This window comes from Lysobacter sp. (assembly GCF_035655815.1).
Taxonomy (GTDB): domain Bacteria; phylum Pseudomonadota; class Gammaproteobacteria; order Xanthomonadales; family Xanthomonadaceae; genus Lysobacter_J.
The window spans coordinates 1-57,671 of the sequence record NZ_DASRTS010000078.1; the positions used below are offsets into that span (position 1 = coordinate 1).

Genomic DNA, 57,671 nt, shown 5'->3' on the forward strand with positions numbered 1-57,671 from the left:
GTAGGGCGCATTAGCCGAAGGCGTAATGCGCCTGGCGCGTCGAGACTGACGATCACGCAGACGGCGCAATGTCATTGCGCCCTACTCGACTGACCACGACCCCTCGTAGGGCGCATTAGCCGAAGGCGTAATGCGCCTCACGCGTGGAGACTGACGGTCACGCACTCGGCGCAATGTCATTGCGCCCTACTCGACTGATCACGATCCCTCGTAGGTAGGGCGCATTAGCCGAAGGCGTAATGCGCCTGGCGCGTCGAGACTGACGATCACGCAGACGGCGCAATGTCATTGCGCCCTACTCGACTGACCACGACCCCTCGTAGGGCGCATTAGCCGAAGGCGTAATGCGCCTGACGCGTCGAGACTGACGATCACGCACACGGCGCAATGTCATTGCGCCCTACTCGACTGACCACGACCCCTCGTAGGGCGCATTAGCCGAAGGCGTAATGCGCCTGGCGCGTCGAGACTGACGATTACGCACACGACGCAATGTCATTGCGCCCTACGACTGACCACGCCCCTCGTAGGGCGCATTAGCCGAAGGCGTAATGCGCCTGGCGCGTGGAGACTGACGGTCACGCACGCGGCGCAATGTTATTGCGCCCTACTCGACTGTCCGTTTGCTTTGCTTTCCCGGACCCGGTGGGCTAGCCCGCCACGCGGACCGGGCGCTTCGCGCGCAGCATCACGCCGACGTGCGAGCACACCAGCAGGATGACGAACGAAAGCCAGGTGTCGGGTGGAATCAGCAGATTGGCGCGGAACAACAACGGCGCGACCACGTAGTACGCGGGCAGCAGCACGGCCAGTTCCACAATTCCGATGGCGATGACCTTCAGCGTGCGCATGCTCATCGCTCCGATACCGATGTCCACTCGCAACTCGCGGCAGACAACCTCACACCGGCCCCCGCTCCAGCGCCGCGCGCTCTTCGCGCGAGATCACATGCGGTTCGCGCAGAGGGCGGCCGTTGGCATCGAAGAACGGCGAGCTGCGCTCGCGACGCAGGCGTGCGCCGATGATGCCGGCGAGGATGCCCAGGCCACCCGTCACGAACGCCAGCGGCGTTGACTTCACCGGCGCCGTCGCCGATGGCGTGTTGATCACCGTGCGCCCGGGCGGACCGAGGGCCGCGTCCACGACCTGTGCGGAGTCGGCGAAGCATGCCGTCACCATGCCCACGTAGGGCAGCTTGCCCTCGCGCGGCGTGTTGCCCAGCGGCGTGCGGCAGCACGATGCATACCAGCGTAGCAACCCGTTGGGGCTGAGCGACATGCACTCGATGCGCTCGACACCATCGGTAAACCGCACCGCGGCCGGCGCGATGGCGACGATGTCCGTCCCACCGGCGGCATCCAGCACGCCCGGCACCGCCAGGAACCGCCCGAACGACCGGCAATCCTTGCAATAGCAGGTGGCGCGCGTGTAGGCGCGCGCGGGTTCCAGCTGGCCTTTGACGGTGCCGCAGCGGCATTGCAGTTGCAGGGTCATGTCGGTGGTGCTCCTTCACTGCCGGACAACAAGGATGTGGATGCAACAGATCGGGGCGGAAGACACTGAGGTCTTCCGCCCCGACCGGGTTGTAGCACGCGCAGCCGATGCGCGGATGCGCTCGGCGTGGCCTGCGCGGTTACGCGCCCTTGCGCGCGTGCCACGCCTTCAGCAGTGCCGCTTCCTGTTCGCGGGTGATACCGGCACGCAGCTTGGCCTGGCGCTCGGCCGGCTGGCTGCGGAACCAGGCCATGAGGTCCTTCACGGTGGTTTCCAGCGGGCGGTACGTCAGGCCGGCCTGGATCGCGCGCGCGTTGCTGACCGCACCGTAGCCGGCGAACTCGCCGTTCTTGCGCGACACCCAGATAGGCAGCTCGGCGACCTTCTGTTCCTCCAGGAACTCCGGCGTGACGTGCGTGTAGGTCGGCTTGCCGCCGGTGGCGGTTTCGCAGGCGCGCAGCATCGCGTCCATGGTCAGCGGCTTCGCGGGGCCGACGGCGTTGAAGGTGCCGGTGGTGCCCTGTTCCGCCAGCCGGATCATCCATTCGCCCAGGTCGCGGCCGTCGATGACCTGCACGGGGTCGAGGCCATCGCCCGGCACCAGCATTTCGCCGCCCTGCGCGACGCGATGCGGCCAGTAGGTGAAGCGATCGGTTTCGTCGCGCGGACCGACGATGTAACCCGGACGCACGATGGTCACGCGTTCGCCGAACTGCTTGCGCGCCTCGGCCTCGCTCAACGCCTTGAGCGGACCGTAGAGGTTCTCGATGTCGGCGCGCAGCGACTCCTGCGTCTCGGCCATCGCGTCCTTGCCCTTGTAGACGGCCAGCGCGTCGTCCTCGTCGATGCCGGGCCTGCTGCCGTCGGCATACACCGAGATGGTGGAGATGAAGAGGTAATGCCCGACGTTGCCGGCCAGCACCTTGCCCGCATCGCGCACCCAGAACGGCAGGCTGGTGGGGTTGTCGATGCACACGTCCCACTTGCGCCCGGCGAGCGCCTTGAGGTCGCCGGTGTTGCGGTCGCCGAACAGCTGCTCCACCTCGCCCGGCCATTCCGGCGACGGACGCTTGCCGCGATTGAACAGCGTCACCTTGTGCCCGCGTGCCAACGCGTAGTTCACCTGAAACGGACCGGTGAACCCGGTGCCGCCGAGGATGAGGATGTTGAGCGGCTTCTTCGCCTTGCCAATAGGCTTGGCCTTTTCGTCGGCAAGCGCAAAGGACGGGAACGCCGCGGCGGCGGCGGCGAGCGCACTTAACTTGAGCAGGTCACGGCGGGTGGTCATCGGGCGTCTCCAGGCTGGGCGGTGGACCGACCGACGCCCTGCCCCTCGCCTGGCGTCGTCCCGATCCAAACCGGGCCACTCTAGTTCGCCCCGGCGGCAGCGCGGCAATGTCGATAGTCATGTAAGGCGGGACGCAATGGCATGGTGCCCCGCCGGTTTTGTAGCCCGGGTAAGGGCGGAGCCCGCACCCGTGGCCACGGGACATTCGATGCACTGCGAACGTCGACCCGGGTGCGCTTCGCTTACCCGGGCTACACCTGCATCCATGTCGGGCCGCCTAACCATCCAGGGCGCATCAGGCCATGTAGGGCGCATTAGCCGAAGGCGTAATGCGCCGAACGCGAAGTCATAGCAGCGGTCTTCGGCGCAATGGAATTGCGCCCGACGCGTGCGGGCCATCGGACGCACCCACCCGCAAACGGAGCTAACGGCGCGCGTACTCGAACAACTCGACCGCATTGCCCGACGGGTCTTCCACAAGGATCTGGCGCCCGGCGCCGGCCTCGGACACGTCGCCACGGAAGCTCGCGCCCGCCTCACGCAGTTCATCGATCATGCCGTCCAGATCCTCGGTGACGATCATGAAGCGGCTCCAGCCTCCCGGCTGTGGATGCCCACCGGCCTTTCCGGCGCTGCCCGCACCGGGCGCATTGAGGAAGAGGTGGAGATCCTGGCGCGTGAGTTCGGCGAACTTGCCCGGAGTGTGTTTCTCGACGGCGAAGCCGAGGAGACCGCGATAGAAGTCGACCGACTTGTCGATGTCGCTTGCGATGTATCGAACCGATGCCACGCTACCACCTCCTTGGCGGTGCCTCACGAGATCAGCTGACGCCGACGGATCGTGGACGGCGCCTCGTGAATGTGGCGCATGGCATTCATTAGGATGGTGTGGTGCGTTCTGAACCCGGTTCAGTCAGTAGGGTGCAATAAGCGAAGCCAGATACGTCGCGCCAGCTAGAATCCCACTATGCGTCGCCATATCGCCCAGCAGAACCTCGCCACGTACCCGGACATCGACCTTGAGACTTACAAGGGAGGCGACTTACCGGATGAAAATATCCGGTGCGTGTACTGCGGCGACTGCACCTACGGTTACGATGGCTCTGAGCGCTGGCCGATCGGCTACACCGAATTTGCGAAAGTCCACGAAGAGAACGCTCAATGGATGCGGCGTGAGGGCATTACTGATCACGAGCCTCATCTACAGCTACGCGGCTACGCATCTTCCCGAAAGAGCTCGCTCTATATCTGTCCGGCATGCGGCTGGTGGGTTGCCGTGGACAGGGCAATCTTGCCCGCGATCGGGTCGCAACTCTGGCTAGTCGATCTCGTGTGCAGTTCGGCCCTCTTGGAATTAGATCTCACCGACGTCGAGCAGCCCTTGTCCGAGGTGCGCAGATACCTTCTGCGGAGGTATGAATCGCGTCATTCTGTCAATCCTCGAGTTTATGAAGAGACCGTTGCGAGTGTCTTCAAGGATCTCGGCTACAGAGCGGAAGTCACCGCATACTCGAACGACGGCGGGGTCGATGTCGTACTGTTCGGCACGAGCAATGAAAAGATTGGTGTGCAGGTGAAGCGGCAACAACGTGCCGTGGAAGTAGAGCAAATCAGAGGCTTTCTTGGGGCTCTGACCTTGGGTGGCTATGCTCGTGGCGTATTCGTATCAACTTCCAAGTTCCGCCGCGGCGCGATCGGAGCGGCAGCGCAATCAAGTCTGAAACATATCCCAATCGAGCTTGTCGACGCCGATCGCTTCTTTGACATGCTTAGAATCGCCCAGCTGAACGGCGATCCTGACCCGGAAACTTGCGGATTCTATGAAACGGCGAAGCCGGAGTTCGCGACGTACGGGCATTGCAATCTCAGCTCACTTTGACCGGCGGAACGCTACGTGCGGGCGCCACGCAATTGCGCTCTACGACGACTGCATCGAGTCGCCCGGGCCGTAGAGCCGCATTAGCCTAGGGCGTAACGCGGCGCATGTGGAGCGCTTCGGCTGGGCCGCGGCGCAATGTTATTTCGCCCTACGACTCCGATCAGCCGACGATCTTCCGTCCCACATGGTTGCCAAAGACGGCGCCCAGTGCGGCCAGAACCGCGTAGCCGATGAAGATCACGAGCATGCCGCTGGGTGAGTAGTCCGGCAGAACAAGCGTGGGCAGCAGCACGATTGGAACGACGCCGATGGCCCCACCGGCAATCCCGTGCACGATGCGCCGACGCGTCGCCTTCCTCGCCGCAGCGAAGGCGGCCACAACCGGCACCAGGTACCCCATGACCTGGATTGCCACGCCACCTGATCGGTACATGCCGGCTGACGCGATGGCGGTTGCCGCTATGGTCATCAAGGCATAGCCCGCAAAGAACGCCACTCCATAGCCCAGTGCGTTCCAGTCCATGCATCGCCCTTTACATATCGCGGTGCTGAGTTAGCGCCGTTACCGACGAGGTTGCCACGCCATTCGCAGGAGCGTCCTCTAGCGTCCCATCACCCGGGTGCGCATCGCTTACCCGGACTACGCTGGCTATTGCGCCATACAGCGCTGTGCTGGCTAAGCGACATTCCGACTTCGCGCCTTGTCCCTCTTTAGACTCGCAACCTCGTCTCGCAGTGATTGCATCTCATCCATTAGGTCCTCAAGTGTCAACTCCAGCACGTCGTCATCCACTTGCTGGAGATATTTGTCCACGCCTGTAAATTTGGCCCCTTGTTTATTGAGTGCTGGCTCCATTGCTGCAATCAACGTACCTTCCATCTGATTCAGCAAGCCACCACCGTCCCGCCGAAAAACTTTATCAGCATGATCGTGCTGGGAGAGCTTTCGACTGCCAGCATTCACTTTCCGGAGACCGAACCACGTGAAGTACTCCCATCTATTCCAGAGATGGTCCTTGGTATGACTCTTTAGTCGCGAGAAAAGGTTCGCATTGCCGTTACCAGCCTGCCCTACGTAGACAGGCCGCATGTCCTTGTCGTAGAGCACATATATGCCAATCTGCTCGCGGAAATCGACTGTCATTCCTGTCGCGGAACGCTTCCCCTGCAGAGTTCCTCTAGTACCCGCACTTCCAAACTGCACGTACTTCCGTTGCCATAACAGGCCATAGTTAGCAATCATCCGCCCCCTCCATGCACTATTAAGAATATGCTCACGGCACTCGCCCACCGTGATCTCGCACGCATGACCGTTATGCCGACGAAGGGCGACCGGACATTTCAGCGACAACAAGCTCGATTGCAGCTCTGATAGTCGAGTACTCGGCCCTAAAGAATTCCCTCGCATCCCGAAGGCGATATTCATCTAGAAGGGAGTGAATTCTTTTCTCCGCAAACACAACGTCTGGAACCCACCACGTTTGCACGATAAGGAATTGATCCGGAACGCCGGTTCCGCGTGAGACCTCGGCCGCACGTACCGTGGGACTTCGCCTCGTCAGCCCGATCTTGAAGATATCAAGCTGGTGCGCCGCGCTCCGAAGCACGTAAATACTTCCCTCTTCACCACCACCCAGAAACGGAACTTCCTTGCTGGCACTCGTGACGGCCCCCGGCATTCGACTTTCACGCTTCGACAGTGTTCTACGAACCCAAGTTCTCCCTAGCACGCGCTCGCCGTCAGGCCCTTCTCCATACGTACCAAATGGCAAAGTTTCCCAAAAACCCTCAACCTCGACCTTGAGTTCGAGAGGAGGAAACACGAAGCCGTCAACTCCGCTCGAATTGGCTGAGAACGTCAAGACCTCACGCTCGTACCTCACCTGAGACTTCAACGCAGCCTGCAACCACCGACCTTTCAAACTAGACGAACACTCAGAAAGCGACGTGATTGCCTTGTCTCGAACCACCCTATCGGATGCACTCAAGAAATACTCGGGAAGCCGGAGAAACCGCATAAGGAATGTAAAGACGCCCTGGTCTTTCTCAATTGCGGAGATTTGGGAATCGACCTCTCCGCCCAACTCCTTGACCGAATCCAGAGTCAAGGGGTCGTCAGACATGATGCGCCAAGCACTCCCCATGTCGATGATGCTGTATCTCGCTTGTAATCGCTGATGACGGAGGTCATACCGAAATGCGACATAACGTCGCCAAAGCTTGGATGTTCCAGCGAGCGCAACCGCCTCAGTAGCCAGATCAGGAGCCGGCTCAATATTTGGCTTGCGAGGATTTGGCCTCATGGTCGCCATCAGAGCGCGGACCGATTCGCTTTCGTCGGCGAGATCGGCCTCTCTTCCCATCTGACACATAACCGTTATCTCAGAACCATGCCTTACCATGTTGACGGCGACAACTGTGAAGGTCGCTCCATCACTCTCAAACGTCCACTCACCAGACGTTTCGAAGAACGAGTAGCAGTGCACGATGCCGGGATCAATCCTCGGCGAGTATCGGGTCGGCGTTTCTTCTGGATTGCTACTGATGAAGTCCAAGAATCCGGAAACATTGCAGATGTGATTCCGCTCTTCTAAAGGCGCAAAGACGGCCAAACGTGGGATGTAGTCCGCAAAGGCATGCAGGATGTTGTAGGACGTCGGAAGATAATGGAGGCCGAACTTAGCGGTACGCCCGTTGTACTCAGTGAGGAATTCTCGGATTGCTGCATCACCTGGGAGACCGGCGCCATTGCCCGCGATCGCTCGCGCAGTTGCATTAGCCTCACGAGCCATCGCGTTCAGCTTCTTTCGGTATGCAGGGTTGGCCATTGCGGCAGCTGACCGCAGACGAAAGGCGACCCACTCATCGCTGTTCTCTTCTGGCAATCGCCAACGCGCAACTTCCTTAAGGCGCGTGATGTGCGGCGGCTCGGCAACAACATGCTGCGGAACGATCAACTTTTTCATCCCTGCCTCCTTACGCAGATGTATGCGTGCCTCGCAACAGACGCATTCGGTCTCCGCCTCGCCCTAAATGATCGCCCTTCTGCCATCTCCGCACAGGGCGACTCGGGCCCTCCATGACTTGCGCCAGCCGACGAAAAGCGACACGGTCGTACACAGCGCCTGCAATGCCACGCGAGTATCCATGCCCATTTCCAGTTGCCCCCGGGCTGAGTTTAGCGACAGCCCGCACAAAAGAAGAAGGCCCGCCGAAGCGGGCCTTTCAGTGTCCGATAGACGGCGCAATCACATATTCCGACGATACTCTCCACCCACATCGTACAGCGCATGACTGATCTGCCCGAGGCTGTGCGTCTTCACCGCCTCCATCAGGCTGGCGAAGACGTTGCGGCGTTCGCGGGCGGTGGACTGGAGGTAGGCGAGGCCGTTTGAGTTGCGGGCGCCCTGCCCCTCACCGCGGCCCTCTCCCGAGGGGCGAGAGGGAACCGCATTGGGGAGGGAGACGTTGTTGCGCAGCGTCTGGTAGTTCTGCACGTTCTCGATCTGCTGGCCCTTCTCGCTTTCGGTCGAGCGGATCAGTTCGATCTCGGTGACGATGTCGCCGCCGTGGTCCTTGGGCAGGAAGGTGTTGACGCCGATCAGCGGCAGGCTGCCGTCGTGCTTCTTGTGCTCGTAGTACAGGCTTTCTTCCTGGATCTTGCCGCGCTGGTACATGGTGTCCATGGCGCCCAGCACGCCGCCGCGTTCGCTGATGGCTTCGAATTCCTTGTAGACGGCTTCTTCGACGATGTCGGTGAGCTTGTCGACGATGAAGCTGCCCTGCCAGGGGTTCTCGTTGAAGTTGAGGCCCAGTTCCTTGTTGATGATCATCTGGATGGCCACGGCGCGGCGCACGCTTTCTTCGGTGGGCGTGGTGATGGCTTCGTCGTAGGCGTTGGTGTGCAGGCTGTTGCAGTTGTCGAACAGCGCGTACAGGGCCTGCAGCGTGGTGCGGATGTCGTTGAACTGGATCTCCTGCGCGTGCAGGGAGCGACCGCTGGTCTGGATGTGGTACTTCATCATCTGGCTGCGCGCAGACGCGCCGTAGCGCTCGCGCATGGCGCGGGCCCAGATACGGCGGGCGACGCGGCCGATGACGGTGTACTCCGGGTCCATGCCGTTGCTGAAGAAGAACGACAGGTTGGGCGCGAAGTCGTCGATCTTCATGCCACGCGCCAGGTAGTACTCGACGATGGTGAAGCCGTTGCTCAGGGTGAAGGCGAGCTGGCTGATCGGGTTGGCGCCGGCTTCGGCGATGTGATAACCGCTGATGGATACCGAGTAGAAATTGCGGACGTTGCGGTCCACGAAGTACTGCTGGATGTCGCCCATCATGCGCAGGGCGAACTCGGTGCTGAAGATGCAGGTGTTCTGCGCCTGGTCCTCCTTGAGGATGTCGGCCTGCACGGTGCCGCGCACGGTGGCCAGCGTCTGCGCCTTGATCTTCTCGTACACCTCGGGCTCGACCACCTGGTCGCCGGTGACGCCGAGCAGGCCCAGGCCCAGGCCGTCGTTGCCCTGCGGCAGCATGCCGCTGTATTCGGGGCGACGCTTGCCTTCGAACATCCGCTCGATCTGCGCGTGCGCCTGATCCCACCGGGACTGGTCGGCGCGCAGGTACTTCTCCACCTGCTGGTCGATGGCGGTGTTCATGAACATCGCCAGGATGATGGGCGCCGGTCCGTTGATGGTCATGGACACGGACGTGGTGGGGGCACACAGGTCGAAGCCGGAGTACAGCTTCTTCATGTCGTCCAGCGTGGCGATGTTGACGCCGGAGTTGCCGATCTTGCCGTAGATGTCCGGGCGCACGGCGGGGTCTTCGCCATATAGCGTCACGCTGTCGAACGCGGTGGACAGGCGTGCGGCCGGCTGGCCGACCGACAGGTAATGGAAGCGGCGGTTGGTGCGCTCCGGCGTGCCCTCGCCCGCGAACATGCGGATGGGGTCTTCGCCGGTGCGGCGGTACGGGTACACACCGCCGGTGTACGGATACGCGCCGGGCAGGTTTTCCTTCTGCAGGAAGGTCAGCAGTTCGCCCCAACTGCGGTAGGTGGGCGCGGCGATCTTGGGGATCTTCTGGTGGCTCAGCGACTCGCGGTAGTTCTCGACGCGGATGGTCTTGTCGCGGACCTGGTACTCGTTGACCTCGTCGGTGATGGACTTGAGGCGCGCGGGCCATTCGCGCAGCAGCTTGAGGGCTTCGGACGACAACGACTGGATGGCGTCGTTGTAGCGCTGGCGGAGGGTGATGAGGGTGCGGTCCACTGCTCCGTCATCCCCGCGAATGACGAGCAATGCATCGGCGGCATACAGGTCCAGCGCGTTAGGCAGGGCTTCGTCGCCCAGGTCGCGCAGGGACTGCCAGTAGCTCTGCGCGCGGTCGGCGATTTCGGACTGGGTTTCGATCTGCGCGTTGATGCCGCGGCCCTGCTCGGCGATCTCGGCCAGGTACCGCACGCGGCTGCCGGGGATCAGCACCGTTGCGCGCGGTTCCTTGAGGCTGGTGTCCAGGTCGGGATTGAAGTCGCAGCGACTGGCCGCAACCCCATCCCCACCCTGCCCTTGCCTTGAAGAGGAGGATTCAAGGCCCAGCTTCTCGCGCAGCAGGCGGCACAGGTTGACGAACATCCAGCTGATGCCGGGGTCGTTGAACTGGCTGGCGATGGTGGGATAGACGGGGATGTCCTCGTCCTTGATGCCGAAGTTGACGCGGTTGCGCTTCCATTGTTTGCGCACGTCGCGCAGGGCGTCCTCGGCGCCGCGCTTGTCGAACTTGTTGAGCACGACCAGTTCGGCGAAGTCCAGCATGTCGATCTTCTCGAGCTGGCTGGGCGCGCCGAAGTCGCTGGTCATGACGTACATGGGGAAGTCGACCAGGTCGACGATCTCGGAGTCGCTCTGGCCGATGCCGGCGGTCTCGACGATGACCAGGTCGTAGCCCAGCGACTTGAGGAAGGCGATGCAGTCCTTCAGCACGACGTTGGTGGCGGCGTGCTGGCGGCGCGTGGCCATGGAACGCATGAACACGCGCTTGGAGCGCAGCGAGTTCATGCGGATGCGGTCGCCCAGCAGCGCGCCACCGGTGCGGCGGCGCGTGGGGTCCACCGAAATCACGGCGACGTGCATGTCCGGGAAGGACGCGAGGAAACGGTTGAGCAGCTCGTCGGTGACCGACGACTTGCCGGCGCCGCCGGTGCCGGTGATGCCCACCACCGGGGTCTTGCCGCCGGCCAGTTGCCACTGCTTGCGCAGGTGCGCGAGTTCGGATTCTTCCAGCGCGCCTTCCTCGATGGCGCTGAGCATGCGGCCGATGCCGATCTCGTCGCTGAAATCCACCTGGTGAGGCTTCTCGACGGGCTGGCGGGCGGACTCGGCGCGACGCACCACGTCCTCGATCATCGCCACCAGGCCCATGTGCATGCCGTCGTTGGGGTGGTAGATGCGCTCCACGCCGTAGGCCTGCAGTTCCCTGATCTCCTCCGGCGTGATGGTGCCGCCGCCACCGCCGAACACGCGGATGTGCGGGGCGCCGCGCTCGGCGAGCATGTCGACCATGTACTTGAAGTACTCGACGTGGCCGCCCTGGTAGGACGACAGCGCGATGGCGTCGGCGTCCTCCTGCAGTGCGGCGCGCACCACGTCCTCCACCGAGCGGTTGTGGCCCAGGTGGATGACCTCCGCGCCTTGGGCCTGGATCAGGCGACGCATGATGTTGATGGCGGCGTCATGGCCATCGAAGAGGCTGGCGGCGGTGACGAACCGCAGCGGCGTGCTTTCGGTGGCGGCTTCGGGGAATCGGCTTGCAGGAGTGCTCATTGACGCGCTCAATACGGAAACGAACGAAAACGCATTGTAGCGTGCGGGGTGTTCGGGACCCGTTGTGCGGCGCGGGAGCACGCGGCGCGAGGGTTACCCCGCCAATGCGTCACATCCTGGACTTCGTCGCTGATCCGCCCCTCGCGACCCCGGGACTGAGCCGTCATCTCCGAGACGACGGGGATCACGGACGTTTGGCCCGTACCGTGGCGGATGCACTAATCGACGAAACCTTCGCGCACGCTCAAGGACAGGCCGAACGTTTCTGCTGGCGTTTGGCCGTGAAGCAGTCGCGCCTGGATCCCGCCTACGCGGGGATGACGGCGGTAGGGCGGCTTGGCCACGCCAACGCTCACCGTCATCCCGGCGAAAGCCGGGATCCATCCTGATCATCGAACGCCGGCCGGATGCTCGAAAGTAAAGGCCGCCCGCAGCCGGCGTACGGATGACGGGGAGCACCGGGCAGGACTGGACGCAGTCGCCACTCCCGGCAAACCCCGCCACCTTCTGACTACACTCCATCGCCGCCCGCGTCGTCGCCCATGAACGAAGACACCGCCCTGCTCGAACTGCGCCGCCGCGCCGACTCCGGTGCGCCGCAGGCATTGCATGCGCTGGCCTCGGCGCTGGTGGAACGGCAGCAACTGGAGGAAGCGTTGGCGCTGAACCTGCGCGCCGCGCAGGCGGGCCTGGCCAACGCGCAGGTCGAGTGCGCGCGCATGTTGATGCATGGCGTGGGTGGCCCGGCCGAGCCCGCGCAGGCCGCCGACTGGCTGTTGCGCGCGGAGCGTGCGGGGCACCCGGTGGCGGGTTATCTGCTGGCGCTGATGGCGATGGGTGGCGTGGTCGCGCCGGACGGCGGCCGCATCAACCAGCGGCTGCTGGAGGCAGTGCGCGCGGATTACCCACCTGCCCTGCGCGCGGCGGCGCTGCACTTCGGCCGCAAGGCCGATCCGTCGGATCAGGCACGCTGCCTGCAACTGCTGGAACGGGCCGCCGGCATGGGCGACGTCATCGCCGCACGTCTGCTGGTGGAGCGGCTGGCACGTGGCGAAGGCCGCGATGCGCATCCGGCCGCTGCGGAGGAATTGCGCGTGCAACTGGCGGCACGGGGCATCGGCCCGTTGCCGGATGTCGCCGTTACGGATTACGCGCCGGTGGCGTCCACGCTGGGCGTGATGCAGATGGAAGACCTGCTGCGCCCGGTCGAGCGCGTGCCGCAGGCGACGCGTCCGCGCGTGTGGACCGTGGACGGTCTGCTCAATGCGGACGAATGCCGGCTGCTGGTCGCCCATTCCGAATCGCGCCTGCAGCGTTCGCGCACGATCGACCCGGCCACCGGGCAACCGGTGCCGCGGGAACTGCGCACCAGCAGCGATGCCGCGCTGGATCCGATCCTGGAGGACATCGCGCTGCGTGCGGTGCAGTTGCGCATGGCCACCGCGGCAGGCGTGCCGCTGGTGCATGCCGAGCACCTGACGGTGCTGCGCTACGAACCGGGGCAGGAATACCGGCCGCATCGCGACTACCTTCCGCCCGGCACGATTGAACGCGACCGTCCGCAGGCAGGCAACCGCACGCGAACCGTGTGCGTGTACCTCAACGACGTGGACGCCGGCGGGGAAACGGAATTCCCGCTGGCCGCACTAAAGGTGTCGCCGAAGCCGGGGCGTGCGGTGATCTTCGACAACCTGCATGCCGACGGCACGCCGGACATGGATTCGCTGCACGCGGGCCTGCCCGTACAGCGTGGCGTGAAGTGGCTGGCGACGCTGTGGCTGCGGCAGGCGCCCTACCGCTGTTTCTGAACGGGCACGCTGCGTCCGACAGGCCGAAGGCGTACGTATCCGTATCCCCTGATTGCATTAGACTGTCGCGCCTGCAGCGGGGCCCCGGCTCACACTGCAGAGGCGAATCCATTTCGATTCAACGACTTACCCATCAAAGTTGGCGTATAGCGCGACGCGCAAATCCTCGCGCCAACGCGGAGCACCCGATGATTTTCGAAACCCTGGACACCTTCGGCCACGAGCAGGTCGTGTTTTGCCACAACAAGGACGCGGGCCTGAAGGCCATCATCGCGATCCACAACACCGTGCTCGGTCCGGCCCTCGGCGGTACGCGCATGTGGCCGTACAAGACCGAGCAGGACGCGCTGAATGACGTGCTCCGCCTGTCGCGCGGCATGACCTACAAGAACGCGGTGGCCGGCCTGAACATCGGTGGCGGCAAGGCCGTGATCATCGGCGACCCGGCCGCCGACAAGTCCGAAGCGCTGTTCCGCGCGTTCGGCCAGTTCGTCGAATCGCTGGGCGGCCGCTACATCACCGCCGAGGACGTCGGCATCGACGTCAACGACATGGAATACGTGTACCGCGAGACCGAGTATGTCACCGGCGTGCACCAGGTCCACGGTGGTTCGGGCGACCCGTCGCCGTTCACCGCCTACGGCACGCTGCAGGGCCTGATGGCCACGCTCAACAAGCGTTTCGGCGACGAGGAAGTGGGCAAGTACTCCTACGCCGTGCAGGGCCTGGGCCACGTGGGCATGGAGTTCGTGAAGCTGCTCAAGGAGCGCGGCGCGAAGATCTTCGTCACCGACATCAACAAGGGCCTGGTCGACAAGGCCGTGTCCGAGTACGGCGCCGAAGCCGTGGGCCTGGACGAGATCTACGACGTGCCGGCCGACGTGTACTCGCCGTGCGCCCTGGGTGGCACGGTCAACGAGAACACCCTGCCCCGCCTGAAGATGAAGGTCATCTGCGGCGCCGCCAACAACCAGCTGGCCAACAACGCCATCGGCGACGAAGTGGCCAAGCGCGGCATCCTGTACGCGCCGGACTACGCGGTGAACGCGGGCGGCGTGATGAACGTGGCGCTGGAGCTGGATGGCTACAACCGTGAGCGCGCCATGCGCATGATGCGCACGATCTACCACAACCTGGCGCGCATCTTCGAAATCGCCGAGCGCGATGCCATCCCGACCTACCGCGCGGCCGACCGCCTGGCCGAGGAGCGCATCACCGCCATCGGCAAGCTGAAGCTGCCGCTGGGCCGCTCGGCTCCGCGCTTCCAGGGTCGGATCCGCGGCGGGCATTGATCGCGCGCTGCCGTGATGCATGGAAACGCCCGGCCTGGCCGGGCGTTTTCTTTTGGAGCAGGAGCGAATCCTCCCCACCCCTCCTTTTTCAAAGGAGGGAGAACAGCGTGGTTCCGGTGGGTGCCCGGACCCCGCACGCGTGCCGTGGCTACGCCGGCTCTAGCCCGCTCTTCCTCCCCCTTTGAAAAAGGGGGATCGAGGGGGATTAAGCTCGCCGCGCGCGCAGATGCAGCGCGGTTTTATTGCACCGCAAGACGACCGATTCACGCCGCGCGCCTAGAATCGAGCCATCGCGTGTCATCCCGCGTCTCCTCTTCTCATTACAAGGACTCCCATGCGCCCTTTCCCGCTCGGTGAAGAAATCGACGCCCTCCGCGAAGCCGTGCGCCGCTTCGCAGACGCCGAGATCGCGCCGCGGGCCGCGCAGATCGACGAGGAGAACTGGTTCCCGCAGGACCTGTGGCCGAAGCTCGGCGAGATGGGCCTGCTCGGCATGACGGTGCCGGGCGAGTACGGCGGCAGCGACATGGGCTACCTCGCGCACCTGGTCGCGATGGAGGAGATCTCGCGTGCATCGGGTTCGGTGGGCTTGAGCTACGGCGCGCACTCCAACCTGTGCGTGAGCAACCTGTACGCCAACGGAAACGAAGCGCAGCGCCAGAAGTACCTGCCCAAGCTGTGCAGCGGCGAATGGAAGGGCGCGCTGGCGATGAGCGAACCGGGTGCGGGCTCGGACGTGGTCGGCTCGATGAGCTGCCGCGCGGAATTCCGTCCCGAAGCCGGGCGCGACGGCGTATGGGTCGCCAACGGCAACAAGATGTGGATCACCAACGGCCCCGAGGCCGACGTACTGATCGTCTACATGCGCACCGCCAGCAAGGACGCGGGCAGCCAGTGCATGACCGCCTTCATCGTCGAGAAGGGCATGAAGGGCTTCAGCACCGCACAGAAGCTGGACAAGCTGGGCATGCGCGGCTCCAACACCTGCGAACTGGTGTTCGAGGACTGCGAGATTCCCGCGGAGAACGTGCTCGGGGAAGTGAACCAGGGCGTAAAAGTGCTGATGCGCGGCCTCAACACCGAACGCCTGGTGCTTACCGGCGGCCCCATCGGACTGATGCAGGCTGCGCTCGACATCGCCCTGCCCTACGTGCGCGAACGCAAGCAGTTCAACGCAGCCATCGGCACGTTCGGCCTGATGCAGGGCAAGATCGCCGACATGTACACCGCGCTGCAGTCCAGCCGCGCGTTCGCGTATCAGGTGGCACGCGACTACGACGCCGGACACAGCAGCCGCGTCGACGCCGCCGCGTGCCTGCTGCACGCCTCCGAGGCCGCCGTGCAGGTCGCACTCGAAGGCATCCAGGCATTGGGCGGCAACGGCTACATAAACGAGTTCCCGACCGGCCGCATCCTGCGCGACGCCAAGCTCTATGCGATCGGCGCCGGCACCAACGAAATCCGCCGCATGCTGATCGGTCGCGAGCTGTTCGAGCAGCGGCATTGAGCCGCTGCCCGAGCCGTCACACGAGCGTCCTGGCGGTTACCAGGCGCTCGACCAGTTGAGCATCGCGCGCGTCATTGTTTCGCCGCTGACGCTACGCGTATCGACGTCGAAACTGACGCGGCTTCCACCGCGCAGCGTGGCGCCCAGTCCCAGGCCGAACACACCAACGTTGCGATCCACCAGATTGCCCGCGATCGGCGACCACACGTCGATGCCGGTGAAGCGCGCATCGATCGCTCCACTCGACTGCGAAAGCAGGTGCTGCCACTCCACGCGGCCCTGAAGCGACCACGCCACCGAGTCCGTGCGCCAGCCGCTGGTCCAGCGCGCGCCCAGCAGCGCTTGGTCCAGACGCATCGACGAGTCGGCCGTAGTCAATCCGAAGCCGGCGGCGCCGTCCTCGCTGAAACCGTCGCGTTCGAGCTGCAGGCTCTGCACGCCGGCATACGGCGTCATGCGCGCACCCCGACCAAACGCCAGTGGCAAGCCGGTCTGCAGGCCGATGGTGGCGTACCGCTGCGCGTAGTCGGACTGGATGCGGAATGCATCGCTGCCCAGCAGTACTTCGCGCTGCGTCCAGCGCTGCATGGTGCCCAGCGAGACGCTGCCCATCAGGTAACCAGCGCCCAGGTCGTAGCTGGCGTAGAGCTGCGCTTCCAGTTGGCGGTTGCGCTCGCGGTCGTTACGCAGGTCGTGATGGGCGTAGCCGTCCGTCTGCGCCAGCGCGGCACCGTAGGTGAGACGGCCCACGCGATGATCCTGCCCCATCATCCAGCCGGTCGCATCCATGTCGAAACCGGCGACCGCACGCTGCGAAGCCAGATCGTCGAACCAGGCGCCGCCTTGCGGTGTGTATCGCAGCGCATCCACACGCGACTCCAGCGCGTGGCGGTTGCCTTCGATGGCCATGAGAGCGAAGTCGGTGTCGGCGGCGTGGAGTTCGCCGGACAGGCTCGACAGCGTGCGTTCGGCCGCGGCGGCGGTCGGCGAGTTCTGGATGGCGCCTGCGCCGGAGAGGAAGCCTGCACCGGCATCGAGCCGACTGTTGTCGATGCCGTCGAACGCATCCTCGACGCGCTGTGCACCGGACACGGCGGCGGCGGTCATGCCCAGGCTTTGCGCCGTGGCCGTGACGTCCAGGCGCGTGATGTTGAGCCAGACGATCTGCGTGTCGTATTCGAGCGTGGCCTGCAGGAACACACCCGGGCCGGTGGTGAGCGCGTCGAACTGGCCCGTCAGGCCGCCGCCGAACGTCACGATCGCGGCTTCGCGTCCCATGGCCGTGTAGAACGGCCTGACGCCCATGACCTGCAGGTTGCCGCCGTCGATCACGGCGCCGGTCACTCGCAGGGGATTGCCGACGGTGATCGCCAGCGTCGCGTCGTCGTACTGGTGGTAGATGCCATCCACCTGCGCGCTTCCTGAGGTCACGTCGACGCGGCCACGGTTGTCGATGTTGCCGCCCGCGCCGCCGGTGATCAGCGTGCCCTGCGCGGCGACGCTGACGTTCCCGCGTGGGGAAGCCCTCAGCGTGCCTGCGTTGACCTGCGTCAGCCCGGTGTACCCGGCACTTCCGGTCAACTCCAGCGTGCCCGCGCCTTCCTTGATCAGCCCACCCGCGCCGGTGATGTGGTTACCCCAGCGCGAGGTGCCGCTGTCGATACGCGCGGTGACGTCGCCCCAATCGAACTTGCCCGGTCCCTTCACTGCACTGGCCACGTTGAGCAAGCCATAGCCGAACACCGCATCGACGCCCGGCGCGCCCAAGTCGGACGCGGTGCCCAGCAACGTCTGCCGCACCATGTCGTTGTTGAAATACGGGAACGCCTGCCACACCAGTGCAGCCGCGCCGGACACCTGCGGTGCCGCCAGCGAAGTGCCCGACCAGCCGAAGTACTTCGGACTGGTGGGGCCGTCATCCTTACCGGTGACCGCGACTGTGCCGACCGCGGCCAGGCAGTAGCGCATCGCCACGCCGCAGGCGTTGGCATACACCACACCGCTGCTGTCGACGTCGAGCTGATTGATGTTCCTAGGGTTGACGGCGGTCACGGCCAGCCAGCCGCGTTCGAGGTCGGCCGCGGGCATCGATCCATTGAGGCCGGGCTGGCTCGGCAGCGCCGCCATGCTCGACGGATTCGCGCGCCTTTCGTTGCCGGTGGCAAACACCACCAGGCCGTCGTTCTGGGCGATGAAAGGGCGGTACTCGTCCGCGATGGGCGCTGTGGCGGCGGGGTTGGTCCAGTACAGGCCGCCCCATGAGTTGTTCATCACCCTGACGCCACGGTCGATCAGGTCCCGATGGATCGGCTTGATGCCGATTGCGCCATCGACCTCGTTGCCCTGCCCCGATCCATCGTCCTCGGGGTCCTTGTCGTAAAGGATGCGTGCGGAAACGATTTCGGCACCGGGCGCGATGCCGCCCGGCCAGGTGCCGAACGGCGTGCCGGCGGCGATCTGCGACACGGCCGTGCCGTGCCCCACCACGTCGTCCACCTTGAGGTTGTTGGGCGGCGATGGCACGTAGGTGAGGTTGGCCACCACGCGCGGCGACAGCGCCGGGTGGTTGCGCATGACGCCGGTGTCGATCACGCCGATGCGCACGCCCTTGCCGGTGATACCCGCCGCATGCGCTGTGTCCGCGCCGGTGAGGCGCATATGGTCGCTGTAGGCCGGATTGGGCGAACCCACCACCGGCGGCGACGCAGGCGGATTCACCGGTGGATTCGTCGAACCCGGCGCCAGTGGCGCAGGATCGCTGCGGACGTTCTCGCCGCCACCGCCTCCACCACAACCCACCAGTGCAACGGCGCACAGGCCCAGCATCACAGCGTGCGCGAGCGGCGCACGAACCGGCAAACGATCCATATTTTCCCCTTGGCGCCATGCCCCGCCCCCCGGCGGTGTCTGGCTGGCGCCTTCCATTCGTCCAGAACATGGGCAGCCCCTCGGCGAGGGGCATGCCCGGCGTGCTACATCAGAACAGCGTGGACCACGTCAGCATCATCCGCGTCCAGGTTTCGCCCTGTTCGTGACGTGCATCAAGGTCGAGGCCGAGGCGGCTTCCGCCACGCAGATACGTCGAGAGTCCAAACCCCATGACGCCGACGTCCCGGCCGAACGTATCGGACACAATCGGCGACCACACGTCAATCCCGGTGAATCGTGCGTCTATGTCCGTGCCGGATTGCGAGAGCAGGCGCTGCCATTCCAGTCGCCCCTGCAGCGCCCACAGCGACGAACCGGCGGTCCAGTCCGTGGTGTAGCGCGCGCCTAGCAGCCCATGGCTCAACGTCATGGTCGAAGCGGTTGCGCTGAGGCCGAAACCCGCCGCACCGGCTTCATCGAAGCCATCGCGCCGCAGCTGCAGGTTCTGCACGCCTACGTACGGCGTGATGCGCCCGTTGCCGACAGCGACCGGCAGGCCGGCCTGCACGCTGGCGCTGAAGTAGCGGTGCGCGTAGTCCGACGACACGCGGAAGCCTTCGGCTCCGAGCAGTACGTCGCGACGTGTCCAGCGCTGCATGTGGCCGGCCGCGAGGCTGCCCATCACGTAGCCTTGTCCCAGGTCGTAACTGGCGTAGAGCTGTGCTTCGAGCTGGCGATTGCGTTCGCGGTCGAAACGCTGGTCGTGGTGCGCGTAACCGTCGCTCTCGGTCAGGGCCGCACCGAACGTGAGGCGATCGCCATAACGTCGATCCTGGCCCACGACCCAGCCCGTCGCATCCATGTCGAAGCGCGACATGGCGCGCTGCGAGGTGAGCTGATCGAACCATGCGCCTGCCGCCGGTGCATCCTGCAGTGCATCGATGCGCGATTCCAGCGCGCGACGGCTGCCTTCCACCGCCATCAGCGCGAACTGCGTGTCCGCCGAATGCAGTTCGCCGGACAGGCTCGCCAGCGTCTGTTCGGCTGCAGCGGGCGTCGCGACACCCTGGATCGCCCCCGCTCCGGCCACGAAATCGCTGGCGCCGGCGCTGCCTTCGAGCTGCCCGGAGTCGATGGCATCGAACGCGCCTTCCACGCGCTCCGCGCCCGACAGCGATGCGGGCGAAAGTCCCATCGATTGCGCGGCGCCCGTCACTTCCAGCCGTGAGATGTCCAGCCAGGCCTGTGTCGCGCTGTAACCGATGGTGGCGTTCAACAGGACGCTGGGCTGTGCGGTGAGGCTGCCGAACAGGCCGGTCACGCTGCCGGCATTGAGGAAGGTCTCGCGCGCCGAGGTCGTGTAACCGGACAGGACGCCAAGTACGTGCAGGTTGCCGGCCAGCGTGGCCTGTCCGCTGACGCGAAGTTGTGAGCCCACCATCAGCGCCATTCGCGCTGTCGCCGACTGCTGGTAGTTGCCGTTGACGTTGGCCACGCCGGAGTCGAGCAGCAGCGTGCCCTGGTTCGTCACGCCGCCGGTGCTGCCGCTTGCCGCGCGTCCGCCTGCTCCGATCGCTAATGTGCCCGCAGAGCCGATCGATACCGGCGAAGTCACCGAGTTGGCGACACGCAGCACGCCGCCCTGCACCTGCGTGGCGCCGCCGTACTGCGATGCGCCGCCAAGAACCAGCGTGCCGCTGCCCTGCTTGATCAACCCGCCCGCACCGACGATGTCGTTGGACCAGTTCGAGGTGACGGTGGCGAAGTTGGCGGTGACGTTGCCCCAGTCGAATCGTGCCGGGCCGCGCACGGCCCTGCCGACGTCGAGCAGACCGTAGCCGAAGGTCGCATCGACGCCGGGCGTGCCCAGATCGCGTGCGGTGCCCAGCAGCGTCTGCCGCACCAGGTCGTTGCTGAAATACGGGAAGGCCTGCCATACCAGTGCCGCGGCACCCGAGACCTGCGGCGTGGCCATCGAGGTGCCAGCCCAGCGCCAGTAGGTGGGACTGGTCGGAGCGTCGTTGGTGCCGGTGGCCGCGACGGTACCCGGCGCCGCAAGGCAATAGCGCATCGCGATGCCGCAGGCGTTCGCGTACACCGCGCCGTCGCTGCCGATGTCCAGTTGCTGGACGTTGTTGGGATTGACTGCGGTCACCGCGAGCCAGCCACGCTCCAGGTCGGCCGCGGTCAGCACGCCGTTCGGCCCCGGCTGGCTGGGCAGCGACGCGATGGCGGACGGATTGGGCTTGCCTTCGTTGCCCGTCGCGAACACCACCAGCCCGTTGCTGGCGACGAACGGTCGGTATTCGTCGGCGACTGCGGTGGTGGTCGAAGGATTCGTCCAGTACACGCCGCCCCACGAGTTGTTCATGACCCGCACGCCGCGGTTGATCAGGTCCTGGTGGACGGCGCGAAGTCCGATTCCGCCATCCACCTGGTTGCCTTCTCCCGAGCCGTCGTCGTCCGGATCCTCGTCGTTGAGGACGCGGGCCGAAACGATCTCCGCACCTGGGGCGATGCCGCCGGGCCACGCGCCGAACGCGGTACCCGCTGCGATCTGCGACACCGCGGTGCCATGGCCTGCAACATCGTCGACACTGAGGTTGTTGGGCGCTCCCACGTAGGTGAGGTTGGCGATCACGCGCGGCGCAAGGGCCGGATGCGTGCGCATCACGCCGGTGTCGACCACGCCGATGCGCACGCCGCTTCCGGTGTATCCCGCCTGACGGGCGGAGGCGGTATTGGTCAGCGCGATGTGCTGGCTGTAGGCCGGGTTGGGCGCATACACCACGGGCGGCTGCGACGTCGGGGGTGGCGTGGGCGGCGGCGCGATCACCGGCTCGTCCGGGCGCACGTTGCCGCCCCCTCCTCCGCCACCGCACGCGGCCAGCCCGACCAGCGCGGAACACAACAGGACGTTGCGCAACGCAACCACCAGCTTCGTCTCGCGATGGTTCATGGCAGACCTCAGCGGTTCGTACCCGCTTCCGCGGTCGTGCGGCAGTATTAGCCCATGCCGGGTGCACCCGGAATCAACGCGAAGCCCGATGCATACGGATGCACACCCGATGCACAACGGTGAACGCCATGCCAACCTCGCGCGCGCATTGACGCGCCGGACTGGCCCAATGTCGAAGCGCTGTTCGCATTCGTCTGGACCGGCGTTCCGGCCTGTTCGAGCCGCACGGGTTCCGCCGGATCACCGGCCCCGACCGAGGCCGGGCCTTTACCTGTTGCCATTGGCCTAACGGGCGGTTTGCGGCAGCGCAGCACCGGGCCGCATAATCCGGAGGTTCCGGCCCCCGCGTCGGCCCTGCATTGCCAAGTTTCTGCTGGAGTTCCCATGAGCGACGTCGTCATCGTCGGTGCCAAGCGCACCGCCATCGGTTCCTTCCTCGGCCAGTTCACCGGCGTGCCCACCCCGGCCCTTGGTACGGCCGCGATCAAGGGCGCGCTGGAACATGCCGGCGTCTCGCCCGACCAGGTCGACGAAGTGATCATGGGCTGCGTGCTGCCAGCCGGCCTCGGCCAGGCACCGGCCCGCCAGGCCGCGCTGGGTGCCGGCCTGCCGACGTCCGCCGGCTGCACCACCATCAACAAGGTGTGCGGCTCGGGCATGAAGTCGATCATGCTCGCGCACGATCTGATCAAGGCCGGCTCGGCCAGCGTGATCGTCGCCGGCGGCATGGAGTCGATGACCAATGCGCCGCATCTGCTCAACAACTCGCGCACGGGCATCCGCTATGGCAGCGCCGAGTTCCTCGACCACATGGCGTGGGACGGTCTGACCAATCCGTACGACGGCAAGGCGATGGGCGTGTTCGGCGATGCCACCTGCCAAAGCTACGGCTTCGATCGCGAAAGCCTCGATGCGTACTCGGCGGAGAGCGCGCGCCGTGCGCAGGCCGCGGTGACCGGCGGTGCGTTCAAGGACGAAGTCGTGCCGGTGACGGTGAAGGGCCGCAAGGGCGAAGTCGTCGTCGACACCGACGAAGAGCCGGGCAAGATCGACCTGTCGAAGATCCCCGGCCTGCGCCCGGCCTTCGGCAAGGAAGGCGTGCTGACCGCCGCCTCCTCCTCCAAGATTTCCGACGGCGCCGCCGCGACGGTGCTGATGAGCGCGGACGAAGCTGCCCGGCGTGGACTGTCGCCGGTGGCGCGCATCGTCGCTCATGCGGGCCACGCACAGGCGCCGGAATGGTTCACCACTGCGCCGGTGAAAGCGATTTCAAACGTGCTGGCGAAGGCTGGCTGGAACGTCGAAGACGTTGACCTGTTCGAGGTCAATGAAGCGTTTGCCTGTGTGGCCATGGCGCCTATGAAGGACCTGGGGATCCCGCACGAAAAGCTCAACGTCAACGGCGGCGCCTGCGCGCTGGGTCATCCCATCGGTGCCAGCGGCGCACGACTGGTGGTAACGCTGCTGCACGCCCTGCGTGCCCGTGGCGGCAGGAAGGGCATCGCATCGCTGTGCATCGGTGGCGGCGAGGCAACGGCAATTGCCGTGGAAGTGTTGTAAAGAAGTGGTATAAGACGTTAAAAACGTATTACTTGAAAAAAACCGGCCAAGCCGCTTGACACACGTCACCGGCTTGTCATCATGTTATTGACGCGCAATTGCGCGTTGCCTAACTAACGACGAGGATAAAAACCATGACCTTCAACAAGGCGCTGATCGCCCTGGCTCTGGGCTTCGCCCTGGCTGCTTGCTCGAACCAGAAGCAGGCTGAGGAAGCCGCTGCTGACGCTTCCGCTGCTTCGACCGAAGCCGCTGCTGCTGCCACCGACGCTGCCGCCACCGGCGACGCCGCTGCTGCCGACGCTGCCCAGGCCGCTGCCGACACCGCTGCCCAGGCTGCTGACGCTGCCGCCGCTTCGGCCGACGCTTCCGCTGCTGCCGGCACCGCCGGTGCTGCTGACGCCGCTGCCGACGCTGCTTCGCAGGCTGCCGATGCCGCTGGCCAGGCTGCTGACGCTGCCGGCCAGGCCGCTGAAGCTGGCAAGGAAGAAGAAGGCAAGAAGTAATCACCTCGGGCAAGCGATTGCCCAGGTAGTTACCGCAAAAGGCCGCCGGTTTCCGGCGGCCTTTTCATTTGGGATTCGACAGCTACGTGTTTGTTTCGTTCTGGCCTTCACGCCACCGTTGCGCGGCATGTTCGCTAATGCACGCCGCTTCCATCACGAGGAGACACGAATGAACGCCAAACTTCTTGTTGCTCTGACTGCTGCCGTGCTGGCGCTTTCGGCGTGCCACCAGAACCAGTCCACGCAGGACGAAGCGGCCGAAGCGGCGGCTGCCGCCAACAATGCTGCCGATGCCAGCGCCACAGCGGCGCAGGAATCCGCGGAAGCCGCCGCGGCCGCCACCGATGCCGCCGCCGAACGTGCCGGCGCCGCGATGGACAATGCAGCCGATGCGACGGCGAACGCCGCGCAGGACGCCGCCGCGGGCGCGGCCGCCGCAACCGCCGACGCTGCGCAGGCAACGGCCAATGCGGCCCAGAATGTCGCCGAGAAGGCCGACGCTGCCGCTGAGAAAGCCGAGCAGGAGGCAGCCGAGCGCAAGTAATCGTTCGGACGTTTCGCTTGTCTGCAAAGGGCCCGCGAATGCGGGCCCTTTGCGTTGCGTCGGATCACTGCAGTTGGCCGTCCCCGCGCCTTTGTGGTCTGATGCCGCAACCTCAGCACACCCCGCATCGATGCCCGCACTCACCACCCACATCGATCCCCGTTCGCAGGAATTCCAGGACAACGTCGCGTACCATCGCGCGCTGGTCGAGGAACTGGATGCACGACTCGCGCGTGCTGCCGAAGGCGGTGGCGAAAAGGCGCGGGCCAAGCACACCGAACGCGGCAAGCTGCTTGCGCGCGACCGCATCACCGCCCTGCTCGATCCGGGATCGCCGTTCCTCGAAGTCGCGCCGCTTGCGGCCGAGGGAATGTATGACGGCGCGGCGCCGGCCGCGGGCGTGGTATGCGGCATCGGCCGCGTGATGGGCCAGGAAGTGGTGATCGTCGCCAACGACGCAACGGTCAAGGGCGGCACGTATTTCCCGATGACGGTGAAGAAGCACCTGCGTGCGCAGGAGATCGCGCGCGAGAACCGCCTGCCCTGCATCTACCTGGTCGACTCGGGTGGCGCGTTCCTGCCGCTACAGGACGAGGTGTTTCCGGACAAGGAACACTTCGGCCGCATCTTCTACAACCAGGCGCGCATGAGCGCGGAGAACATTCCGCAGGTCGCCGTGGTGATGGGCAGTTGCACGGCCGGTGGCGCGTACGTGCCGGCGATGTGCGACGAGTCGATCATCGTCAAGGAACAAGGCACGATCTTCCTTGGCGGCCCGCCGCTGGTGAAGGCCGCGACCGGCGAAGTCGTGGATGCCGAATCGCTGGGCGGCGCAGACGTGCACACCAGCGTGTCGGGGGTGGCCGATCATTTCGCCGAGGACGATCGCCATGCGCTGCAGATTGCGCGCGACATCGTCGGCACGTTCAACCGGCGCAAGACATTGCCGGTGGTCGTGGGCGAAGCGAGCGAACCGCTGTACGCCCCCGAAGAGCTCTACGGCATCGTGCCGAAGGACACGCGTCGTCCGTTCGACATCCGCGAGGTGATTGCGCGCGTGGTCGACGGCAGCCAGCTCCAGGAGTTCAAGGCGCGCTATGGCAAGACGCTGGTGACCGGCTTCGCGCACATCCACGGCTACCCGGTAGGCATCGTGGCCAACAACGGCATCCTGTTCGCCGAGAGCGCACTGAAGGGCGCGCACTTCATCGAACTGTGCAACCAGCGCGGCATACCGCTGGTGTTCCTGCAGAACATCACCGGTTTCATGGTCGGTCGCAAGTACGAGAACGCCGGCATCGCGAAGGACGGCGCGAAGATGGTGACCGCGGTGGCCTGCTCGCACGTGCCGAAGTTCACCGTGGTGATCGGCGGCAGCTTCGGCGCGGGCAATTACGCGATGTGCGGACGCGCCTACGGTGCACGCTTCCTGTGGATGTGGCCCAACGCGCGCATCAGCGTGATGGGTGGCGAGCAGGCGGCAAGCGTGCTGGCGACTGTGCGTCGCGACGGCATCGAGGCATCGGGCAAGATGTGGTCCGCCGAAGAGGAAGAAGCCTTCAAGGCGCCGATCCGCGACCAGTACGAGACGCAGGGCAATCCCTACTACGCCACAGCGCGCTTGTGGGACGATGGCATCATCGATCCGGCCGACACGCGACGCGTGTTGGGCCTGGCGCTGTCGGCCAGCTTCAACGCACCGATCGACGAGCGGACGAAGTTCGGCGTTTTCCGCATGTGAGTTCTCGGGTCAGGTGGGCCAATTCAGGCAGGTGATCCGCAGATGAACGCTCGCCGCACTGCACGCATTGGGTGAGGCGAGTCACACAGGTGACTTGCAAGGCGGCGTAGCCTCGGGTGGGTTCATCCCCCGTTCTGTCCCAACCGAGGAAGCCGCGTCATGGCGATTTTCAATTCCCCCCCGTCGTCCGCCCCCAAGCGTGAGAACGCACCTGCCCAGCCCGGTCCGACCGAGACGGCCCTGTCGAAGGAGCCGGATCGCAACGAGATCTCGTTCGGCACGCCCGCACCCGCTCCGCGTCCGGCGCCCGCTCCTGCCCCTGCGGCCGCTCCTGCGGCAACGCGTCCGGCGGAGCGCGAGGGCAAGGAATCGGTGATCGCCGCGGACCTGTCCATCGAGGGCAAGATCAACGGCGCGGGCCACATCCGCATCGCCGGTCGCTTCAAGGGCGACGTGCAGGTGGAAGGCGACCTCACCATCGAGGTGGGTGCCAAGGTCAACGGCAGCGTGCGCGCGCGCAAGGTGGTGGTCGCCGGCGAGCTGGAAGGCAACGTCGAATCGGCCCAGCGCGTGGAACTGCTGGAAGGCGGCGTGGTGGTCGGCGACGTCAAGGCCGGCGTCGTCACCATCGCGGCCGGTTCGCGCATGCGCGGCCAGGTGGAGTTCGGCTTCGACGACGCCAAGCCCGCCAGCAAGAACGACAAGGCCGGTGCGAAGGCGGAGACGGCTGACGCGTCATGAGCGTCCTGCGGCCCGGCACACCTGGCGCGACGCGCACCTGTCCGCATTGCAAGACGCGGATCCTGGAGAGCGCGAACGTCTGCCCGTCGTGCCGGCATCACCTGCGGTTCGATCCGGATGCGGTCGAGTCGGCCAGGAAGCGGTCGGTGCCCCTGCGCGTTCAGGGCACCATCCGGCCGACTGAAGGCGACAACGCGCTGGAGTATTCGGTGGTGCTGACCATCCGCAATGCCGACGGCGAAGAGATCGATCGCCAGGTCATGGGCGTGGGCGCGTTGTTTGCAGGCGAGGAGCGCTCGTTCACGCTTGAGGTGGAAGCCACCGAAGTGACCGGCTATCGCGCCGGTCGCGGACGTGGGCGCCACTAGCGCCTTCACGATATGAGGCGGCTTTAGACCCGCTGACACCACAGCGAGGGCGGATCGATACCGCCCTCCATTCGTTCAATGCCGCCGTGGCTCGGTCGGACCGCAGCTGTTGCAGCCGCCGCACGAGCCGTCGTTCAACGACGCGGGCGGAGCGATCCAGCGACCCAGCCGCCGCACCCAAGCCGCCTTGCCCTCGCGCACCAGCGGAATTGCGAGGGCCACCCGCGCGCGGCGCACCGCGTTGGGGAACTGGCGCTTGGCGACGAACGCCGCGCTGACCAGCACCGCCACTGCGATCACCACGTACTGCGCGAGCAGGCCGGCGTCCATCGTCGCTCCTTACCCGGCACCCAGGGCCACGGCGACGTGGTACGTCACGAACGCGGCCAGGTACGCCAGCGCGAACAGATAGCCCGCGGAGATGGCCACCTGCTTCCACGAGTTGGTCTCGCGCTTGATGGTGGCCAGCGTGGAGATGCACTGCGGCGCATAGATGAACCACACCAGCAGCGCCAGCGCGGTCGCCAGCGACCAGGTGTCGGTGATGATGGGCGCCAGTGCCTGAGCGGCGGCTTCGTCGTCCGCGGCGGACAGGGCGTACACCGTTGCGAGCGAGGACACGGCGACTTCGCGTGCGGCCATGCCGGGGATCAGCGCAATGCAGATCTGCCAGTTGAAGCCGATCGGCGCGAATATCGCGGTCATCGCGTGGCCGATGCGCCCGGCGAAGCTGTAGTCGATGGCCGGGCCGGTGGCGCCCGCGGGCGCGGCCGGGAACGACAGCAGGAACCACAGCAGGATCGTCAGCGCCAGGATGATGCCGCCCACCCGACGCAGGAAGATCCACGCGCGTTCCCAGAGGCCGATCAACAGGTCGCGCGGATGCGGCACACGGTAGGACGGCAGCTCCAGCAGCAGCGCGTGCTCGCTCTTGTCGCGGCGCCACTTCTTCATCACCCAGGCCACCGCCAGCGCGCTGAGGATGCCCGCGACGTACAGCGCGAACAGCACCAGTCCCTGCAGGTTGAGCAAGCCGCCGGCGACCTGTCGCTGCGGAATGAAGGCGCCGATCAGCAGCGCATACACCGGCAGGCGCGCCGAGCACGTCATCAGCGGCGCGACCAGGATCGTCGCGAGCCGGTCGCGTGGGTCCTGGATCGAACGGGTGGCCATGATGCCGGGCACCGCACAGGCGAAGCTCGACAGCAGCGGGATGAAGGAGCGCCCGGACAGGCCGGCCTTCGACATCAGCCGGTCGAGCAGGAACGCCGCGCGCGGCAGATAGCCGGATTCCTCGAGCGCCAGGATGAAGGCGAACAGGATCAGGATCTGCGGCAGGAACACGACCACGCTGCCGAGGCCGGCGATGATGCCGTCGACCAGCAGGCTGCGCAGCGGACCATCGGGCAACAACCCTCCAGCCAGGTCGCCCAGCGCGCCGGTGCCGGCTTCGATCAGGTCCATCAGCGGCGTCGCCCAGGCGTACACCGCCTGGAAGATCAAAAACATCACCACCGCCAGCGACACCAGGCCGAGCACGGGGTGCAGCAGCCAGCGATCCAGTGCGTCGTCCACTTCGGCCGTGCGGCGCGGCATGGTCACGGCGAGCGACAGCAGGCGGCGTGTCTCCGCGTGCAGCGCGTCGGCGTCGTGCGCCAACTCGGCCGGTAGATGCGTGCTGGGTTCGTGCAGCTTGTTGGCGATGCGGTCGAGCATGGCGACCAGTTCGCGGGCACCGCCGCTGCGCACGGCCACCGTCGGTACCACCGGCACGCCGAGTTCGCGTTCCAGCGCGGCCAGGTCCACGTCGATGCCGCGACGCTTGGCCGCGTCCATCATGTTGACGGCCAGCACCATCGGCCGGCCGAGTTCGCGCACTTCCAGCGCGAAGCGCAGATGCAGGCGCAGGTTGGTCGCATCGACCACGCACACCAGCACGTCCGGTGCGGGTTCGCCCGGGTAGAAGCCGCGGCACACGTCGCGCGCGACCGCCTCGTCCAGGCTCGCCGCATGCAGGCTGTACGCACCCGGCAAATCCAGTACCGCGTAGCTGCGGCCGGACGGCGCGTGGAAGCGGCCTTCCTTGCGCTCGACGGTGACGCCGGCGTAGTTGGCGACCTTCTGCCGGCTGCCCGTCAGCTGGTTGAACAGCGCGGTCTTGCCACAGTTGGGATTGCCGATCAGCGCGACGCGCACGGCATTTTCGGCGGCCGGCGTCATGCGATGGCCTCTGCCGGCACTGCGGCATCGGTCGATACGCGTACCCGCGCCGCTTCGCTGCGGCGCAGCGCGAAACGGGTGAAGCCCACCTGCACCAGCAGCGGTTCGGCCGACACCGGACCGGCCGCCATCACTTCCACGCGCTCGCCGTGCACGAAGCCCAGCTCACGCAGGCGGCGTGCGATGGCGTCGTTGGGTGCGTGGTCTTCCACGCTGTCGACGGTGGCGGCGGTGCGATGCGGCAGTTCGGACAGCTTCAAGGCTCACCTGCTGGCCGGCCCGGATGCGCACCCGGGCTCGGCAAATGGGAACGGTTCTCAATTCTAGCACCGCGACCGCCCGGGCGCGGGCGCAAGAGGGGTGCGGCTATCATTCGCCAGAGTCCAACAACCGTGTGACCGATGAGCAACCCGCTGCTGAACCTGCGCGATGGTCCGGTCGCCCGCCTGCGGCTGAACCGTCCCGAGCTCCACAACGCCTTCGACGCCGTGCTGATCGCGGCGCTCACCGGCGCCCTGGAGGCCATCGTCAACGACGACAGCGTGCGGGTGGTGGTGCTGGAAGGCGAAGGCGCGTCGTTCTCGGCTGGCGCGGATCTCAACTGGATGCGCGGCATGGCCGCGGCGAGTGAAGCCGAGAACCGCGCCGACGCCCTCGCCCTCGCCCGACTGATGCGCGCGCTCGATGAGTTGCCACGCCCGACCATCGCCCGCGTGCATGGCGCGGCATTCGGCGGCGGCGTGGGCCTGGTGGCGTGCTGCGACATCGCGATCGGCTCGACCGAAGCGAAGTTCGGCCTGACCGAGAGCCGCCTGGGCCTGTTGCCGGCGGTGATCTCCCCATACGTCATCGAAGCGATCGGAGCACGTCAGGCACGGCGCTGGTTCGCTACCGCCGAGATGTTCGATGCCGCCACGGCGCTGCAGGTCGGCCTGTTGCACCAAGTGGTGCCTGCCGACGATCTGGACGCCGCGGTGCAGCGCCAGGTGGACCTGCTGCTGAACGCCGGCCCCGTGGCCGCCTCATCGGCCAAGGCACTGGTGCGCCGCGTCGCCGGCCAGCACGACCGCGATCGCCTGGACGCGGACAACGCCGCGCTGATCGCCCGGCTGCGCGTATCGGACGAAGGCCAGGAAGGCCTGGGCGCATTCCTCGACAAGCGCAAGCCGCGCTGGTGCGGGTGAGTGTGGCCGACAGCGAAGCGATAGCGCTTTGACGCCCTCCCCTTCAAGGGGAGGGTTGGGTGGGGATGGGTTGGCAGGACGTCGCGATGCAAGGACAGGAGCACCGCAGTTCGACCAAGGCACGTGATCTGCGCGCCTCGTCCACGGATGCAGAACGAAGGTTGTGGCAGTACCTGCGTGGCCGGCAGATCGCAGGCTGCAAGTTCAGGCGGCAACATCCGTTCGGCCCGTTCGTTCTCGATTTCGTATGCCTGGAGCGGAACGTGGTCGTCGAACTGGATGGCGGTCAGCACGTGGATACGGTTCGCTACGATCAGGAGCGGACGAGGTACCTCGAACGCGCTGGATTCGTCGTATTGCGATTCTGGAACAACGATGTATTCGGCAACGCCGAAGGAGTGATCGACGTGATTAGCGATGCGCTGCAGCGAGCCAACCCATCCCCACCCAACCCTCCCCTTGAAGGGGAGGGCTGAAGGCATGTTCACGAAAATCCTCATCGCCAATCGCGGCGAAATCGCCTGCCGTGTGATCCGCACCTGCCGGCGCCTGGGCATCCGCACGGTGGCGGTGTTTTCCGAAGCCGATGCCGATGCGCAACACGTGCGCCTGGCCGACGAGGCGTGGCCGATCGGCGGGCCGCGTCCGGCCGAGAGCTACCTTCGCGGCGACGCGATCATCGACGTCGCGCGCCAGTCCGACGCGCAGGCGATCCATCCGGGCTACGGCTTCCTCAGCGAGAACGCCGACTTCGCCGACGCGGTCGAAGCGGTCGGGCTGGTGTTCATCGGCCCCAAGGCGGCCTCGATGCGCAGGATGGGCAGCAAGGCCGGCGCCAAGGAACTGATGCACGCCGCCGGCGTACCAGTGGTGCCGGGATACACGGGCGAGGACCAGTCGCCGGATCGCCTGCAGCGCGAAGCCGATGCCATCGGCTACCCGCTGATGATCAAGGCGGCGCACGGCGGCGGCGGCAAGGGCATGCGCATCGTGCGCGGCAGCGACGAGTTCGCGGCCAATCTGGTCAGTTGCCAGCGCGAAGCGGCCAACGCGTTCGGTCGCGACCGCGTGCTGCTGGAGCGCTACGTAGAAAAGCCGCGCCACATCGAGATCCAGGTGTTCGGCGATGCGCACGGCAATGCGATCCACCTCAACGAACGCGAGTGCTCCGCGCAGCGGCGCTACCAGAAGGTGCTGGAGGAATCGCCCTCGCCTTTCCTCACGCCGCAGCTGCGCCAGGCGATGGGCGAAGCCGCGGTGCTCGCCGCGCGCGCCATCGACTACGTCAACGCGGGCACGGTGGAGTTCATCGTCGGCCAGGACGGTGGCTTCTACTTCATGGAGATCAACACCCGGCTGCAGGTGGAGCACCCCGTCACCGAGATGGTGACCGGCTTCGACCTGGTCGAGTGGCAGCTACGCGTAGCCGCGGGCGAAGCGCTGCCGGCGGCACAGGAGGCGATTGCACAGCGCGGCCACGCCATCGAGGTGCGCCTGTACGCGGAAGATCCGGAAGCGGGCTTCCTGCCGGGTTCCGGTCGGCTGGAGCGCCTGCGGCTGCCGCAGCCCGACGCGCACGTGCGCATCGATTCGGGCGTGGTCGAAGGCGACACGGTGACGATCTTCTACGACCCGATGATCGCCAAGCTGATCGTGCACGATGCCGACCGGCCCGCCGCCCTCGCCCGCCTGCGCCAGGCGCTGGCCGCTTGCGACATCGCCGGACCGAAATCGAACGTGGAGTTCCTGGAACGGCTGGTGCGGCACCCCGCGGTAGTCGAGGGCCGCATCGATACCGGCTATCTGGACCGTCACCTGGACGAGTTCATGCCCGCGCCCCATGACGGCGACACGGACCTGCTGCTGGCGGCCGCGGCCGGCCAGTTGCTGGCGCAGGAACGCGAGGCGCTGGCCCGTGCAGGCGCGTCGAGCGACCCGACGTCGCCCTGGGCCATCGCCGACGGCTGGCGGCTGGGCCACGGCGGCCAGCGCAGCCTGGCCTTCCTGCAGGGCGAGCAGCGGCACGAGCTGCATGCGCACGGCAGCGGGGGCGACTACCGGATCGACTTCCAGGGGCGCAGCTGGCACGTCGAGGGCGCCCGCCGCGAGGCCGGCGACGGGCTGAGCCTGCGGGTTGGCGGACGTGGACGCCGCTTTACGTTGGTCATGGATACGCTGCCGGAAGGGAGGCAGCGGCTGGTGGTCCATGACGGAGACCGCCGGCTGCGGTTGCAGGGGGTTGCGATGTACCGCCACGAACGTACCGACGCAGGAAGCGCGGGCGATCGGGTGCTGGCGCCCATGCCCGGGCGGGTGGTGCTGGTGCGTGCCGCCGCCGGGGACGAAGTGCAAGCGGGACAGGAGCTGATGGTGATCGAAGCGATGAAGATGGAGCTGAGCCTGAAGGCACCGCGCGCCGGCACGGTGGCCGAAGTGCGCGCGGCCAGCGGCGACTTCGTCGAGGCCGACGCGGTGCTGGTGGCGTTGGCGTCATGAAGAGCTTCGTGCGCATCGTCGAGGTCGGCCCGCGCGACGGGCTGCAGAACGAGAAGGCGACCATCGCGACCGCCGACAAGATCGCGCTGATCGATCGTCTGTCCGACACCGGCCTGCGCAGCATCGAGGCGACCAGCTTCGTCAGCCCCAAGTGGGTGCCGCAGCTGGCCGACGCGGCGGAGGTGTTCGCCGGCATCCACCGCAGGCCCGGCGTGCGCTACCCGGTACTGGTGCCCAACGAACAGGGTTACGAACGCGCCCGCGCCGTGGGGGTCGAGGAAATCGCGGTGTTCACCGCCGCGTCCGAGGCGTTCAACCAGAAGAACATCAACGCATCCATCGACGAGTCGCTGCAGCGCTTCGCACCGGTGATGGAGCGCGCGCGTGCCGACGGCGTGGCGGTGCGCGGCTACGTGTCCACCGTGCTCGGCTGCCCGTATCAGGGCGAGGTGCCGCTGGCCGACGTGGTGCGCGTGGCGCGCGCCCTGCACGACATGGGCTGCTACGAGGTGTCGCTGGGCGACACGATCGGCGTGGGCACGCCCGGCAAGGCGCGCGCGATGCTGCTGGCCGTGGCGTCCGAGGTGCCCGTGTCCGCATTGGCCGTGCACTTTCACGACACTTACGGGCAGGCACTGGCCAACGTGCTGGCCTGCCTGGAGGAAGGCGTGGCGGTGGTCGACGCGGCAGTGTCCGGCACCGGCGGCTGTCCGTACGCAAAGGGTGCGAGCGGCAACGTCGCAACCGAGGATGTGGTGTACATGCTGCACGGCCTGGGCATCGACACCGGCATCGAGCTGCCCGCACTGGCCGAGACCGGCCGCTGGCTCGCCGCACTGCTCGGGCGCGAAACCGGCAGCAAGGTCGGAAAGGCGCTGGCGACATAGGATGAAGCGCACGCTGCCAGCGCAGGAGCCCTCGCCGCCGCAACCGCAGGCGGACTCGACGGCAGCGCTGGCGGCACTGGACCAGGCACTCGCGCGCGACGGACTGGACGCGATCACGTGCGCACTGCTGCAGCAGGCGCGCGGCGCGCTCGCGCAGGCACTGGACGACTGCCAGGCCGAACGGCATCGCTACCGCACCCTGTTCGATGCGGTGCCCGACCCGGTCAGCATCATCGCGTGGGACGGCACCGTGCTGGACCTCAACCGCGCCGGCATCAACGCCTACGGCCGTCCGCGCGAGGACATCGTCGGCCAGCCGATCGAGACGCTGAACCCCGAGCTGCCCCGCGACCACATGGTGCCCGTGTGGGAGACGCTCAACCGCGGCGGCACCTACGTGGTCGAGGTCACCAACATGCGCGCCGACGGCACGCGCTTCCCGGTGGAAGTGCATACCGCGGGGCTGACCTACGACGGGCAAAAGGCCATGGTCGCCGTCGCGCGCGACCTGAGCAGCCGCCACACCGCCGAGCTGCGTTACCGCGAACTGATGGAAGCGGTGGACCGCGGCATCATCGTGCAGGACGCCAACCTGCAGATCGTCTACGCCAACGTCGCTGCGATGAAGGTGTTCGGCGTCGCCGAAGGCGAGTCCATCAACGACGTGCTGCGGCCGGACCACTGGCTGGTGGTGGACGAGCGCGGGCACCAGTTGCCGCCGGAGCGCTTTCCCTCCAATCGCGCACTCGCGACGGGACGGCAGATCGAGAGCACCGTGCTGGGTCTGTACCACCGCACGCGCCAGCAGCTGATGTGGTTGTCGGTGACGGCGATGCCGCAGTTCCCGCCGGGTGGCGACCGGCCGGACCAGGTGCTCACGCTGTTCGGCGACGTCACCACGCTCAAGCGCGACAGCACGCTGTTCGACCGCGCGCAGGCCATGGCGCACATCGGCGGCTGGGAATGGGACGTCGCGCCCGACCGGTTGTACCTGACCGAGGAAGCGCAGCGCATCCTGGGCCACCGCCCGGCGCCCGACACCATCGAAGGCATGCTGTCGTGCCTGCGCAGCGAACACCGCGAGCGGTTGCGCGCCGCGCTGGGCCAGGCGATTTCGTTCGGACGCAATCTCGATCTGGAAGTACAAGGACACCGCGCCGACGGCCGCACGTTCTGGGTACGCGTGATCGGCGAAGCGGAGGCCGGCGATCCACTCAACTCGCGCCTGACCGGCACGCTGCAGGACATCACCGAGCGCAAGCACGACGAGGAAACCCTGCGCGTACAGGCCCGCAGCGATCCGCTCACGGGGCTGCTCAATCGCGATGCGGTGCTGGCCGAACTGGAAAGCCGGCTGGACGACCCGCTGCGCGCGAACCTCGCGGTGCTGTACATCGACCTGGACCGCTTCAAGGTGGTCAACGACGTGCTGGGTCACGCCGCCGGCGACCGCCTGCTGGCCTCCGCCGCGCGACGCATCCAACGCGCCATCGGCAGCGAAGGGCTGATCGCGCGATTCGGCGGCGACGAGTTCCTGGTCATCTGCGACACCGGCAGCGATCCCTCCCGGCCGGAACGCCTGGCCGACGCGATCCTGGAGATCTTCGGCGACAGCTTCCGCCTGGACGGCGAGGAGTTCAGCATCACCGCCAGCATCGGCATCGCGCAGGCGCCGCTGGACGGCGTGCGGTCGCAGCAGCTCATCCAGAGCGCCGACGTGGCGATGTACGACAGCAAGCGTCGTGGCCGCAACGGCTGGCAGACCTTCACGCCGGAACTGGCCGAACAGCAGCTGCATCGCCTGCAACTGGAAACCCACCTGCGCCGCGCGGTGAGCAACGACGAGTTCCACCTCGTCTACCAGCCGCAGGTCGACATGCGCAACGGCAACGTGGTGGCCGCCGAGGCGCTTATCCGCTGGCGCAATCATTCGCTCGGCGAGATCCGGCCCGACAAGTTCATCGACCATGCCGAAACCACCGGCGACATCGTCGGCATCGGCGACTGGGTGCTCAACGAAGCCTGCCGGCAGATGCGCGAATGGCTGGACAAGGGCTTGGGCGTGCCGCGCGTCGCGGTCAACGTGTCGTACCGGCAGTTCCTTGGCGAGGACCTCGCCAGTACGGTCGCGGCGGTGCTGTCCGAGTACGGATTGCCCGGCCACGCGCTGGAACTGGAGTTCACCGAGCGCGTGCTGATCGAGGACGCGCCCGACACGTTGCGCACGTTCGCCGCGCTGCGCGAAATGGGCGTGGTGCTGACCATCGACGATTTCGGCGAAGGCTACAGCGCGTTGAACTACCTGCGTCGCCTGCCGATCCACGGGTTGAAGCTCAGCCAGTTGTTCGTGCAGGGCGTGCCGGACAACCAGTCCGACGTGGCGGTGTGCCAGGCGGTGACCGGCATCGCGCGCAGCCTGGGCCTTGGGCTGGTCGCCGAGGGCGTGGAAACCGAACAGCACCGCGCCTTCCTGCTGCACCTGGGCGTGCACGTGGGCCAGGGGTTCCTGTTCGCGCCGGGGCTCACGCCCGACGAAATGCGCGGCACGTTCCACACGGGCGGGATGAGTTAGCGACGCGGGCTGCCTGGCGCGCCAAGACCAGAGATACGTATCCGCCTCGGACGTAGGAGCCAGCTTGCTGGCGACCACACAACTTTGAGGCGCGAGTCGCCAGCAAGCTGGCTCCTACGGGTAACACCGCTGGGGCGATCCTATCCTCGTTGTCGCGCCTGCCGGCCGACTCCGCGACCATCCGGTAAAATCCCGGTTTTCCGCGTCCAGGACCTGCCCATGCAACTCCAATCCGTCCGCGCCATCGTCACCGGCGGCGTTTCGGGCCTCGGCTTCGCCGTCGCCCAGCATCTGGTCGCCCACGGCGGCAAGGTCGCGCTGTTCGACGTCAACGACGACAAGGGCACCACTGCCGTCGCCGAACTGGGCGAGGCCAACGCGCGCTACTTCAAGACCGACGTGACCAGCGAGTCCGGCGTGGTCGCCAACGTCGCCGCCGCGCGCGAGTTCCTCGGCGGCCTGAACACCGTGGTCAACTGCGCGGGCATCCTCGGCGCGGGCCGCGTGCTGGGCAAGGAAGGCGCGATGCCGCTGTCGCAGTTCCAGACCACGGTGATGGTCAACCTGGTCGGCAGCTTCAACGTCTCCAAGGCCGCGGCCGAAGTCATGCAGCACAACGAGGCCGGCACCGACGGCGAGCGCGGCGTGATCGTCAACACCGCATCGGTCGCGGCCTACGAAGGCCAGATCGGCCAGGCCGCGTATTCCGCATCCAAGGGCGGCGTGGTCGGCATGACGCTGCCGATGGCGCGCGAGCTGGCCCGCTTCGGCATCCGCGTGATGACCATCGCGCCGGGCGTGTTCTGGACGCCGATGGTCGACGGCATGCCCGATTCGGTGCAGCAGTCGCTGGCCGCGTCGATCCCCTTCCCGTCGCGCCTGGGCCAGCCGAAGGAATTCGCGGACCTCGTCGCGTACATCCTCGGCAATACCTATCTCAACGGCGAGACCATCCGCCTGGACGGCGCAACGCGCCTGGCGCCCAAGTAAGCCGGGAATCGGCAATGGGGAATGGTGAATCGTGAAAGCGACGGTGCCTTCCCATTCGATGCAGTCCCGGTTTGCCCATTCCCTGTCCCGATTCCCCATTCCCGAAGAAGACCATGAAAGCCTACGACGTAAAGAAAGGTAACGTTGTCGAGTACAACAACGCGGTCTATCAGATCCGCGACATCGAACGCAGCTCGCCGCAGGGTCGCGGCGGCAACGTCAAGTTCCGCTTCACCATGTACAGCGTGCCCGGCGGGACCAAGCTGGACGTGAGCATGGGCGCCGAGGACGAGCTGAAGGAAGTCGAGCTCAGCCGCCGCCAGGCCACGTTCTCGTACAAGGACGGCGATGCGTTCGTGTTCCTCGACGACGAGGACTACACGCCGTACACGCTCGACGCCGACGTGGTGGGCGACCTGGCCGGTTACATCGTCGCCGACCTGTCCGGTTGCTATGTGCAGATCATCGACGACGCTCCCGTGGCGCTGCAGCTGCCGCAGACCGTTGCGATTGAAGTCATCGACACGCCGCCGGAACTCAAGGGCGGTACCGCGACCAAGCGCCCCAAGCCGGCCAAGCTGTCCACCGGCATCGAGATCATGGTCCCCGAGTACATCGGCAACGGCGAGCGCGTGCTGGTGAACACCACCACCGGCGAGTTCTCCGGGCGCGCCGACTGAGGCCTGTGGGTGCACTTGCACAAGTGCGCCCAGCTCCAACATGCCCGACGTTCGATTCCGTCCTGCCGTCACTGCCGACCTTGCGGCGCTGCTGCCGGTCGTCCGCGAGTTCCACGCGCACGAGCACATCGCATGGAACCCGGTGCGCGTGCAGGACGCACTCCAGGCGCTGCTGGCGGATTCGGCCCTGGGCAGGGTGGTGCTGATCGAGCGCGAGGGTGAACTGGCCGGATACCTCGTGGTGGGTTTCTGCTTCAGCCTGGAATTCGGCGGTCGTTACGGCCTGCTGGACGAGCTCTACCTTCGTCCCTCTCATCGCGGTGGTGGCGTAGGCAAGCGTGCACTGCAGCACGTCGAAGCGATTTGCCGCGAACAGGGCTTCGCCTGCGTGCGCCTGGAGGTCAGCGACGACAATCCGCATGCGCGCGAGATCTACCGCCGCAATCGATACGCGGAACACCCACGCCGGCTGATGACCAGGTGGCTGGACGAAGACGCGGGTTGACCGCGTATTCCGTCGGTAACGACGCGCAGCGAATCCTCGGCGCTTAATGGATTCCGGCCGCAGGCGTCAGGGCGCCGCCCTGCTCGCGATACAGCCGCCGCAAGCGTTCGCTCAGCAGGTCACGGTTGGATGCGATGCCCTCGACCCAGTCGCGTTGCTGCGGCTCCATCCATTCACGCGCCAGCCGCTCCACTTCGGCACGCACCTGACGCAGCTGGTCGCGCAGTTCCGTACTTCGCGCGGCGAGCGCTGCCCGCTCGGAAGATTGCGGAATGCCATAACCACCATCGGCCAGCAGCTGCGACGGTCGGCCGAGGTACGCGCTGCGCCGGAGCAGTTGGGCCAGCGGATCGTTCGACGGCGATGTGTCGCCTTTGCGTTGTTCCAGGTAACGACGCTTGAGCTGCTCGCGAACCCGCGCCGTCTGGCGCCGCTGCGCGGCCTGCTCCAGCATCAGCAATGCGGCGCTGGTGCGCAGGTCGCCCCGATCCAGCCAAGGCAAGCGCTCCTGGGGAGCGAGGCCGAGCCAGGTTTCGACGTCGTCGTACGGCAGGCCGAGCTGCTGCTTCGCGACCGCGTACACCTGCGCGAAATGCGAACGCTGCGACTCGAAGCGGTAACCGAGCCGTAGCGCTTCGGCAGGATCGTCCAGCGCCGATGCGTCGGCCACGCCCGCGTGTTGCAGGCGCCGCAGCAATCCCGTCGGCGTGATGCTGCCCAGCGGCTGCGAGGCCAGTCGCGGCACGCTGTCGTGCAGCAGCTTCCATGTTTCGGCCGCGCAGTTGTTGCCGAGGAAGTAATAGCGGCCGTCGTACGACCAGTGCAGCTGCGCGGTGCGTTCGAGCACCGCAGCGATCTCGTCACGCTGCAGCACCAGCGGCACGGAGCGAAGCCCACGCAGTTCGACGCGCGTGTATTCGTCGACCACCTGCTCCAGCGGCAGCACGAACAGTCGTGATGGATAGCGACCGGTCAGCCCGCTCCAGCTGGAAATCTGCACGTCGTCGACGAATGCGCGGAACGACAGCACGCGGTGGTGCGACAGGTCCAGTCGGCAGTCCGGCCCGAGCGGCCGGCCGGGTGCGCACACCACCAGGCGCAGCATGCTGTGGCCCCAGCGACTCATCGGCTGGGCATTGCCTTCCGCCAGCAGGTAATCGATGGCGTAGACACGCCCGGGATCGATGGACGCGAGTGTCCCTCCCTCGCCTTCGCCGGCGTCCACGTACAACAATTCGTTCGAACAGCTGGCCGGCAGGACCGTCGGCTCGCCGAGCTGCCGCGCCAGATGACGATGCAGGGCTGGACGACGGCAGGCGTATTCGGCGTCGAGCAGGTAATGCTCGACGTTGACCGCGAAGAACTCCTTCGGATCGGTCAGCTCGTACGGATCGGGTGTGCGATCGATGAAGCGGTTCTCGTGCTGCCGTCCTGCTACGCGCGTGGTGAAACGGGTCGCGCGCACCTGCCAGCCGGCGAGGTCGAGCAGGCGTGGGTCGCGCGACAGCGCGCCATCAAGGGCGCGATCATGGAAATGCGCCAGTTCGTGCAGCACCGTGGAGAGCGCATGGCGCTCGCCCGCGGGCGAGCCCAGCGTGCGCAGAAGGTCCCGATTGAGCAGCAACTCGTCGCGCGTGGCGCGACCGTGCACCTGCGTGTCCAGCGCATCGGTCCAGCGAACGGTGATCTCGCGATCGAGCAAGATCCGCATCGCCTGCGGCAGATGCGCCTGCGCGGCGTCGAGCAGACGCCGCGAGGCGTCGACGTCCTGCGAGGCGAGCCCGCGTACGTCGAGCTGCAGACGCAGCGTGGCCTGCGCGGGGCCGGCACCCAGCGCCGACACCGCCAGCACTGCGGCCAGCCAACCGCGCATCACAGCGCCAGGATGGCCTCGGCCAGTGCCAGGTCGCTCGCCTGCTGCGCCTGCGGATCACGCTCGCGCAGGTGGCGCAGGGCCGCCTCCAGCTGGGCGCCGCGGATGGCGCCGCCGCTGGCGACGAAGGTCGCCGCATCGTCGCGCGCGGCCAGGACGATCTTGTCGTCGTTGCCACTGGAATCGGAGGAGGCATTGCTCGACGCCGAACTGCCGCCGGCAGAGGTACCGGCCGACGTGCCGGCGAAACTGGAGGCCAGCGCAACCGGCGCAGCGGCCGAGAGCGCAAGGAAAAGCAGCAGAGCGGAACGCTTCATCAGGAAATCCCGGAATGGAGTGAATACATGTGTGAGGACGGCCAACGGCCGGCCCGCGCAGACTACCGGCTCGCCGCCACAAGGGAAGTGCGATGCGGCCCGGTTTTGCGGGGCGTTCATGTGGGGATGGGGAAGCGCGGGCGACGGCGTTCACCTTGGGGCCTTCAAGCCGGGCCAACTGTCTGTGGTTGTGGTTGTGGTTGTGGTTATGGTTGTGGTTGTTGCTGTTGCTGTTGCTGTTGCTGTTGCTGTTGCTGTTGACAGCCAACCACCTCCCTAGACCCGTAGGGCGCCGCACAAGGATGTGCGGCCTAAGCAAGGAGGCACGGATGCCGACTTGCGGGCCCCGACTCCTTTTCCGATCGTGGGATTGCTGTGTCGGGGAAGACCGTTTCTTTGGTTACGTTTGACCGAAGGGAATCCAGGCGGCCTTTGGGTCAGCAAAGAAAAGTGACCCGGCCGGCTTTAGACGGACGGAAGCTTTGGCTTTCGTTGTTCAATCGCACGGGGAAAGCGTGAAGAGTCCCTGGATCCCCGCCTTCGCGGGGATGACGAGCGAATAGCAACAGCACCGCATTAGCGGGGCGACCCACGCACATCAGCCCAACCCCATCTGCCTGTCAGGGATCAAACAACTTCCCCGGATTCATCAGCCTCTTCGGATCCAGCACGCGCTTGATCCCCCGCATCACCGCGACCTCCTCCGCGCTGCGCGTGCCGAGCAGATAGGGCTTCTTGACCAGGCCGATGCCGTGCTCGGCGGAGATGCTGCCGCCGTGCCGTTCCAGCACCTGCGCCAGCAGCTTGGTGACGTGCTCGCACTGGCTCACGAACTCGGCATCCGCCGTATCGCCGGGCTTGAGCACGTTGATGTGCAGGTTGCCGTCGCCGATGTGGCCGAACCACACCACCTCGAAGTGCGGGTATTCGCGGCCCAGCAGCGCCTGCGTTTCGGTAAGAAACGCCGGCATGGCGGAGATGCGCACCGACACGTCGTTCTTGTACGGCCGGTACTTGGCCAGGCTCTCGGTGATGCCTTCGCGCAGGCGCCACAGTTGCGCCGCCTGGGCGTCGCTCTGGCTGATCACGCCGTCGCTGACCCAGCCCTGCTCCATGCAGAACTCGAACGCCGCCATCGCCGCCGCTTCGCGCGCTTCATCGCCCACTGCGAACTCGGTGACGACGTAGAACGGATGCACCTCGTCGAACGGCTTCTGCGCGCCATGCGCCAGGACGTGGTGCAGGGCGCGGTCGGTGAAGAATTCGAACGCCTCCAGCGTGAGCCGCTCCCGGAAGGCGGCGAACACCTGCATCAGGTTCCCGAACGACGGCAGCGCCAGCAGCATCACGTTGGTCGGCGGCGGCGGATCGGTCAGGCGCAGCGTCGCCTCGACCACCACGCCCAGCGTGCCCTCCGAGGCGATCATCAGCTGGCGCAGGTCGTACCCGCTGGAGTTCTTGATCAGCGCGCGATTGAGCTCCAGCACCTCGCCCGCGCCGGTCACCACCTTCAGGCCGGCGATCCACTCGCGCGTGTTGCCGTAACGGATGACCCTGATACCGCCGGCATTGGTGGCGATGTTGCCGCCGATGGAGCACGAGCCGCGGGCAGCGAAGTCCACCGGGTAGACAAGTCCATGCTCGCGGGCAGCGTTGTGCACGGCCTCCAGTGCCATGCCCGCCTGCACAGTCAGCGTGCGGTCCACCGCGTCGAAGGCGAGCACGCGGTTCATGCGCTCCAGGCTCAGCACCAGTTCGCCCTGGGCCGCGACGGCGCCGCCGGAGAGGCCCGTGCGGCCGCCGGAGGGCACCACCGCCACCCCTTCCTGGTTGGCCCAGCGCACCACGGCCTGCACTTCCTCGACCGAAGCCGGCAACGCGATCGCCAGCGGCGCCGGAACCCATCGCCGCGTCCAGTCGCGGCCGTAGTGCTCCAGGTCGGCGGCGTCGGTGGTCAGGCGCAGGTCCGGCACGGCGGCGAGCAGGCGTTCCAGGCGGGCATCGGTCATCGGCAGGTCTCGGGCAGAGGGCGACCGGCACTCAGCCGGCCCCGCGGGGACCGGATGATCCTACCCGCGCGACTGGTGCGATGCAGCAAACAGGTCCGGTTTCTGACATATTCGAATGCCCCCTCTCCCGCACACCGACCGTCGTGAGCCTGCAGACCTCGTTCCCGAAGTCCGACATCCGCGTCCTCCTGCTGGAAGGCATCGCGCCTACCGCGGTGGAAAGCTTCCGCAACGCCGGCTATTCGAACATCCAGGTCTACGACAAGTCGCCGCCGCCGGACGTCCTGCTGCACGAGATCGCGCAGGCGCATATCGTGGGCATCCGCTCGCGCACGCAGCTCACCACAGAGGTGCTCTCGCATGCGCGGCGCCTCATGGCCATCGGCGCGTTCTGCATCGGCACCAACCAGATCGACCTGGACACCGCCGAACTGGCGGGCATCCCGGTGTTCAACGCCCCCTACTCCAATACGCGCAGCGTGGCCGAACTGGTGGTGGCCGAGGCCATCATGCTGATGCGCGGCATTCCGCAGAAGAACGCGCAATGCCATCGCGGCGGATGGTCGAAGTCGGCCTCCGGCAGCCATGAGGTGCGCGGCAAGACGATCGGCATCGTCGGCTACGGCCACATCGGCACGCAGGTCGGCGTGATCGCCGAGGCGCTGGGCATGCACGTGATTTTCCACGACATCGAAACCAAGCTCGCGCTGGGCAATGCGCGTACCGCGCTCGGCCTGGACGACCTGCTCGAACGCAGCGACATCGTCACGCTGCACGTGCCGGAGACGCTGGCCACGCAGGGCATGATGGGCGCGGCGCAGATCGCGCGCATGAAGCCGGGCGCGCACCTGATCAACGCCTCGCGCGGCACGGTGGTCGACATCGACGCGCTTGCCGGCGCGCTGCGCGCCGGTCAACTGGGCGGTGCGGCCGTGGACGTGTTCCCGGTCGAACCGCAGGGCAACGCGGACGCGTTCGTGTCGCCCCTGGTGGGCATCGACAACGTCATCCTGACGCCGCACATCGGCGGCAGCACGCTGGAAGCGCAGGACAACATCGGCCTGGAAGTGGCGGCCAAGCTGATCCGCTACAGCGACAACGGCTCGACGCTGTCGGCGGTGAACTTCCCCGAGGTCACGTTGCCCGAGCACACGGGCAGCACGCGCCTGCTGCACATCCACCGCAACGTGCCGGGCGTGCTGTCGCAGGTCAACGACGTGTTCTCGCGACTGGGCGTCAACATCGACGGCCAGTTCCTGCGCACGCACCCGAAGGTCGGCTACGTCGTGATCGACGTCACCGCCACGCAGGAGCAGGCGGCTCAGGTGCGCGAGGAGCTGGCGCGGATCCCGGGGACGCTGCGCACGCGCGTGCTGTATTGATCGATCCGCCAGGGCGCAGCGCGCGCCCTGCGATCTCCTCACGTGGGCATGTCGACCGCCCGTGCAGGCTGGAGCGGCCGTGCGCGCTGCCGGACGCATGGCGCCGTGTCCACGTCACAAGGAGATCGCCGTGAACCGTTTCTTCGCCCTGCGCGCCGTGTGCGCCGCTTCGCTGTTGTTGCCGGCTTCGCTAGCGCTGGCGCAATACACTGGGCCCAGCGCCCGACCAGTGGTCACGACCGCCGCTGCCGCAGCCAAGGCCGCCGACGACACCCAGGTGATCCTGGAGGGCACGCTCATCCGGCAGATTTCGTCGGATACCTACGAGTTCCGCGACACCACGGGTTCGATCACCGCCGAAATCGACGCCGAAGACTTTCCGCGCAAGGTCGGTGCGGACACCCGCGTGCGCCTGCACGGCGAAGTCGATCGCGATTTGCGCAGCGTGGAGATCGACGTCAAGCGCATCGAGATCCTGTAGCCGCGAATGCGGAATGCGGCGGCGCGGCTCAGCCCGCGGCGCGCTGCCGCATCCACTTGCGCGCCATCCGCAACATCGACGCATCGCTGTGCGGATCGGCCAGCACTTCGTCGATGGAACGCCATGCCAGGTCGTGCGACTCCTCGCTGACGACGTAACGCTCGTCCTCACCTGCATGCACGACGTAACGTGCGTCGTAATGCCAGTGGCCGGGCACATCGCCGCGCTCGGGGATCCAGTGGCGATCGACGTCGAACATCTGCGGGTCTACCGTCAGGCCGGGAAGACCGGACTCTTCCTCCGCCTCGCGCAGGGCGACACGCGACAGTTCGCGGTCGCCGTCGGCGTGGCCACCCAGTTGTAGCCACCGCCCGAGCTTGCGGTGATGAGTGAGCAGCACGCGCGTGCCGTCGCGGTCCACCAGCCAGCATGACGCCGTGAAGTGACCTGCAAGCCGCGCGCGTTCGAATGGATCCTGCGCGTCGTCCAGCAACTCCAGGAACAGCCGGACGTCGTCCTCCTGCGGCCAGCGACGCGCGTAATCCAGCAGATCCTGGCGCAGTCGTTCGAGGGCTTCGGGGGAGGTGTCGATCATGTCGGGACCGCACGGATGGCGAGAAAAGGGGGCCGGATTATGCGGGCGAACCGTGACGTTTGCCTGCTTGCCGCTGCTTTCCCGCGTGGGGTATGGTGGCCCGCCCCCACGGCACCGTTTCATGCCGCCTGAACGGGCGGCCGATCACACATCCCCAGGGGAAATCGATGTTCAAAAACCTGTTCGTCACCAAGCCGGTGGAGCCCGCCGGGCACGTGGATGCCGGCGAACCCGTCGAGGGCTCGCTCCAGGGGGAGATGGACCTCAAGCGCGTTCTCTCTGCCCGGCACCTGCTGCTGCTCGGCGTCGGCGCGATCATCGGTGCCGGCATCTTCGTGATGACAGGACAGGCCGCGGCCAATCATGCCGGCCCGGCAGTGATGCTCAGCTTCGTGCTCGCCGGCATCGCCTGCGCGTTCGCGGGTCTGTGCTATGCCGAATTCGCCTCGATGATCCCCGTCTCCGGCAGCGCCTACAGCTACACCTACGCGACGCTGGGCGAGCTGGTGGCATGGTTCGTCGGCTGGACGCTGGTGCTCGAATACCTGTTCGCCGTGTCCACCGTGGCGGTCGGCTGGTCGGCCTATGCGATCAGCCTGCTGGAGTCGATCGCGCACGCGCTCGGCAGCGGCTGGCGTTTCCCGGCGCTGTTCGCGTCCGCGCCGATCGCCTACGCCAACGGCCAGTTCACTGCCACCGGCGCGCTGTTCAACCTGCCGGCGGTGCTGATCGTCGCCGCGGTGGGCTACCTGTGCTACGTGGGCATCCGCCAGTCGGCCAACGCCAACGCGATCATCGTGGCGATCAAGGTCGTGGTGATCCTGGCGCTGATCGGTTTCGGCTCGCAGTATGTCAATCCGGACAACTGGTCGCCGTTCATCCCGGCCAACGAAGGCGGCGACCGCTTCGGCTGGCCCGGCGTGCTGCGCGCAGCGTCCATCGTGTTCTTCGCCTACATCGGCTTCGATGCGGTTTCCACCGCGGCGCAGGAAGCCAAGAACCCGCAGCGCGACATGCCGATCGGCATCCTGGGTTCGCTGGTCGTGTGCACGATCCTCTACATCGTCGTCTCGGCGGTGCTGACCGGCCTGCTGCCGTATCCGCAGCTCGGCACGGCCAAGCCGGTGGCGACCGCACTGGAGGCCTACAAGTCGCTGGGTTGGCTGAAGTTCGCGGTCGAGATCGGCGCGGTTGCCGGCCTGACCTCGGTGATCCTGGTGATGCTGATGGGCCAGGCGCGCATCTTCTTCGCCATGTCGCGCGACGGCCTCATGCCAAAGTTCCTGGGCGCGGTGCACGCAAAACACCACACGCCGCACAAGGCGACGATGCTGGTCACGCTCGTGGCGCTGACGCTGGCCGCCTTCTTCCCCTTGAGCGTGCTTGGCGACCTGGTGTCGATGGGCACACTGATCGCGTTCGCCACCGTCTGCATCGGCGTGCTGATCCTGCGCCGTACCCGCCCGGACCTGCCGCGTGCGTTCCGCGTGCCGTTCGCACCGGTGATCTGCCTGCTGGGCGCGGCCTCGTGCCTGGCACTGGTCGGCTTCATGGGCTGGTACAACTGGGCGCTGCTGGCGCTGTGGACCGCAGTCGGGTTCGCGATCTACTTCAACTACAGCTACCGCCACAGCAAGCTGCGGCAGGGCTGAGCCGCACGACACGAAGGGCCGACGACGAACTCGCCGGCCCTCTTCGTTTCCACTCATGCAATCAATCCGCCGGCGCAACGCGCCGCGGCCACAGGACTTCCACATGCTGCAGCGACTGCTTGCGACCAAGCACCCCCACGCCAGCCACGCCGACGCCGAAGGCCTGAGCCTGCACCGCACGCTCGGCCCGTGGGGACTGACTGCGCTGGGAATCGGTGCGGTGATCGGCGGCGGCATCTTCGTCATCACCGGGCAGGCCGCGGCCAATCACGCCGGTCCGGCGATCATGCTGTCGTTCGTGCTGGCGGCCATCTGCTGCGCGTTCTGCGCGCTGGCCTATGCCGAGTTCGCGGCGATGGTGCCGGTATCCGGCAGCGCCTACACCTACACGTACGCGACGCTGGGCGAGCTGGCCGCTTGGTTCATCGGCTGGATGCTGGTACTGGAGTACGGCGTTTCGGCGTCCGCGGTGGCGGTGAGCTGGACGGGCTACTTCCTCAGCCTGCTGGAACACTTCCACATATACCTGCCGAAGGCACTCGTCAGTGCGCCCATCGACGCGCAACTGCGGCCGACCGGCGCCATCGCGAACCTGCCCGCCGCGGCCATCGTGCTGCTGCTGACCTGGGTCTGCTACATCGGCATCCGCAAGTCGTCCGCCATGAACATGGCGATGGTGGTGCTGAAGACCGGCCTGATCCTGCTGGTGATCTTCGCCGGCTGGCAGTACGTCGATCCGGCCAACTGGCAGCCGTTCATCCCGGCCAACGAAGGCCCCGGCAAGTTCGGTTTCGAGGGCGTGCTGCGCGGCGCGGCGCTGGTGTTCTTCGCCTACATCGGCTTCGAGGCGGTGTCGGTGGCGGCGCAGGAATCGCACAAGCCGCAGCGCGATTTGCCCATCGGCATGCTGCTGTCGCTGGTCATCTGCACCGTGCTGTACATCGCGATGGCCGCGGTGATGACTGGCCTGGTGCCGTTCACCGAACTCGGCACCGCGGAGCCCGTCGTGACCGCCGTGGCTGCGCATCCGCAGCTGGGCTGGCTGCGCATCGTGGTGGAGATCGGCGCGCTGATCGGACTGTCTTCGGTGGTGCTGGTGATGATCATCGGCCAGCCGCGCATCTTCATGATCATGGCGCGCGACGGCCTGCTGCCCCCGATCTTCACCAGGATCCACCCCGAGTACCGCACCCCGCACATCAACACGGTGATCACCGGCATCGGCATCGCCGTGCTGGCGGCGTTGTTCCCGCTGGACGTGCTGGGCGAACTGACCTCGATGGGCACGCTGATCGCGTTCGCCGCGGTCTGCGCCGGCGTGCTGATCCTGCGTCGCACGCAGCCCGACCTGCCGCGTCCCTTCCGCATTCCGTTCGCCTGGTTCGTCTGCCTGGCGGGCATCTTGAGCTGCCTTGCGCTGCTGTCGACGATGACCGCGCACAACTGGTTCCTGATGGTGGTGTGGACGGCGGTCGGCTTCCTGATCTACTTCCTCTATGGGTACCGCCACAGCCGGCTGCGCAAGTAAGCGCGGCCCGCTGATCGGGACCGTGACATGAGCAGGCGGAACCTTGGCGTGCTTGCGCTGGTGTTCGCCAGCGCCGTGCTGGCGCTGGTTGGCGGTGGATCGTTCCTGGAATGGTCGCTGCCGGGCGGCCTGCCGCTCGGCAACGCGATCGCGGCGGCGGGGTTGTGCGCCCTGGCCGGCATGGCGGTGGTGATTGCCCTGCCCGGCTCGCCTGCGCGGCTGGTGGCGTGGCTTGCGTTGCTGGCCTGCGTGGCGTGGCTGCCGGCCTCGGTGGCCCTGGCCGGCAACCTCTCGCTCAACTTCACCTGGTCGCGTGGCATCACCTGGATGTGGCTCACGCTGGGCACGCTGGGTGTCAGCGTGGTGGCACTGGCCTGGGCCGTGATTGCGCGGTTCATTGCATCGCGGCGCAAGACGGCGGAGGCCTGATCGCGCGCCTCATCGGCCGCGTCCGGTCAACCGCCCACGCGGCGCTCGCGTTTCGCGTTCACCGCTTCGGAGCGCGGGGCTTCTTCCGGCGGCGCTTCCCAGCCGAATACGCTGCGCCCTCCGTATGCGTGCGACATGCGGCGTTCTTCGGCGATGTAATCCTCGACCGACTGTCCCATCGCATCGCGCTCAAGCTGTCGTGCCTGAGCGTCCAGCCGTTTCAACGCTTCCAGCTGCTCCTCACGACCGAGCTTCGCGTTATGGACGGCGCGCTTGAGCACGCCGATGGTGTGGTCGTACACCTTGGTCGGCACCGGAAACGGGTGACGGTCCTTGCCGCCGTGCGCCAGCGAGAAGCGCGCGGGGTCGCTGAAGCGGCAGGGAGCGCCGTGCATCACTTCCGCCACCATCGCCAGCGAACGCACCGTGCGTGCGCCTACACCGGGCACCTGCAGCAGCTCGGCGAAATCGAGCGGACCGCGCTCGGCGGCCGCGGCCAGGCTTCCGTGCAGCCGTCGTGCGACGACGTCGCCCGCCTGCACCTCATGGCGATCCGGCATGACCAGATGCGGCAGCAGTTCAAGTTGCGGCGCCGGTTCCACCGCCGTCGCCACCGCGTCACGACCTTCGATGCGCGACAGTTCGCGCAAGATGCCGTGCGGCCCCAGCGTGCGCAGCAGGTCCAGCTGCGCGTCACGTGAACGCGCCGCGCGCCGGTCGGCGAGATTGACGATGCGCCCCTGCCCCGGACCCTCGATGGCCGCATGCGGCGAATCGACGAAGCTGGTCAGGCCCTCCGAGAGCCAGTGATATCGCCGCGCCTGCTTGCGCCCGCCGTTCATGCCCTGCTGCACGACCACCCATCGCCCGTCGTCGCTGACGATGAACCCGTGCAGGTACAGATCGAACCCGTCCTGCACTGCCGCGCTGTCCACTTTGGCGACCATGCGGCTGGCCTGTGCCAACGCCACGCCATTCAGTCCGACGCGCTCGCCGACCGCCAGCAGTTCGGCGGGCGTCGCGCGCGAATGCCGCCCTCGACCGCCGCACACGTGCAGGCCCAGTTCGCCCGACAGTGGCGTCAGGCCACGCTTGAGCGCGCCAATCACGCTGGTGGTGATGCCGGATGAATGCCAGTCCATGCCCATGACAGCCCCGAAGGACTGAAACCAGAACGGATGCGCCAGGCGACGCAGCAGTTCGTCGCGACCATAGGTGTGGACGATGGCTTCGCACACGACCGCGCCCAACCGAGTCATGCGGTCGGCGAGCCAGCGCGGCACGCGACCTCCGTGCAACGGCAGGTCGGCGCTTCCTGAACGTTGCGACATGACGGACTCCAGCAGAACGGCGTCCAGCATGCCGCCGCGCAGTCTCAACCGCTGAGACGTGCCTATGCCCGCGCTCGGATCCGGCTCCCAAGGCCCAAAGAAACGCCGGCGGTCATGGCCGCCGGCGCTTGATGGATCTGAGGGGCGATCAGATCAGAACACGTAGCCCACGCCGACCCGGAAGATCGGCTGGTCGCCCTGCGAGGCGGACATGCCGGCGTTGAAGTTGACATGGCCGTCATCGCTCCAGCGCGACACGCCCACGCCCAGCGCGGCTTCACCGCGATAGCTTGCAACGCCGGCGTTCACGGCCGTATGCCCGGGCACGTACGGCGTGACGTTGACCAGGGCCGACGCCGCCGCGATACCGCGATTTGCCTGGCGGTCGACCTCGTCGATCGCGCGGCCCAGATCGTTCCACACGTCGTTGATCCGCTGGTCCGTGTAGCTGTTGGCCTGCGACAGCACCGTGCTGTTGCCCTGCGCCAGTCGGGCATTGAGCTGGGCCACGTTCACCGCATCCGTGTCCGCGCTGCCGGCCGCCACGTTGACCACCTGGCGCTCGGCGCCAGCGGATCCCACCGACACCGTGTTCGTACGGTCGGCGACGCTATTGGCGCCCAGGGCAACCGCGCCGTCGGCGCTCGCCGTCGCATTCGCACCGGCGGCGACGCTGCCGCGCCCCGTTGCCTTTGCTTCGTCCATGGCGACGCCCGACGAGCTCGCCGAACTCATGTCCTTGCTGTTGCTGATATCCGAATCGCCGCGCCCGTCGAAGTAGGGCTGGCGCGCCTGCTCGATGCTGGTCACGCGGTTGTCGATGTTGGTCACCTGGCTCTGCAGGCTGTCGCGCAGCGCGGCGATCTGGCCGCCGTTCACCGCGTCGCGGCTGCCGACCGCGATCGCGCCGTCGCGCACGTTGGTCAACAGCGTGCCGCCCGAACCGCCAAACGTGACCACGCCACGATCCGAAGCGGCGTCGTACACCACCGCGTCCAGCGCGTTGCCGCCGCCGTCGACCAGGCCGGTAGCTTTCAGCTGGCCCAGGTTGACCGCCTCGTCGTCCTGCGTCGCGTCGGCGACGTTCTTCAGCTTCACCTTCTTCGCCGCGCCCTTGCCGCCCAGCGTGACGCTGTCCTTGTCCGCGCTGTCGTAGACCACGGCGTTCATGGCGTCACCGTTTTCGTCGATCAACCCGGTCGCCTTCAGCTGAGAGACGTTCACCGCGTCGTTGTCGGCGGTACCCGCCGCAACCCCCGTCAGCTTGCGTTCGCCTGCCGTGCCGGTGAAGGACACCTCGGTGCCATCCGTGTTCTTGCCTACGGTAAGCCTTTCGCCCGGCGCCGCCTGCTGCACCAGACCGATGGTGCCGGTGCTGAGATTGGTGATGTTCTGCTGGAGGTTTGCGATGTCGGCGGTGTTGGCGTAAATGCGGCCATCGAGATTGGTGATGGCGTCGCCGACGTTGTCGACTGTGGCCGTAGAGCCATCGACATTGGTCACGACGTAGGTTGGCGCCGACAGCGAACCATCCGCCTGCACCACGGAGCCGCCACCGAGCGCGTCGGCGACGCTCTGCGCGCTCGCCTTGAGCTGCGCGACGTTGACGGCATCGGTGCCTTGCGATCCGCTGGCGACGTTGACGATCTGGCGCTCGGCCCCGGCGCTGCCCACCGAGACGGTGTTGGCACGATCGGCCACCGAGCGGCGACCGATCGCGACCGCATCCGTGCCGGTTACCGTGGCGCCCGAACCGATCGCGATGCCGCGACCTGCGGCGGCATCCACGAAGGCCATGTTGCCAAGCGCGAAAGAGCCAATGCCCTGAGACTGGGCCATGAAGCCGATGGCCAGCGACTGCTGGCCGGACGAAAACGACTGGCTGCCGATGGCCGTCGAGTCCTGCCCGGTCGCCCTCGTCCACGGGCCCACTGCGGTGCTGAAGCCGTTCGACGCCATGGCCCCATCGCCCAGCGCGACACTGCTCTCGCCCGAGGCGGAGGCCGAATAGCCCAGCGCGACGCTCCTGCTGCCGATGGCACGCGCGGTGTCACCCAGCGCGACCGCGCGGGCAGCGCCGGCTCCCGCATTGCGGCCGACCGCCATGGCGCCTGCGAAGCCACCGGTACTCGCGTCGTCGCTGCCGTCGTTGGCGCCGACGACCTTCAGGTAGCGGCTGGTCAGCGCGGTGCGGGCGTCGAGCGAGCCCAGCGCGGTGTCGACTCGCGCGAACGCGCTGTCCACGCCCGCTACGGTACCGCTGGTACCGCTGATGGCATTGGCATTGCCCAGCAGGTAGTTCGGACCCGACAACGTGCCGTCGACATTGAGGGCCGCGCCACCGCCCAGCGCAGTGGCGACGCTTTGCCCGGTCGCCTTCAGCTGCGCGAAGTTGACCGCATCAGCATCCAGCGTGCCGGCGGCCAGATTGCGGATGTAGTGGTTGGACATGGACAGCGAGTCGTAGGCCGTCAGCCCGCCGCTGCCGACAAGCAGCTTGTCCACGCCGCCGGCACCAAGGCGCACGGTATCCGGGTCGGACACGGTCACGTACCCGCCCGCCTGCCCGGCAGCGTCGTAGGCCACCAGCGCGGCCTGGGTGCCGCCGGCACCGCTGTCGCAGGTTGTCGCGTCGGTGACGACTGAACCGGGCGCGGTGGAGCTAAGGCAGCTGGAATCGTTCCCTAGGATGCCGGCTTCGTAGGAGTTGGCTTGCCCCGCATGCGCGAAGCCGCCCAATCCGGCCGCCACGGCCAAGGCAACCGCGCCGGCCAGCACGCGACGCGAACCCTTGCCGCTTGCCGTGGCCAGTTCGGATGCGACCACCCAGCGCTGGGTCGCGCGGTTCCAGACGATGCGATGGATCTTGTTCATTGCCGACTCCAGGAAAGGAAAAGGGGCGGCGCCCCGATGGACGGAAATGCTAGGAACCGGCGGGTTTGCCCAATATCAGATGCGTCCGAAAACAAGCGCCTCAGTTCGCTGAACCGGGCTTTTCGGATTCGTCCTAGTCACTTCGGCAGATCAGGAAAACCGCCGCGTCGCCATGCAGGTCCGGCCGCTCCCCTTCGCCGGGTCATACCGGCATCACGACCTGTCACGAACCCGCGACCGGCCGCCATCGGGCGGGTCCGCTACACTTCCCGGATGGATACGCAGCCCCCCTACGATCCCCAGCGTCTGGCCCACTGCGCCGGCGAGATCATCGTCAACGTCCGCGAGTTGTCCGCGCTGGGCTGGACGCCGGCCACCAGCAGCAACTTCTCGCGCCGCATGGATGATCGCCACGTCGCGATCACCGTCTCCGGCCGCGACAAGGGCCGGCTCACCGAGGCCGACATCATGGTGGTCGACCTGGAAGGCCAGCCGGTTGCCACCAGCCAGAAGTCTTCCGCCGAAACCCTGCTCCACACCCAGCTGTACAAGCGCTACCCGGATATCGGCTGCGTGCTGCACACCCATTCCAGGGTGCAGACGGTGGCCTCCCGCCTGTACGCGGGCTCGGGCCACGTGCACCTGGAAGGCTACGAACTCTTGAAAGCCTTCTCGGGCAACACCACCCACGAGATCAGCGTCGAGCTTCCAGTGCTGCCCAACAGCCAGGACATGCACACGCTGGCCGCGCAGGTGGACTGCCTGCTCGACCGCCAAGCCATGTGGGGCTATCTGATCGACGGGCACGGGCTGTACGCCTGGGGCCGCGACATGCCGGAAGCCCGGCGTCACCTGGAAGCATTCGAATTCCTGCTCGGCTGCGAGCTTGAACTGAGGAGACTGCAGCGATGAGCCGCCTGCGCATCTTTACCGAGACCGACACCACCACCCCGCGCCTGATCACCTCGGACCACGCCGAGATGGCGCGCGAGCTGGCGAAGATCGGCGTGACCTTCGAGCAATGGCAGGCCAACGCACCGGTCGCGCCGGGGGACGCGCCGGAAAGGATCATGGAGGCCTACCGCGCCGACATCGACCGGCTGGTCCGCGAGCGCGGCTTCAAGACGGTGGACGTGGTCAGCATCGCGCCGGACAACCCGCAGCGCGAGGCCATGCGGACCAAGTTCCTGGACGAGCACTTCCACAAGGAAGACGAGGTGCGCTTCTTCGTTGCCGGCTCGGGCCTGTTCACCCTGCACGTCAACGACGAGGTGTACGAGGTGAAGTGCGAGCAGGGCGACCTGATCGCCGTGCCCGACGGCGCCAGGCACTGGTTCGACATGGGTCCGGAGCCGAGCTTCGTCGCCATCCGTTTCTTCACCGAGCCCGATGGCTGGGTCGGCCACTTCACCGGCACCGACATCGCCCAGCGCTATCCGCGCTACGAAAAGGGCCAAGCCGGCTGAGACAGGAACGAGTGGGAGAGAAACGAGGAACGAGAGGAAAGGCTCGATCCCGCTCCGACGCTCGCGCCTTCCGTCCCTCGTTCATCTGATTTCGTTGCTCTCCAGCGCATGACCGTCAAAGCCATCCTCACCGACATCGAAGGCACCACCAGCAGCATCTCGTTCGTGAAGGACGTGCTGTTTCCGTACGCGCGGCGCGCCCTGCCCCGCTTCGTCGCCGCGCGCGGCAAGGAACCGGCGGTGCGCAAGTGGCTGGACGCGGTGGCGACCGAGAACGGCGGCATGTGCGACGACGCGATGATCGTCGAAGTGCTGCAGGGCTGGATCGACGAGGATCGCAAGCACACCGCGCTGAAGGCGCTGCAGGGCATGATCTGGGCGGACGGCTACAACAGCGCCGATTTCACCGCGCACATCTATCCCGACGCCGCGCCGGCGTTGCGCGCGTGGCACGCGGCCGGGCTGCCGCTGTACGTGTATTCGTCCGGAAGCGTGCCTGCGCAGCGCCTGTTCTTCGGTCACAGCGACGCGGGCGACCTGACCCCGCTGTTCTCCGGCTGGTTCGACACCGAGGTGGGCGGCAAGCGCGAGGCGCAGAGCTACCGCAATATCATCGAGTCGATTGGGCTTCCGGCAGGCGAGGTCCTGTTCCTATCCGACGTGGTCGAGGAACTCGATGCGGCGCGCGAAGCGGGCCTGCAGACGGCGCTGATCGATCGACGTGAGGATTACGCGCAGCCGCGCGAGGGCGATGCGGCGCATGGGCACGAGCGGGTGGAGTCCTTTGCAGACCTCGTGATCTGCTGACCTGGGCGGCGGCATCGAGCCCCACCAGCGGGCTTTGGCTGAAAGCCCCTCCCCCATCGGGAGAGGGGTTGGGTTGAGGGTCGGGATGTGCGATGTGCGATGTGCGAGCTTGGCTCACGTTCCTTGAACGAGCAGCGCTAGCCCCTCTTCCGCCCCTTCGGGGCACCTTCTCCCACAAGGGGAGAAGGGGGCACGACGATCTGGAACGATTCGTCCGTCGTAGAGATCTCCCATCTGCCGCATCACCGGCAAGCCGTGAGCGACACGCTCACGCGTGGATCTTCTCGCCTCGCTCCAGCATCTCCACGAACTTCTCCACCCTCGCCTGCTTCGTCTCCGGCCTCTTCGCGGTGTGCACACGCCAGCAGAAGGCATAGCGGTTCGTCGCGTTGAGCGCCTCGAAGGCCTTTCGCGCCTTCGCGTTCTTCTTCAGTGCCGCGGCCAATTCCGGCGGCACGTCCATGGCACTGGCGGCGTGGTAGGCGGCTTCCCAGCGGCCGTCCGCCTTCGCCCGCTCCACTTCGCGGAGTCCAGCCGGTTGCATCCGCCCGGCCTTCATCAGCTTCTCGATGCGCGCGACATTGAGCTTCGACCACAGGCTGCGCGGCTTGCGCGGCGTGAAGCGCTGCAGGAAGTACTGCTCGTCGCAGGCGCGCTTGAGGCCATCGATCCAGCCGTGGCACAACGCGACGTCCAGCGCGTCGGAGTAATTTACGGAAGTGACGCCCTGGTCCTTCTTCGCGATCTTCAGCCACAGGCCCGGCGCGTCATGGTGCGCGGCCAGCCACTTCTCCCACGCCAACGCATCCTTGAAGAGCTTGATCGGCAGGTCGGTGGGCAGTTCGGCGGCCATGGCGCTTACTCCTGTACGTCGTCCAGACGATAACGCGTCTGCGCGCGTTGTTCCCCCTGCCAGTGGTCGAAAGCGCGCACCTCGATGCGGTGCTCGCCCGGCGCAAGGTCCGTCGGCAAGGTGCCGCGCCACAAATGCGTCGACGCGTCCGCCTCGGGCGAGCGGTCGTAGCCACGCAACTGTCCGGCGCTATCGTCGGCGATGTTCTCCGCGACAAGGCGCGGGTCGGGCTGTTCGACACGCTTCATCGATTTCCAATCGCCCTCGTCGATGCGGTATTCGACGCGAGTGTCCGCCTGGCCCATGTAGACGTTGGCGTAGACGCCGAATGCCGGCCAGGCGCCGCGCCTGAGCACCTTCGGCGCGTGCAGGCCGATGGCATCGTCATCCGGGCTGCGCGCCACCTGGTAGCTCAGCGCGTAAGCGCCATCCGGTTTCACCGTGATCCACGCATAACCGTTGGGCGTGCCGTCGCTCATGGTGGTGTCCGGAATGCCCTGTGCGTCCTTCACGCCGGACCAGAAGGCTCCGCAGGTCGCGCCCACGTTGTATTCGTGCAGCGGCTTCGCGCCATGCCAGCCGGTGGACGCGTCGTGGTACCAGTGTCGCTGGTTGTGCGTGTGCGCGCTGAGCAGCAGCACCTGCGTGTGGTCCTGCAACAGCGCAAACAGGCGTTCGCGATCGGCGCGGCGGAACGTTTCCACACCCGGCACCGGATCGAAGAACGGGATGTGCACGGAGATCACCACGCGGCGATCCTTGGGCAGCGTGGCCAGGTAGGCCTGCAGGAACGCGAACTGATCCTCGCGCAGGCCGCCGACATAGGATGGCTTGCGGCCCGGCTGGTACACCACATCGTCCAGCACGATGAAGCTGGCCTGCGGCTCCTCCCATGCATAGGTGTCGGGCCCGAACACGTTGCGGAACGTGAGCAGCGCGTCTTCGTCGCGCGTCGCATCGAAGTCGAGATCGTGATTGCCCGGCACGTGCAGCCACGGCACGCCCAGCGTGGCGGTGACGCGGTTCATGTCGGCATAGAGGGTCAGATCGTCATTGACGATGTCGCCCAGGCTCAGGCCAAGCCGTGCGTCATGCCGCCCGGCAAGCGGCTGCACGATGTCGCGCTCGTAATAGCCGACGTCGGTGCGGCTCTTGGGCTGCGGG

General features: G+C 66.6%; 47 protein-coding genes (1 of these 47 running past the window's edge). 26 read left to right on the forward strand and 21 right to left on the reverse strand.

Features of this window, described 5'->3' with window-relative positions:
* Window positions 1-650 precede the first annotated feature (650 nt).
* The 4 genes from VFE83_RS18845 to VFE83_RS18860 form a co-directional block, all read right to left on the reverse strand.
* Window positions 651-851: a hypothetical protein gene (locus VFE83_RS18845; RefSeq protein WP_324909031.1), complete on the reverse strand. Its 201-nt coding sequence runs from the start codon at window positions 849-851 to the stop codon at window positions 651-653.
* 49 nt (window positions 852-900) lie between these two features.
* Complete coding sequence (locus VFE83_RS18850) at window positions 901-1,494, reverse strand: DUF6151 family protein (protein ID WP_324909033.1); 594 nt, start codon at window positions 1,492-1,494, stop codon at window positions 901-903.
* Between the two features lie 139 nt (window positions 1,495-1,633).
* A complete protein-coding gene (locus tag VFE83_RS18855) occupies window positions 1,634-2,782 on the reverse strand; it encodes an SDR family oxidoreductase (RefSeq protein WP_324909035.1) in 1,149 nt (382 codons plus the stop codon).
* 424 nt (window positions 2,783-3,206) lie between these two features.
* The gene (locus VFE83_RS18860) at window positions 3,207-3,572 is read right to left on the reverse strand and encodes a VOC family protein (protein WP_324909037.1); all 366 of its coding nucleotides are present in this window, start codon (window positions 3,570-3,572) and stop codon (window positions 3,207-3,209) included.
* Window positions 3,573-3,749: 177 nt separating this feature from the next.
* Between VFE83_RS18860 and VFE83_RS18865 the strand changes: the two genes are divergently transcribed.
* Complete coding sequence (locus VFE83_RS18865; protein ID WP_324909039.1) at window positions 3,750-4,661, forward strand: restriction endonuclease; 912 nt, start codon at window positions 3,750-3,752, stop codon at window positions 4,659-4,661.
* Between the two features lie 160 nt (window positions 4,662-4,821).
* Here VFE83_RS18865 and VFE83_RS18870 read toward each other — a convergent pair whose 3' ends face one another.
* The 4 genes from VFE83_RS18870 to VFE83_RS18885 all read right to left on the reverse strand — a co-directional run bounded on the left by VFE83_RS18870 (window position 4,822) and on the right by VFE83_RS18885 (window position 11,482).
* Window positions 4,822-5,184, reverse strand: coding sequence for a hypothetical protein (locus VFE83_RS18870; RefSeq protein ID WP_324909041.1), 363 nt, complete (start codon window positions 5,182-5,184; stop codon window positions 4,822-4,824).
* Between the two features lie 153 nt (window positions 5,185-5,337).
* Window positions 5,338-5,904, reverse strand: coding sequence for a GIY-YIG nuclease family protein (locus VFE83_RS18875; protein ID WP_324909043.1), 567 nt, complete (start codon window positions 5,902-5,904; stop codon window positions 5,338-5,340).
* A gap of 70 nt (window positions 5,905-5,974) precedes the next feature.
* The gene (locus VFE83_RS18880; RefSeq protein WP_324909045.1) at window positions 5,975-7,627 is read right to left on the reverse strand and encodes a GIY-YIG nuclease family protein; all 1,653 of its coding nucleotides are present in this window, start codon (window positions 7,625-7,627) and stop codon (window positions 5,975-5,977) included.
* Window positions 7,628-7,909: 282 nt separating this feature from the next.
* Window positions 7,910-11,482 (reverse strand): methylmalonyl-CoA mutase family protein, encoded by a 3,573-nt coding sequence (locus tag VFE83_RS18885; RefSeq protein WP_324909047.1) that lies wholly within the window; start codon window positions 11,480-11,482, stop codon window positions 7,910-7,912.
* A 542-nt stretch (window positions 11,483-12,024) separates the two neighbouring features.
* On the opposite strand from VFE83_RS18885, the gene VFE83_RS18890 reads away from it, so the two are divergent.
* From VFE83_RS18890 to VFE83_RS18900, 3 genes are all read left to right on the forward strand, one after another.
* Window positions 12,025-13,290, forward strand: a complete 1,266-nt coding sequence (locus VFE83_RS18890) for a 2OG-Fe(II) oxygenase (RefSeq protein ID WP_324909049.1) — start codon at window positions 12,025-12,027, stop codon at window positions 13,288-13,290.
* Window positions 13,291-13,478: 188 nt separating this feature from the next.
* Window positions 13,479-14,582 carry a Glu/Leu/Phe/Val dehydrogenase dimerization domain-containing protein gene (locus VFE83_RS18895; protein WP_324909051.1) on the forward strand — a complete coding sequence of 368 codons (1,104 nt, stop codon included), beginning with the start codon at window positions 13,479-13,481 and terminating at the stop codon, window positions 14,580-14,582.
* A 334-nt stretch (window positions 14,583-14,916) separates the two neighbouring features.
* Window positions 14,917-16,089 carry an isovaleryl-CoA dehydrogenase gene (locus VFE83_RS18900; protein WP_324909053.1) on the forward strand — a complete coding sequence of 391 codons (1,173 nt, stop codon included), beginning with the start codon at window positions 14,917-14,919 and terminating at the stop codon, window positions 16,087-16,089.
* Between the two features lie 36 nt (window positions 16,090-16,125).
* Here VFE83_RS18900 and VFE83_RS18905 read toward each other — a convergent pair whose 3' ends face one another.
* Both VFE83_RS18905 and VFE83_RS18910 read right to left on the reverse strand, forming a co-directional pair.
* On the reverse strand, window positions 16,126-18,957 hold the full coding sequence (locus VFE83_RS18905) for a S8 family serine peptidase (protein WP_324909055.1): 2,832 nt from the start codon (window positions 18,955-18,957) through the stop codon (window positions 16,126-16,128).
* Between the two features lie 109 nt (window positions 18,958-19,066).
* Entirely contained in the window at window positions 19,067-21,916 is a 2,850-nt protein-coding gene (locus VFE83_RS18910) for a S8 family serine peptidase (protein WP_324909057.1), read from the reverse strand.
* 384 nt (window positions 21,917-22,300) lie between these two features.
* Between VFE83_RS18910 and VFE83_RS18915 the strand changes: the two genes are divergently transcribed.
* The 6 genes from VFE83_RS18915 to VFE83_RS18940 all read left to right on the forward strand — a co-directional run bounded on the left by VFE83_RS18915 (window position 22,301) and on the right by VFE83_RS18940 (window position 27,376).
* Window positions 22,301-23,476, forward strand: a complete 1,176-nt coding sequence (locus VFE83_RS18915) for an acetyl-CoA C-acyltransferase (protein ID WP_324909059.1) — start codon at window positions 22,301-22,303, stop codon at window positions 23,474-23,476.
* 134 nt (window positions 23,477-23,610) lie between these two features.
* Window positions 23,611-23,982 (forward strand): hypothetical protein, encoded by a 372-nt coding sequence (locus VFE83_RS18920; protein WP_324909061.1) that lies wholly within the window; start codon window positions 23,611-23,613, stop codon window positions 23,980-23,982.
* Between the two features lie 169 nt (window positions 23,983-24,151).
* Window positions 24,152-24,526, forward strand: a complete 375-nt coding sequence (locus VFE83_RS18925; protein ID WP_324909063.1) for a hypothetical protein — start codon at window positions 24,152-24,154, stop codon at window positions 24,524-24,526.
* A gap of 130 nt (window positions 24,527-24,656) precedes the next feature.
* Window positions 24,657-26,267, forward strand: coding sequence for a carboxyl transferase domain-containing protein (locus VFE83_RS18930; RefSeq protein ID WP_324909065.1), 1,611 nt, complete (start codon window positions 24,657-24,659; stop codon window positions 26,265-26,267).
* Window positions 26,268-26,426: 159 nt separating this feature from the next.
* On the forward strand, window positions 26,427-27,008 hold the full coding sequence (locus tag VFE83_RS18935) for a bactofilin family protein (RefSeq protein WP_414674787.1): 582 nt from the start codon (window positions 26,427-26,429) through the stop codon (window positions 27,006-27,008).
* On the forward strand, window positions 27,005-27,376 hold the full coding sequence (locus VFE83_RS18940; RefSeq protein ID WP_324909067.1) for a hypothetical protein: 372 nt from the start codon (window positions 27,005-27,007) through the stop codon (window positions 27,374-27,376). Before VFE83_RS18935 ends, VFE83_RS18940 begins: the two co-directional genes overlap by 4 nt.
* Before the next feature lie 75 nt (window positions 27,377-27,451).
* On the opposite strand, the gene VFE83_RS18945 is transcribed toward VFE83_RS18940, so the two are convergent.
* From VFE83_RS18945 to VFE83_RS18955, 3 genes are read right to left on the reverse strand one after another with little or no spacing between them, the layout of a single operon-like run.
* A complete protein-coding gene (locus tag VFE83_RS18945) occupies window positions 27,452-27,706 on the reverse strand; it encodes a DUF6587 family protein (protein ID WP_324909069.1) in 255 nt (84 codons plus the stop codon).
* Window positions 27,707-27,715: 9 nt separating this feature from the next.
* A complete protein-coding gene (gene feoB, locus VFE83_RS18950) occupies window positions 27,716-29,596 on the reverse strand; it encodes a ferrous iron transport protein B (protein WP_324909071.1) in 1,881 nt (626 codons plus the stop codon).
* Entirely contained in the window at window positions 29,593-29,856 is a 264-nt protein-coding gene (locus tag VFE83_RS18955; protein ID WP_324909073.1) for a FeoA family protein, read from the reverse strand. Before VFE83_RS18955 ends, feoB begins: the two co-directional genes overlap by 4 nt.
* 141 nt (window positions 29,857-29,997) lie before the next feature.
* Here VFE83_RS18955 and VFE83_RS18960 point away from each other — a divergent pair, with 141 nt between their 5' ends.
* The 8 genes from VFE83_RS18960 to VFE83_RS18995 all read left to right on the forward strand — a co-directional run bounded on the left by VFE83_RS18960 (window position 29,998) and on the right by VFE83_RS18995 (window position 38,910).
* On the forward strand, window positions 29,998-30,780 hold the full coding sequence (locus VFE83_RS18960) for an enoyl-CoA hydratase-related protein (protein ID WP_324909075.1): 783 nt from the start codon (window positions 29,998-30,000) through the stop codon (window positions 30,778-30,780).
* 86 nt (window positions 30,781-30,866) lie between these two features.
* Window positions 30,867-31,256 (forward strand): endonuclease domain-containing protein, encoded by a 390-nt coding sequence (locus VFE83_RS18965; RefSeq protein ID WP_324909077.1) that lies wholly within the window; start codon window positions 30,867-30,869, stop codon window positions 31,254-31,256.
* A gap of 4 nt (window positions 31,257-31,260) precedes the next feature.
* Window positions 31,261-33,276: an acetyl/propionyl/methylcrotonyl-CoA carboxylase subunit alpha gene (locus tag VFE83_RS18970; protein WP_324909079.1), complete on the forward strand. Its 2,016-nt coding sequence runs from the start codon at window positions 31,261-31,263 to the stop codon at window positions 33,274-33,276.
* Window positions 33,273-34,163, forward strand: a complete 891-nt coding sequence (locus VFE83_RS18975) for a hydroxymethylglutaryl-CoA lyase (protein ID WP_324909081.1) — start codon at window positions 33,273-33,275, stop codon at window positions 34,161-34,163. Before VFE83_RS18970 ends, VFE83_RS18975 begins: the two co-directional genes overlap by 4 nt.
* Window position 34,164: 1 nt before the next feature.
* Window positions 34,165-36,735 (forward strand): sensor domain-containing protein, encoded by a 2,571-nt coding sequence (locus VFE83_RS18980; protein ID WP_324909083.1) that lies wholly within the window; start codon window positions 34,165-34,167, stop codon window positions 36,733-36,735.
* 219 nt (window positions 36,736-36,954) lie between these two features.
* Window positions 36,955-37,725: an SDR family NAD(P)-dependent oxidoreductase gene (locus VFE83_RS18985; protein ID WP_324909085.1), complete on the forward strand. Its 771-nt coding sequence runs from the start codon at window positions 36,955-36,957 to the stop codon at window positions 37,723-37,725.
* Window positions 37,726-37,838: 113 nt separating this feature from the next.
* Complete coding sequence (gene yeiP / locus VFE83_RS18990) at window positions 37,839-38,405, forward strand: elongation factor P-like protein YeiP (protein ID WP_324909087.1); 567 nt, start codon at window positions 37,839-37,841, stop codon at window positions 38,403-38,405.
* 40 nt (window positions 38,406-38,445) lie between these two features.
* The gene (locus VFE83_RS18995; protein ID WP_324909089.1) at window positions 38,446-38,910 is read left to right on the forward strand and encodes a GNAT family N-acetyltransferase; all 465 of its coding nucleotides are present in this window, start codon (window positions 38,446-38,448) and stop codon (window positions 38,908-38,910) included.
* 43 nt (window positions 38,911-38,953) lie between these two features.
* Here VFE83_RS18995 and VFE83_RS19000 read toward each other — a convergent pair whose 3' ends face one another.
* The 3 genes from VFE83_RS19000 to VFE83_RS19010 form a co-directional block, all read right to left on the reverse strand.
* Window positions 38,954-40,783, reverse strand: a complete 1,830-nt coding sequence (locus tag VFE83_RS19000) for a zinc-dependent peptidase (RefSeq protein WP_324909091.1) — start codon at window positions 40,781-40,783, stop codon at window positions 38,954-38,956.
* On the reverse strand, window positions 40,783-41,100 hold the full coding sequence (locus VFE83_RS19005) for a DUF2388 domain-containing protein (protein WP_324909093.1): 318 nt from the start codon (window positions 41,098-41,100) through the stop codon (window positions 40,783-40,785). The genes VFE83_RS19000 and VFE83_RS19005 overlap by 1 nt, the downstream gene beginning before the upstream one ends.
* Before the next feature lie 620 nt (window positions 41,101-41,720).
* Complete coding sequence (locus VFE83_RS19010) at window positions 41,721-43,109, reverse strand: FAD-binding oxidoreductase (protein WP_324909095.1); 1,389 nt, start codon at window positions 43,107-43,109, stop codon at window positions 41,721-41,723.
* A gap of 143 nt (window positions 43,110-43,252) precedes the next feature.
* Between VFE83_RS19010 and serA the strand changes: the two genes are divergently transcribed.
* Together serA and VFE83_RS19020 are read left to right on the forward strand one after the other, a co-directional pair.
* A complete protein-coding gene (gene serA, locus VFE83_RS19015; RefSeq protein WP_414674788.1) occupies window positions 43,253-44,491 on the forward strand; it encodes a phosphoglycerate dehydrogenase in 1,239 nt (412 codons plus the stop codon).
* Between the two features lie 130 nt (window positions 44,492-44,621).
* Window positions 44,622-44,972 (forward strand): NirD/YgiW/YdeI family stress tolerance protein, encoded by a 351-nt coding sequence (locus VFE83_RS19020; RefSeq protein ID WP_324909099.1) that lies wholly within the window; start codon window positions 44,622-44,624, stop codon window positions 44,970-44,972.
* A 28-nt stretch (window positions 44,973-45,000) separates the two neighbouring features.
* Here VFE83_RS19020 and VFE83_RS19025 read toward each other — a convergent pair whose 3' ends face one another.
* Window positions 45,001-45,567 (reverse strand): NUDIX hydrolase, encoded by a 567-nt coding sequence (locus VFE83_RS19025; RefSeq protein ID WP_324909101.1) that lies wholly within the window; start codon window positions 45,565-45,567, stop codon window positions 45,001-45,003.
* A 167-nt stretch (window positions 45,568-45,734) separates the two neighbouring features.
* Between VFE83_RS19025 and VFE83_RS19030 the strand changes: the two genes are divergently transcribed.
* From VFE83_RS19030 to VFE83_RS19040, 3 genes are all read left to right on the forward strand, one after another.
* Window positions 45,735-47,219: an amino acid permease gene (locus VFE83_RS19030; RefSeq protein ID WP_324909103.1), complete on the forward strand. Its 1,485-nt coding sequence runs from the start codon at window positions 45,735-45,737 to the stop codon at window positions 47,217-47,219.
* Window positions 47,220-47,322: 103 nt separating this feature from the next.
* Window positions 47,323-48,747, forward strand: a complete 1,425-nt coding sequence (locus VFE83_RS19035) for an amino acid permease (RefSeq protein WP_324909105.1) — start codon at window positions 47,323-47,325, stop codon at window positions 48,745-48,747.
* Between the two features lie 27 nt (window positions 48,748-48,774).
* Window positions 48,775-49,176, forward strand: a complete 402-nt coding sequence (locus VFE83_RS19040; protein WP_324909106.1) for a hypothetical protein — start codon at window positions 48,775-48,777, stop codon at window positions 49,174-49,176.
* Between the two features lie 26 nt (window positions 49,177-49,202).
* Here the strand turns inward: VFE83_RS19040 and VFE83_RS19045 are convergent, their stop codons facing one another.
* The gene (locus tag VFE83_RS19045) at window positions 49,203-50,507 is read right to left on the reverse strand and encodes a DUF763 domain-containing protein (protein WP_324909108.1); all 1,305 of its coding nucleotides are present in this window, start codon (window positions 50,505-50,507) and stop codon (window positions 49,203-49,205) included.
* Window positions 50,508-50,660: 153 nt separating this feature from the next.
* Window positions 50,661-53,381, reverse strand: a complete 2,721-nt coding sequence (locus VFE83_RS19050) for an ESPR-type extended signal peptide-containing protein (protein WP_324909110.1) — start codon at window positions 53,379-53,381, stop codon at window positions 50,661-50,663.
* A 273-nt stretch (window positions 53,382-53,654) separates the two neighbouring features.
* Here VFE83_RS19050 and VFE83_RS19055 point away from each other — a divergent pair, with 273 nt between their 5' ends.
* From VFE83_RS19055 to mtnC, 3 genes are all read left to right on the forward strand, one after another.
* On the forward strand, window positions 53,655-54,293 hold the full coding sequence (locus tag VFE83_RS19055; protein WP_324909112.1) for a methylthioribulose 1-phosphate dehydratase: 639 nt from the start codon (window positions 53,655-53,657) through the stop codon (window positions 54,291-54,293).
* On the forward strand, window positions 54,290-54,847 hold the full coding sequence (locus tag VFE83_RS19060) for an acireductone dioxygenase (protein ID WP_324909113.1): 558 nt from the start codon (window positions 54,290-54,292) through the stop codon (window positions 54,845-54,847). Before VFE83_RS19055 ends, VFE83_RS19060 begins: the two co-directional genes overlap by 4 nt.
* 108 nt (window positions 54,848-54,955) lie before the next feature.
* Entirely contained in the window at window positions 54,956-55,654 is a 699-nt protein-coding gene (gene mtnC / locus VFE83_RS19065) for an acireductone synthase (protein ID WP_324909115.1), read from the forward strand.
* 268 nt (window positions 55,655-55,922) lie between these two features.
* Here mtnC and VFE83_RS19070 read toward each other — a convergent pair whose 3' ends face one another.
* Window positions 55,923-56,507 (reverse strand): YdeI/OmpD-associated family protein, encoded by a 585-nt coding sequence (locus tag VFE83_RS19070; protein WP_324909117.1) that lies wholly within the window; start codon window positions 56,505-56,507, stop codon window positions 55,923-55,925.
* 5 nt (window positions 56,508-56,512) lie between these two features.
* Window positions 56,513-57,671, reverse strand: partial view of a calcineurin-like phosphoesterase family protein gene (locus tag VFE83_RS19075; protein ID WP_324909119.1) — the 3' portion only. 434 nt of this gene lie beyond the right edge of the window; only the last 1,159 of its 1,593 coding nucleotides appear in the window; its start codon lies off the right edge, out of view; its stop codon occupies window positions 56,513-56,515.

Coding starts and splice junctions, on each gene's coding strand:
- VFE83_RS18985 (WP_324909085.1), top strand. CDS start 36,955: ATGCAACTCCAATCCGTCCGCGCCATCGTCACCGGCGGCGTTTCGGGC.
- VFE83_RS18925 (WP_324909063.1), top strand. CDS start 24,152: ATGAACGCCAAACTTCTTGTTGCTCTGACTGCTGCCGTGCTGGCGCTT.
- VFE83_RS19050 (WP_324909110.1), bottom strand. CDS start 53,381: ATGAACAAGATCCATCGCATCGTCTGGAACCGCGCGACCCAGCGCTGG.
- VFE83_RS18845 (WP_324909031.1), bottom strand. CDS start 851: ATGCGCACGCTGAAGGTCATCGCCATCGGAATTGTGGAACTGGCCGTG.
- feoB (WP_324909071.1), bottom strand. CDS start 29,596: ATGACGCCGGCCGCCGAAAATGCCGTGCGCGTCGCGCTGATCGGCAAT.
- VFE83_RS19070 (WP_324909117.1), bottom strand. CDS start 56,507: ATGGCCGCCGAACTGCCCACCGACCTGCCGATCAAGCTCTTCAAGGAT.
- VFE83_RS19035 (WP_324909105.1), top strand. CDS start 47,323: ATGCTGCAGCGACTGCTTGCGACCAAGCACCCCCACGCCAGCCACGCC.
- VFE83_RS18940 (WP_324909067.1), top strand. CDS start 27,005: ATGAGCGTCCTGCGGCCCGGCACACCTGGCGCGACGCGCACCTGTCCG.
- VFE83_RS18935 (WP_414674787.1), top strand. CDS start 26,427: ATGGCGATTTTCAATTCCCCCCCGTCGTCCGCCCCCAAGCGTGAGAAC.
- VFE83_RS18995 (WP_324909089.1), top strand. CDS start 38,446: ATGCCCGACGTTCGATTCCGTCCTGCCGTCACTGCCGACCTTGCGGCG.
- VFE83_RS19030 (WP_324909103.1), top strand. CDS start 45,735: ATGTTCAAAAACCTGTTCGTCACCAAGCCGGTGGAGCCCGCCGGGCAC.
- VFE83_RS18975 (WP_324909081.1), top strand. CDS start 33,273: ATGAAGAGCTTCGTGCGCATCGTCGAGGTCGGCCCGCGCGACGGGCTG.
- mtnC (WP_324909115.1), top strand. CDS start 54,956: ATGACCGTCAAAGCCATCCTCACCGACATCGAAGGCACCACCAGCAGC.
- VFE83_RS19000 (WP_324909091.1), bottom strand. CDS start 40,783: ATGCGCGGTTGGCTGGCCGCAGTGCTGGCGGTGTCGGCGCTGGGTGCC.
- VFE83_RS18890 (WP_324909049.1), top strand. CDS start 12,025: ATGAACGAAGACACCGCCCTGCTCGAACTGCGCCGCCGCGCCGACTCC.
- VFE83_RS18910 (WP_324909057.1), bottom strand. CDS start 21,916: ATGAACCATCGCGAGACGAAGCTGGTGGTTGCGTTGCGCAACGTCCTG.
- VFE83_RS18850 (WP_324909033.1), bottom strand. CDS start 1,494: ATGACCCTGCAACTGCAATGCCGCTGCGGCACCGTCAAAGGCCAGCTG.
- VFE83_RS18920 (WP_324909061.1), top strand. CDS start 23,611: ATGACCTTCAACAAGGCGCTGATCGCCCTGGCTCTGGGCTTCGCCCTG.
- VFE83_RS18865 (WP_324909039.1), top strand. CDS start 3,750: ATGCGTCGCCATATCGCCCAGCAGAACCTCGCCACGTACCCGGACATC.
- VFE83_RS18885 (WP_324909047.1), bottom strand. CDS start 11,482: ATGAGCACTCCTGCAAGCCGATTCCCCGAAGCCGCCACCGAAAGCACG.
- VFE83_RS18960 (WP_324909075.1), top strand. CDS start 29,998: ATGAGCAACCCGCTGCTGAACCTGCGCGATGGTCCGGTCGCCCGCCTG.
- VFE83_RS19055 (WP_324909112.1), top strand. CDS start 53,655: ATGGATACGCAGCCCCCCTACGATCCCCAGCGTCTGGCCCACTGCGCC.
- VFE83_RS18895 (WP_324909051.1), top strand. CDS start 13,479: ATGATTTTCGAAACCCTGGACACCTTCGGCCACGAGCAGGTCGTGTTT.
- VFE83_RS19005 (WP_324909093.1), bottom strand. CDS start 41,100: ATGAAGCGTTCCGCTCTGCTGCTTTTCCTTGCGCTCTCGGCCGCTGCG.
- VFE83_RS19010 (WP_324909095.1), bottom strand. CDS start 43,109: ATGACCGATGCCCGCCTGGAACGCCTGCTCGCCGCCGTGCCGGACCTG.
- VFE83_RS18980 (WP_324909083.1), top strand. CDS start 34,165: ATGAAGCGCACGCTGCCAGCGCAGGAGCCCTCGCCGCCGCAACCGCAG.
- VFE83_RS18855 (WP_324909035.1), bottom strand. CDS start 2,782: ATGACCACCCGCCGTGACCTGCTCAAGTTAAGTGCGCTCGCCGCCGCC.
- VFE83_RS18875 (WP_324909043.1), bottom strand. CDS start 5,904: ATGATTGCTAACTATGGCCTGTTATGGCAACGGAAGTACGTGCAGTTT.
- VFE83_RS18900 (WP_324909053.1), top strand. CDS start 14,917: ATGCGCCCTTTCCCGCTCGGTGAAGAAATCGACGCCCTCCGCGAAGCC.
- VFE83_RS19045 (WP_324909108.1), bottom strand. CDS start 50,507: ATGTCGCAACGTTCAGGAAGCGCCGACCTGCCGTTGCACGGAGGTCGC.
- VFE83_RS18930 (WP_324909065.1), top strand. CDS start 24,657: ATGCCCGCACTCACCACCCACATCGATCCCCGTTCGCAGGAATTCCAG.
- VFE83_RS19040 (WP_324909106.1), top strand. CDS start 48,775: ATGAGCAGGCGGAACCTTGGCGTGCTTGCGCTGGTGTTCGCCAGCGCC.
- yeiP (WP_324909087.1), top strand. CDS start 37,839: ATGAAAGCCTACGACGTAAAGAAAGGTAACGTTGTCGAGTACAACAAC.
- VFE83_RS18880 (WP_324909045.1), bottom strand. CDS start 7,627: ATGAAAAAGTTGATCGTTCCGCAGCATGTTGTTGCCGAGCCGCCGCAC.
- VFE83_RS18905 (WP_324909055.1), bottom strand. CDS start 18,957: ATGGATCGTTTGCCGGTTCGTGCGCCGCTCGCGCACGCTGTGATGCTG.
- VFE83_RS18915 (WP_324909059.1), top strand. CDS start 22,301: ATGAGCGACGTCGTCATCGTCGGTGCCAAGCGCACCGCCATCGGTTCC.
- VFE83_RS19060 (WP_324909113.1), top strand. CDS start 54,290: ATGAGCCGCCTGCGCATCTTTACCGAGACCGACACCACCACCCCGCGC.
- VFE83_RS19025 (WP_324909101.1), bottom strand. CDS start 45,567: ATGATCGACACCTCCCCCGAAGCCCTCGAACGACTGCGCCAGGATCTG.
- VFE83_RS18870 (WP_324909041.1), bottom strand. CDS start 5,184: ATGGACTGGAACGCACTGGGCTATGGAGTGGCGTTCTTTGCGGGCTAT.
- VFE83_RS18945 (WP_324909069.1), bottom strand. CDS start 27,706: ATGGACGCCGGCCTGCTCGCGCAGTACGTGGTGATCGCAGTGGCGGTG.
- VFE83_RS18965 (WP_324909077.1), top strand. CDS start 30,867: ATGCAAGGACAGGAGCACCGCAGTTCGACCAAGGCACGTGATCTGCGC.
- VFE83_RS18970 (WP_324909079.1), top strand. CDS start 31,261: ATGTTCACGAAAATCCTCATCGCCAATCGCGGCGAAATCGCCTGCCGT.